The sequence below is a fragment of the Mesorhizobium sp. L-8-10 genome (assembly GCF_016756635.1).
Classification (GTDB): Bacteria; Pseudomonadota; Alphaproteobacteria; order Rhizobiales; family Rhizobiaceae.
Genome location: NZ_AP023263.1, coordinates 7,550,316 through 7,607,589, shown reverse-complemented (window position 1 = coordinate 7,607,589; position 57,274 = coordinate 7,550,316). Strand labels below are relative to the sequence as shown.

The following is a 57,274-nucleotide window of genomic DNA, read 5'->3' as shown; positions in this document are numbered from 1 at the left end:
CTGGTTGGCGCGGCCGTCTTCCTTGCCGGACCGGCCTCGTCTTTCGTCAACGGACATGTGCTCTATGTCGATGGCGGTATCACGACCTGTCTGTAAGACGCCCCCGCTGATCGTCGTCATGGGGGTCAGCGGGTGCGGCAAGACGAGTGTGGGGAAGCAACTGGCCGCGCGGCTCGGCACGCCGTTCGTCGAAGGCGACGCGCTGCACCCGCAAGAGAACGTCAAGAAGATGGCTGCGGGCATCCCGCTGCAGGACGTTGACCGCGGGCCGTGGCTCGACCGAATTGGCGCCGCGATCGCGCAGGCGGCAGGGGCAGGCGAGGGGCTCGTCGTTTCCTGCTCGGCGCTGAAGAAGGCCTATCGAGACCGTCTGCGGAGGGGCGCTGGCGGACGGCTCTGCTTCGTGTTCCTGCAGGGCACAAGGGAACTGCTGAAGAGGCGCATGGAGGCCCGCACAGGCCATTTCATGCCGCCGGCACTGCTCGACAGCCAACTCGCGACGCTGGAGGATCCCAGCGGCGAGGACGGTGTCGTCGCGGTGACAATAGCCATGACGGTGGAAGACATCGTCTTGGCGGCAGTGGCGGGGCTGGAGCAGGCAAAGACTGAATAGCTGGAAACCATCAGGGAGGAGACATGACTGCACCATCGAAGATAGCCGTCATCGGCGCCGGCTTAATGGGTTCGGCGATCACCACCCGTCTGCTGGATACGGGTAACACGGTTGCGGTGTTTGACCTCGACGAGGCCAAGGTCGCCGCCCTTGTCGAGAAAGGCGCCAGCGCCGCGGGCTCGGTAGCCGACGCGGTGCGCCTTAGCGAGTTCGTCATTCTCAGTCTCAACCACGCCTCGATCGTGCGCGCCGTGGTGTTCGGCGAAGGTGGCGTGACCGCCGCGGCGGCGCCGACAAAGCTTCTCATCGATATGTCCTCGATCGATCCGGCAGATACCGCCGAGATGGCGAAGCGGCTTGCCGATGAGACGGGGATGAAATGGGTGGACTGCCCGTTGTCCGGCGGGGTCCCCGGCGCGCTTTCAGGACGGTTGACTGTCATGGCCGGCGGCGAGGCGAAGGATTTCGATCGCGCCCGGCAGGTGATGGGTCATCTCTGCGCCAATTATTCGCTCATGGGCCCTAACGGCGCCGGGCAGACCGTGAAGCTCATCAACCAGCTTTTCTGCGCGGTGATCTTCCAGGCGGTCGCCGAGGCAGTGAAGGTGGCGGAGGCTGGCGGCGTCGATCCCAAGGCAATTCCGGCTGCGCTCAAGGGTGGGCGCGCGGACTCCAGCATCATGCAGGAGTTCATGGCCAAATTTGCCGCCCGCGACTTCGCGCCGACCGGCCGCATCGACAACATGCTGAAGGACCTCGATTCCCTCCAGGCATTTGCGCTCAAGATGAAGACGCCATTGCCGATGACCGGCCAAGTGGTCGAGATCCATCGCCTGCTCTGCGCGGCAGGACTGGGATCGAGGGATTCAGCCGAGATGATGCGTCTACTCGACGGGTTTGGCTCGCTGGACGAGGCCGGGACGCGATGACCTCGAATGCAATCCATCTCAGAAGGACAATGCCATGATCATACGCTACGCCCTCTTCGAGGGGCAGATTCTCCAGGGGCGCGAGGCCGAGTTCCGCCAGTTCGTAAAGGAGAAGCTGGTGCCGCTCTGGACCCGCTTTCCCGGCGCCGAGGAGATCCGCGTGCTAGACGGCACCCAGCGCGACGAGGGCGCCCCCGAATATGCCATGGCCCTGGCCATCCGCTATCCGGACAGGGACGCTTGCGACAGGGCGCTGCGGTCGGACGTGCGGTTCCAGAGCCGGGACGTCACGGCCGAACTCATGAAGCTGTTCACCGGGCGGATACACCATCACGTCTTCGAAGCGAATGAATACGCACCGGCGCAGCTAGGCTGACGAGGGAACTGACCGCATGGCGATTGAAGCCGACATAGGGCTGATCGGGCTTGGCGTCATGGGCGCCAATCTCGCATTGAACATTGCCGAAAACGGCTATCCCATCGCCGTCTTCAATCGCACGGCAGAAAAACTCAGGGTCTTTGCCGATTCTGCAGGGCCGCTCGGGGAGCGCATAATCCGGGCCGGCACACTGGCCGAACTGGTCGCGGCGATCCGGCCGCCGCGCGCAATTATTCTCATGGTCCAGGCCGGGGAAGCGGTCGATCAGCAACTCGAACAGCTACAACCCCTGTTGGCGCCGGGCGATCTGATCATCGACGCCGGTAATGCGAATTTCCGCGACACGATTCGCCGAGCGCGCGCCCTGGATGAGGCGGGCCTTTCCTTCCTCGGCCTCGGGGTGTCCGGCGGCGAGGAGGGCGCCCGCTACGGGCCATCGCTCATGGCCGGCGGCACCGAGGCGTCATACGCGCGTGTGGAGGGCATACTCGACGCGATCGCAGCAAAATACAACGGAGAAGCCTGCTGCGCGCGGCTGGGACCGGACGGCGCCGGCCACTTCGTAAAAACCATCCACAACGGCATCGAATATGCCGACATGCAGATGATAGCCGAGATCTACGGCCTGATGCGGGATGGTGCAGGCATGTCCGCGGGGGAGATCGCGACCCAGTTCCGGCGTTGGAACGACGGACCGCTGCGCTCCTATCTCATCGAGATCACCGCCAAGGTTCTCGAGACCCGGGACCCTGGAAGCGAGACGCCTGTTACCGATCTCATCCTGGACAGGGCCGGCCAGAAGGGGACGGGCCGCTGGTCGGTGATCGAAGCACAGGTAATGGGTGTACCGGCGACGGCGATCGAAGCCGCTGTGGCGGCCCGTTCGCTTTCGGCGCTGAAAACGGAGCGGGAATTCGCAGCCGCGGCATATGGCAGCCTGGGCAGCAGCTCTGCCCTGGAGCGCGCCTCGTTCGTTGCCACGGCCGAGATGGCCCTTCTTGCAGGCAAGGTGACCGCCTATGCGCAAGGCTTTGCGGTGATTGCGGCAGCGTCGGCGCAGTTCGGCTGGAACCTGCCGCTGCCCGCGATCGCTCGCATCTGGCGGGCCGGCTGCATAATCCGCTCCGACCTTCTCGACACGATCGCCTCCGCATTCGAAGCGGAGAAGGAAGCGCCCAACCTCCTCGTCGTTCCGGCCTTTGTCCGGATCATGCAAAAGGCGGTGCCGCAACTGCGCGCCGTTGTCTCGGACGCGGTCGGGAGCGGGCTCCCCGTGCCTTCTCTCGCCGCGGCGCTGAGCCACTTCGAGGCCTACCGCCAAAGCCGCGGAACGGCCAATCTGATCCAGGCACAGCGCGACTTCTTCGGCGCCCACGGGTTCGACAGGACCGACACCGCCGGTGTTCACCACGGGCCGTGGGGGCTGGCGGTTTCCTCGGTGTCCCCTGCTGCAATGCTGGATGGGCCGACGCGATCGAGCCCCGCAAATAGCGGACCCGTTGAAGAATAGCAGTTGGAAGAACAAGCAGTTGGCGACAGCTGCAGGTCAAATGGTCGAACCTGGTTGACAAACCATGTTATCGATAACATACTGGAAAAGTCCATCAGGGAGGAGGAGACGCCTGTGAGACAATTTCGTCGCATCTTCGATGCCGGCTGGAAGGTCCTCGACGCCGTCATGGCGCTGATGATGTTGGCAATGATCGGTGTCGTTTTCGCCAACGTCGTCCTGCGCTATGGTTTTTCAAGCGCGATGGCGAGCTCCGTGGAGGTCTCGCGCTTCCTCTTCGTCTGGATCGTCATGCTCGGTGCGGTCGCCTGCCTGCGCCATGGCGAACACCTGCAACTCACATCGGTGGTGGAGGCAATGCCACCGCGCCTGCAACGTCTGATGATCGTGCTGATCCAGGTCGTCATCGTCGTGTTCTGTGCGATGCTGTTTCTGGGCAGCATGCGCCAGACCTTCGCCAACTGGGCGAACATCCAGCCGATGAGCGGCTTGCCGGTGGGTACGGTTTATCTCGCCGGCGCGGTCGGCGGCGCGCTGATGGCGGTCATTGCCGCGATCCGCGTCTTTTCCGGGCGTTCCGGATATGAGACCGATGAGGTCGGGGAGGAACGGCAATGACATTGGCCCTCTTCCTCGGAGTCCTCATCCTCGGCATTCTGCTCGGCCTCCCCATCGCCTTTGCCTTGCTGCTCGCTTCCGCGGCGCTGATGTTCCAGATGGGGCTCTTCAGTTCCGACATCCTGGCCCAGTCGCTGGTCAACGGCGTCGATAACTATGCACTGCTCGCGATCCCGTTCTTTCTCGTGGCGGGCGAGACCATGTCAGTTGGCGGACTTTCCAAGCGGATCGTCAAGTTGGCCATGTCGATGGTCGGTCACCGCAAGGGCGGCCTCGGCTATGTCGCGATCATCACGGCAGTCATCCTCGCGGGCCTGTCGGGCTCGGCCGTTGCCGACGCCGCGGCCCTGATCGCCATCCTGCTGCCGATGATGCGGGATGCGGCGTATCCTGAAAAATATTGCGTCGGGCTGCTTGCTTCCGGTGGTATCATCGCGCCGGTAATCCCGCCGTCGCTGCCGCTGATCCTCATGGGCGTGGCAGGCAACATCTCGATTGCCAAACTCTTCCTGGCGGGTATCGCGCCCGGACTCATGATGGGCGTGGCGCTCGTCGCCACGTGGTGGTTCCTGGTCCGCGGCGCCGACCTGGAGACACCGCCCAAAGTGCCGGCGAGCATGCGCTGGGCGGCGGCCAAGGATGGCATCTGGGCGCTCATGCTCCCGGTCATCATCATCGGCGGCATCCGCTTCGGTATCTTCACGCCGACCGAGGCCGCCGTGGTTGCGGCCGTCTATGCCATCTTTGTCTCGACGGTGGTCTATCGGGAACTGACTTGGCCCGCTTTCTACGGGGTGCTCATCCGCTCGGCGCGGGCAACCGCCATGGTCATGTTTCTCGTCGGCTGCGCCATGGTTGCGTCGTGGCTGATTACCGTGGCGCAACTTCCGCAGAACCTCGCCGCCTTCCTTGAACCGCTCATCGACAGCCCCCGGCTGCTGATGTTGACCATCATGGTGCTGGTGCTGCTCGTCGGCATGGTGATGGACCTGAGCCCGACGATCCTGATCCTCGTGCCGCTTCTGATGCCGGTCGTGAAGGCGGCGGGTATCGACCCCGTGTATTTCGGCCTGATGTTCGTCATCAATACTTCGATCGGCCTCATCACGCCGCCGGTCGGGACCGTGCTCAATGTTGTGTGCGGTGTCGGCAAGGTGCCGCTGGAGAAGGCGGTCGCCGGCGTCCTGCCGTTCATCGCCGTCTACGTCGCGCTGCTGCTGCTCTTCGTGCTCGTTCCCGAACTCATCACCGTCCCGATGGGCTGGCTCATCGGCTGAACAATCGACTGTCAAACGCGAAGGAAATCGAAATGAGAAAACATCTGTTCGGGGCAGCCCTGGCGGCGCTCATGGCGTGCGGGACGAATGCCGCCCTGGGTGTCGAACTGAAGTTCGCCCATGCTGCCCCCGATACCGACCTGCAGCAAAACCTCGCGGTCTTCCTCGCCGAAGAGGTCGCGAAGCGGACGAATGGCGAGGTAACCGTCGCGATCTTCCCGCAGGGTCAACTCGGCAACGACCAGCAGATGATCACCGGCGCCCGCTCCGGCGTTGTCGACATCGTCATGTCTGGCCTCAACAACTTCACCGGCATGGTGCCGAAGCTGGATGCCTTCGACCTGCCTTTCATGCTTGAGAGCCGTGAGCATGCCTACCGGGTGCTGGACGGCGAGATCGGCCGGGAGGGGCTTGCCGGTTTCGAAGCCGTTGGCCTGAAAGGGCTCGCCTTTCCCGAGAACGGCTATCGCAACATAACCAACAACAACGGTCCGATCCGTGTGCCGGGGGATGCGGCCGGCCTCAGGATGCGTACCAACAACTCCAAGTCGCTCAACGAGTTGTTCTCGATTCTCAATGCGAATCCGCAACAACTCCCCGTGGCCGAGCTCTATACGGCCCTTGAGACCGGCGTTGTGGACGCCCAGGAGCACCCGATAAATATCACCTATTCCTTCAAGTTCTACGAAGTCCAGAAATACCTCTCCCTCACCGAGCATGCCTATTCCGCGCTGGTGCTTGCGATGAACCTCGACAAGTTCAACGCGCTGACGCCCGAGCAGCAGAAGGTGATACAGGACGTCGCCGCCGAGGCCACCGCCATGCAGCGGAAGATGAGCATTGAGAAGCAGGAGGAGATCCTCGGTGAACTGGCGGCCAACGGCATGGAGATCAATCGCGACGTGGACAAGGCCTTGTTCCAGAAAGCTGCCGAGCCGACCTGGGCTACCTATATAGCGGCGCATGGCGATGACCTGATCGAGCGTATTCAAGCGTCGAAGTGAGCCCACCGCCGCCAAGCCTTGGACGCTCCACTCCCGGCGGCCATGGCCAATCTGGCGGGCGCGCTCGCCGCCCGCCAATTTTTCAAGGTCCATGACATCGAATTCAGATGGCGGCGAGAACTGCCGTTGATCTCACTGTTGTCGGAGCCGAGCCGTGTTCACGCGCACTGCATTCTTCGAAGGGCACATTCTCGAGGGGATGGAAGAGGCCTTCTTCGTCGCCGTCGAGAGCCACCTCCTGCCAATCTGGCGCCGGTTGCCACACGCGCAGAAGGTACGGTTGTTTTGGCCCGTGACATGCGATGAGGACACGCCTGCCGTATTCCTCATCCAGCAGATCGATTACCCCTCATTGGCGGCGATCGAGGAGGCGATGGCATCGCCGGTGCGCGAAGAGGCGCGGCTCGCGCACCAGTCCATCATGTCCATGTATGAGGGGCGCCATTACCACTTGGTTTGCAGACGACAGGAAGCGGACTGTTGAAGTCTTGTCGGCCCGCGCCGCAGCTTGAACCTCCGTTGCTGAAACGCCACCGCACCAAGGCCAGTCGAACCGGGCAGATTACTGTTCGCCGATCATCAATCCTGCTGGGCGTCGCGCGACGGCTGCGATGATGAAGCCGGCATCGACCTCGAGCCCGGCATCGACGACAAGACCTTTCTCTTGTCCGAAATCCCGGCCGATCGCTGCCCGGCCTACGAGGATTGGTGACCTGCACCGCGGCGCGAAGAGTTTCTCGCTTGCATGGAATGCGCCGAAAAGCCCGAAAAGATTGCCTGAGAGCGGTGCCCTTGGCCGGCGAAATCGAACTCGAGGGAATTCGCAAGCGCGACCGCCCGTCGACCGGCCAGGCCGCCCCATCGGAGCGCAGCGAACCGGCGTGCGATTGAAAAGCGCGATGCCCAGGGGCGGGCTGTTGAAGCAAACAGTTTCAACCGTTTACGGAAAGGCGGAACACTTCGTTCTTCCGCAGTTTCTTGATATTTTCGTCCTGTGTCTCCCACCGGTTCCTGTGTCTCCCACCGGATCGACGTCTATGGCCACGGTCCATACGTCTGGTTCCCGGTATGGCGCGGCCGCCCAATGAGAGGCCAAGGCCAGGACGATACACCGGCTCTTGTTTGAGGTATTGTGGATCATCCTGCCTCAGGCTGAATAGGGGAGGCCATTGGATATCGCGGCTTGGCTAGTGGGCCTTGGGCTCGAGCGGTACCGGCAGGCTTTCGATGAGAACGATGTCGACGGCGAAGTGCTGCTTCAATTGACCGGCGACGACCTCAAGGACATAGGGGTCGCCTCGGTCGGCCATCGTAAGAAGCTGCTAGAGGCGATCGCCTCCCTGAACGCCGCGTCTGGTAGCGCTGCCGCCTCGCTCGCTCCGCTGCCCGTAGATGCGGCAAAGCAGCCCGACGCGGAGCGCCGGCAGTTGACGGTGATGTTCACAGACCTCGTCGGCTCGACCGCGCTTTCAGCCAAGCTCGATCCCGAAGACATGCGCGAGATCATCCGCGTCTATCAGAACACGGTGGCTGGCGAGATCACACGGTTCGAGGGACATGTCGCGAAATTCATGGGTGATGGCGTGCTCGCCTATTTCGGTTGGCCGAAAGCCCATGAAGATGAAGCCGAGCGGGCGGTGCGAGCGGGCCTGGCGGTGGTGAGAGCGATGGGAAGGCTGCAGACACCCGACAGAACGGCCTTGCAGGCGCGGATCGGCATCGCGACGGGGCTTGTCGTCGTCGGCGACCTCGCTGGCGAGGGTGCGGCGCAGGAGCAGGCCGTGGTCGGCGATACGCCCAATCTCGCAGCACGGCTGCAGAGCGCGGCCGGGCCCGGCACGGTGGTAATCGCTGAGGCGACCCGCCGCCTGCTGGGAGACGTCTTCGTGCTGCGCGACCTCGGCGCCCAAACCCTAAAGGGCATCCAGGAACCCACCGCCGCCTTCGCCGTGCTCGACGAACGCACCCTCGAAACCCGCTTCGCGGCCCGGCATGGAGGCGGCTTGGCGCCGATCGTCGGTCGCGACCAGGAACTCGGCTTCATGTCGGAGCGGTGGCGGCAGGCCAGGAGTGGCGAAGGCCAAGTGGTGCTGCTCACCGGCGAGGCCGGCATCGGCAAGTCGCGGATCACCGAGGCGCTGATCGAGGCATCGGCAGGCGATCCACATTTCCTGCTGCGCTATCAGTGCTCGCCTTACAATACGGATTCCGCGCTTTACCCGGTGATCCAGCACCTCACCTTCGCGGCCGGCTTCGCCGCGGAGGATAGCACCGAGCGCCGGCTGGAGCGGCTGGAATCGCTTCTTGCCCGAGGTAGCGACGATATCGGCGAGGCTGCACCCCTCGTGGCGGCGATCCTGGGTATCGACGGCGAGGCGCGTTATGGCGCGTCGGCACTGACGCCGCAGCAGCGCCGCAATCGCACTCTCGCTGTCCTGATCGACCAACTCGCCGGCTTGGCCGAACGGCGGCCTGTGTTGTGGGTGATCGAGGACGCGCATTGGATCGATCCCACCACATTGGAATTGATCGAGCTTGCGCTTGATCGCGTGCAGGGCATCGGCGTCCTCATGCTTATCACCGCGCGCCCGACCTTCGTCGCGTCTTTCGCTAGTCATCCGGTGGTGACGAGGCTGGCGCTGAACCGGCTGGCGCGCGCGGCGACGCAGGCAATTGTCCTGCGCATCACCCGCGGCAAGCGCTTGCCGGACGACTTGCTCGAAGAGATCGCCGCCAGAACCGACGGCGTGCCCCTGTTCGTCGAAGAGATGACCAAGGCAGTGATTGAGTCCGGCATGCTGCACGAGGAGAACGATGCCTATTGCCTCGAGGGGCCATTGAGCGCGTTGGCGATACCGACGACGCTGCACGACTCGCTGATGGCCCGTCTTGACCGGTTGCAGCCGGTGAAGGAGGTGGCACAGACGGCAGCTGTCATCGGCCGCAGCTTCGACTATCGTTCGATCGCGGCCCTCGCCGCCATGCCGGAGGCGGACCTGACCGAAGCGATGCGCAAGCTGGTCGAGGCCGAACTGGTGTTTCGCCGGGGCGTGCCGCCCGACGCGAGCTACCTTTTCAAGCATGCGCTGGTCCGGGATGCCGCCTATGAGAGCATGCTCAAGAGCCGGCGGCAGTTGCTTCATATGCGCCTTCTGGGAATCCTTGAGGTCAGTGGCGCGGCTCGTCCCGAGATACTCGCCCAGCATGCCCAGGCGGGCGGCGACGCGGAGCGAGCGATCGGCTGGTGGCACGAGGCCGCCGAGGCCGCAGTCGGCCGGGCCGCCTTCGCCGAGGCCGAGGCGCATTTGGCAAGCGCACTCGCGTTGCTGCCAGCGCTCCATGATGTGCCGAAGCGGAGGCGGGCGGAAGCCGCCATTGCAATCACACACTCCCAATTGTCGCTTGTCCGCTACGGCTACGGCCACGAACGAACCAAGACCCTTTACGCTCGCGCAGATGCCCTGGCCCGGGATGCCGACGATCAGCGGCTGTTCATGCTCGCCCGCTATGGAGTTTGGGCTGTCTACCACGTGCGCGAAAACGTCGGTCCTGCGCTCGTCGTCGCCAAGGAGATGCGTGAGGAGACGACCCGCCGGGGAGATCCTCAACTCTCTATGATGGCTCTTCGAATGCTGGGCGACAGCCAGACAATGGCAGGCCGGCTTACCGAGGCCCGTGAGACTTTGGGAACGGCGCGCTCGCTTTACGATCACGAGCGCGACAAAAGTCTCAGCGCCGTGACGGGCGCTGATCCGATCGTGTCGATCAATTCCTATCTCGCCTTCGCGGAACTGGCGCTTGGGTTTCCTGATCGCGCCCGCGCACTGGCCGGTGAAGCGTGGGATGTCGTCCAGGCGTCGGGTGAGGTCCACACGAAGGCCCACGCGATCTGGCACCGCGCTGCGTTGGCTTCATTGGCGGGAGAGGCTGCCCGTTCGAGGGAACTGGCGTTGGAGGTTACTTCGGAAACACGGCTGCGTGGCCTCCAGTTCTGGCAGGCAATGGCCCGTATTGTTGCAGGCTGGGCTATGTTCGCAACGGGAGACCCCGCCGGTGCTGCCGATGCGCTGCCTCGCTTGATCGAGGAGGTGGAGGCGACGGGCAGCGGCCTCTTCGGCGCCCTGTCGCGATCGGTCCTTGCAGAGGCGCAGGCCGCGATCGGCGATGTTCTGGCCTTCGAAACGATCGCAGCGTCCGAAGAGTTGGCGAGGCGCAGCGGGGCTTTCTACGAACTGGCCGAAATTCAGCGCCGAGAGGGTGTCATTCGGCGGCGGCTGCGGCCCGGCGACGGCGCCGGCGCGGAAGCGGCGTTCCGGCGGGCGCTGGCGACGGCTAAAAGTCAGGACGCTCGCTTCTGGGAGTTGCGTGCCGCGCGCGACATCGCGCGACTCCTGGTTGAACGAGGGGAGCGGCGGCAGGCCGCCGATCTCCTCACCCCGATCTACGACTGGTTCACCGAGGGTTTCGACTTGTCGGACCTGAGGGAGACCAAGGAACTCCTCGATGAACTGCGCATCTGAGGTGAGTTGCTGCATGGTGCCTTCGATGGCGCCGCTGCGCCGCCGGAAGATCCTTTGGGCGCCAGCGCCAGAGAGGTCCAACTCGCCGAGATCCAGCAGGATCCCTGCTTGTGCCCACCGGGGACGTCGGCTCTCCAACTTCGGCTACCATATGTCCTGCCTGTCGAGCAGCGTGGCGGCACGGATCATCGCCGAGGTTTGACCAGTTCACGCACCAGCAGGACTGTAAGGACGACGTGCAGTATGACCGCCGGCCAAAGAAGAATGCCTGCGCGCGCGCCCTGCAGATCGATGCAGGCGAGATAGGCCGCGACCGCCCCGCTGTAGACCAGCATGCCGGCGAGCGGCGGGCCGGGCCAGCAGGCGATCCCGAGGCCTATCAGGGCGATGCCGGCGACACGGGCGACAGGGACGGCGATGCCGGACAAGTCCTCGCCGAGCAGCAGCACCGAGACGAGCGACGGCGCGACGAAAAGCGCGGCACCGGTCAGGGCCTCGCCGATGGCGGCGACCATCAGTGCGTTGTTCATAAGCCTGCCGGTCATCGAATGCCTGCGCCTCCGCGCCGCCGCCCGCTGCTACTTCGCCGCAGTGACTTCCGGCGCGAGCGCAAAGTCCAGCCTGTCGATCGTGCCGGTGAACCTGAACGGCACGTCGTAGCGGTACTCCACCAGCGCCACGCCGGTGCGGGTGTCAAGACCGACGTCGAAGGTTTCGTCCTCGGGGAAGGTGATCGGCGTAGTGTGCTCAAGGCTGTTCCTCGCCACTTCCTTGCCGTCCACAGAGAGCACGCCGGTACCACCCTTGCCGAGACCCGGCTCGTCGGGCTTGAACTCGAAGACGATCGTATGCTTGCCCGCCTCCAGTTCCGGGCCTTCCCATGCAGTTCGCTTCAGGTCGAGCAGGTTGTAGAGGAACACCACCTTGCCGCGGCCGACGCCGAACTCGCCTTTGCTCAGGAACAAGCCGTAGCCGCCGAAGCGGCCGCCGTGGGTGACGATCATACCTTCGGCGCCGCCCTCGGGAATCTCGACCTGCGCGGTGATGGTGTAGCCCTTGTTAAGGATGCTCGGGGCCGCCGCCGCCGGCACGTCGGACAGCACGCCTCGGTAGGTGAACTCTGTCCGCCCCGCCGTCAGGCTCGGGCGCGGCGTGTTCCAGCGCGCCAGGGTCGAGTTGTCGAGCGGCAGGACATTGTACTTTGCAGCCTCGACGTAGAAGAGATCCTGCAGTTCCTTCAGCTTTTCGGGATGCTGGGCGGCGAGGTCGCTCGCCTGGGTGGGGTCGTCGGCGACGTTGTAGAGCTCCCAGTTGTAGCCGGTGGTCACGTCGGGCGGGGTCGCCGTGCTCAGTTCCCAGGGCAGCGTCACCGGCGTCGTCGCTGCAACCCAGCCGTCGTGATAGATCGCCCGGTTGCCGAGCATCTCGAAGTACTGGGTCACGTGCGTCGAGGGCGCGTCGCCATCGTCCTTGCCCCATGTATACGCCATGCTGACACCCTCGACCGGGGCCTGCCCGATACCGTCGATTGTATCCGGCTGGGTGATACCGGTCGCTTCCAGGATGGTCGGCACGATATCGATGACATGGTGGAATTGGCGGCGAATCCCGCCGACGTCGGTGATGTGGCCGGGCCATGACATGACGACGCCCTGCGCGGTGCCGCCGAAATGCGAAGGGACCTGCTTCACCCATTTGAACGGGGTGTCCATCGCCCAGGCCCAGCCGGCCGCGAAGTGCGGGAAGGTTCGCTCCGACCCCCAGAACGGATACCAGAGGAACTGGTCCTTCACCGGAACGGGAACGCCGTTGAAGGTGGTGAATTCGTTCGGCGTGCCGTTGAGCATGCCCTCGGCGCTCGCGCCGTTGTCTCCGCCGATGTAGATGATCAGCGTGTTGTCGAGCTCTCCCAGGTCGTCGACCGCCTGGACGACGCGGCCGATCTCATGGTCGGCATAGGCGAGGTAGGCGCCATATATGTCGGCCTGGCGGATGAAGAGCTTCTTTTCCTCGAAGCTCAGCGAATTCCACTCCGGCAGGTCCTTCGGCCAGGGCGTCAACTGCGCGTTTTCGGGCATGATGCCGAGCCGCTTCTGGTTCTCGAAGATCTTCTCTCGCACCGTGTTCCAGCCTTCGTCGAAGAGGTGCATGTCGCTGATTTTCTTGATCCATTCCGGTGTCGGATGGTGCGGGGCGTGTGTGGCGCCCGGTACGTAGTAGATGAAGAACGGCTTATCCGGGGCGAGTTCCTTGAGCTGCTTCATGTACTGGATCGCCTCGTCGGCCATCGCGGTCTCGAGGTTCCAGCCGGGATTGTCGAGATAGGGAAAGATAGGGGTCGTGTTGCGGAACAGGTTCGGCTGCCACTGGCTCGCGTCGCCGCCGACGAAGCCGTAGAAGTACTCGAAACCCATGCCGTTCGGCCATTGGCCGAAGGGCCCGGCCTGGCTCGACTGGAAAGATGGCGTGTTGTGGTCCTTGCCGAACCACGACGTGGCGTAGCCGTTCTCCTTCAGGATGGTGCCGATCGTTCCCTTCTCGATCGGGATGATGGAATCGTAGCCCGGATAGCCCGTCGCGATCTCGTTCACCACGCCGAAGCCGACCGAGTGATGGTTGCGCCCCGTAATGATCGCCGCCCGAGTCGGCGAGCATAGCGACGTCGAATGGAAGTTCGTGTAGCGCAGGCCCGCATTGGCTATCCGGTCCATCGTGGGCGTGGGAATGACACCGCCGAAAGTGCTCGGTGCGCCGAAGCCCTGGTCGTCGGTCATGATGAGCAGCACGTTCGGCGCGCCTTTCGGCGGCACGACGCGCGGCGGCCACCAGGGCGTCGACTCGGAAGCCTTCTCCCTGATCTCGCCCCCGAACCTGGGATCTGGCGGGGGAAGCTGGCGCCCGTCGATGGTGGTTGTAGCCTCCGGCGAACCGAGCTTGCCGGTGACTTCCTGAGCAAATGCGGCCTGGTGGGCGAGCGCAAGGGTCGCTGCGGTGGCCGTGGCTACAGCGAAATGCCTGACAACGTTCATGTCGTGGTCCCCTTTCGGCTATACTGGCGATACCAAGAATATCGAGGGGCTAAGCCTCTGGATTGGCATTTGGCGCCAGATTACAATGCCGTCGGCCTCACATCGCCGCGGGCAGTCCACGGAGCGAAATGCCGGTCACCATTCCCTTGATCCGCGGGTTCGCCCTCTTTCCGACACTTGGCTGGGTGGCGAGCAAGGGAATCCCGATCGAAGACGCATTGAAGCAGGCCGGACTGCCGGCCGACCTTGCCGCCGATCCGTTCCGCCCCATTCCCCTCATACAGGCTGCAGCCCTGTTGCGCACGGCCGCGCGCCGGTTCGGCCCGGACCTGCCCTGCCGCGTCCTTGCCCAGACCAGCAACCTGGAGCTTGCACTGATCGGCAAGGTGGCGCTCGGCACGGGAACGCCGCGGGATGCGATCGACCGGATCCGGGCGGCCCTGCCTTTCTATTCCTCGCACGAAGTCCTGTCGACGGAGCGGCGGCAGGGGGCGACGATCGTGCGCGAACAGCTTGCACGTCGCTTCGACGGCGAGACCGCGCATCTCCTGTTTCAGTACGCGGCCGCCATCATCGACAGGATCTGCGGCATGACCGGGGCTGCGCCGCACCGCTTCACGCGAATCGAGATGCCGGCCCATCCGACAGCCGGGCTGGCGCATCTTGTACCCTGGTTCGGCGACGGGATTAACGCTGCGAAGGTGCGCGGACTGACGATCTGGATCGATGACCGGATCATGGACCGCCGGTTCACCGGCATAGCCCGCGATCGCGTCGAGGGTCGTCGGTTGACAGCGACCCATCCGCTGCGGGGCGATGGAACTCTGTCGTCGGCGGTGGCAACGCTGCTTGCTTCCATGGTCGACTGCGACGAAGCTCCGTCGATCAGTCGGCTGGTGGCCGCGGCCGGCACGAGCGAGCGTAGCTTCCAGCGTCAGCTCAGGGCCGAGGGGACGAGCTTTTCGGAACTTCTGTCGGAGGTCCGCCGCACCGAAACACTCAAACGGCTGAGCGAACGTGGCAATACCATCGCTGCCATCGCAGCGGAATTGGGTTATTCCGATCAGGCTTCATTCACGCGGGCTTTTCGGCGTTGGACAGGAAGCTCTCCCGGTCAATTCCGAGCGAGGACGTCATGAAGTCCAACGCTTGGCTTGGGCCAGGAAGGGTGCATGGCCCGCTCGGGATGGAAGCTACCACCTTCGACCCGCCGGCGGATATCAAGGACCGCCTGATGCAGGCTCACGATTTCGACGGCAGCCCCGCAGCGGTCTCGCCCCGCGACGGATGCGGCTACCGCAAGAAAAAACAGCGGTCTATTTGGTCCGCTACCACACGAATTCACTTCCAGCATCGCGGTGACCGACGATCCGTCGGAACCATGCCTAGCCGCTAGGCGCGCTCCAACGCCCAGATGCGCAACTCATTCTTCTGGACCTTGCCGACCGAATTGAGCGGCAGTTCGGATACGATATGAAGCCGCTCGGGGAACTTCTGGCGCGCGAGGCCAAGCCGCGTCAAGTGAGCGGTCATGTCGGCGAAGGTGAAGCTTGCACCCGGTGCCGGGATGACGAAGGCCACCACCATCTCCCCGCGCTCCGGCTCGGGAACGCCGACGACCGATGCCTGCTTGACGGCCTCGTGCCGGGCCAGCGCGTTCTCGATCTCCAGCGGGCTGATGTTCTCTCCCTTGCGGATGATGATGTCCTTCTTCCTCCCGGTGATCTGGATGAAGCGGCCGGACACGAGCCGGCCAAGATCGCCCATGCGGAAAAAGCCGTCCTTCGTGAAGGCGCCGTCCTCGTCGGCCGGATCGAGATAGCCGATCAGCATCTGCGGAGCCTTCACCACGATCTCGGCGCTCTCGCCCTCGGGCACCGGCTCGCCGGTCTCCGACAGGATGCGGATTTCGCTGGCGCATTCGCCGTCCGTGTCGGCGCGTAGCATCGCCTCCTCGCGCGTACGGATTCCGGGGCAGGCAAGCGGCACTTCCGTCGAGCCATAGGCGCGAGAGACGGTCGCATGCGGGAAGCGCTCCAATCCGCGGCGCACCAGTTCGGGCGGCACGCTGGCTCCGCCGCAGATGAAGCGCCGCAACCCCGGAAGGTTCGATCCGGCCCGCTCGGCCGCGGCGATCAGCCCGGCGAGGAACGGTGTGGCGCCGGCCATGAAGGTGACGCCTTGGCGGTCGATCAGCTCGACCGCCCGTTCGGGAGCCCAGCTGTCGGCCATCATCGCGACGCAGCCGGTGATCCACGGGAACTCGAAGGCGTAGATCGAGCCGCCGATGTGGCCGATCGGGGAGGCAACGAGGAAGACGTCTCCCGGCCCGGTCGACCAGAACCGTGCCGTATGCCGGGTCATGACGTCGATCGTCGCATGGCTGTGGATCACGCCCTTCGGCCTGCCGGTGCTGCCGGAGGTGAAGAGCACAAGCTTGATGTCGTCCGCGGGCGGAACCTCGGGATCGGCCGGCTCGTGGCGGACGAGTGCCGCGAAATCGTCGTTCGATTTGCCGTCGCCGCGCACGGTGAAGACATGCAAAGGATGCTCTTCGACGCCCTCCATCAGTGCCGGGTAGTCCATGCCTCGGAATTCCCGAGGCACAAAGGCTGCCTTGACGCCGCAGACGGGCAGGATCGTACCAAGTTCGGCTTCCCGGTAGATCGTCAGCAGGGGAATGATGCGAAATCCGAACAGCGCTGCCGCAAGGTTGACCACGCAGGCCTCCCACCAGTTCGGAAGCTGGAAGGCGATCGCGTCGCCGCGTTCGAGACCGCGCGCCTTGAGCGCGCCGCCGAGGCGCAGCGACAGATCGAGGATCTCGCCGCGCGAGAAGTGGCGTTCGCCTTCGATGACGATGACACGGTCGGGGTCGGCCTGCGCCTTCTCCAGTGCGACGGCGCCGAGAGCACGGCCCTCGCCGGGCAGGGTTCGGCCTGAGGCACGCAGGGAATTGAGGCGATCGTCGAGCGGGTTCATGCCGGCATCTCGGGGTTCAGGAAGTCAGGTCTTTGAGCCGCGGCCCGAGCGGTCTTGCATCTCCGCCTTCATCGCCGCCACCCTGCGGCGGTGTTCATCCGAGCGCACGGTGACCGACTCATAGGCGATCCCTGCGTCCATCAACGCGTGGGCGATGCGCTTCAGCTCGAGGTTCATCGTGGTCTTGGTCCAGCGGATCGCCTGCACCGCGCCGCCGGACAGCCTGTCGCAGAAGACGTCGACCCGCGCGTCGAGTTCGGCAGCCGGCACGGCGTGGTTGATCAGCCCCATCGCGGCCGCCTTCGGTGCGGGAATCAGGTCGCCGGTGAACAGATACTCCTTGGCGCGGGCGAAGCCGATGAGTTGCGGCCAGATCACGCAGCCGCCGTCGCCCGCGACCAGCCCGACCTTGACGTGCGGATCGCCGATTCGGGCGGTGTCGGCCGCGAAGATGACGTCGCAGAGCAGTGCGATGGTGGCGCCGAGGCCGACCGCTGCACCGTTGACCTTGGCGATCACAGGTTTCTCGATGTCGAGCAGCGAAAAGACGATACGCTTGGCGTCGGCGGCCTCGCGGTCGAACTCGACGGGATTGGCGATGCACTCCTCCATGCGGGCGAGGTCGCCGCCGGCGGAGAAGGCGCGGTCGGCGCCGGTTAGCACGATCACGTCGGAGCCATCGTCGGCCGCGGCGAAGCGCAGCGCGTCGACGATCTCGATATGCATGCTTGCGGCGAAGGCATTGAGTACCTCCGGCCGGTTGAAGGTGATGGTGAGGATCCGCTCCCGCCGCGACAACAGCAGGGTGGTGAACTCCGGCAGGCCACTCATGAAGCGCCCCACCGCCTGACGAAGAACTCGGTCATGTTCGCAGCACTTCCTCCCATAGCGGCCCGCAACAGCCTCGCCCTGTAGGTCCACCGGTGCAGCGGGTGTTCCAGCGTCAGGCCCATCGCCCCCATGAACTGGTGCAGGTCATAGATCACCTTCGTCGATGCTTCCTGACCATAACCGATGGCCATCGCCGCGTCGCCGGCATCCTGCGTCTGCGCTGCCCTGAGCGCCAGCCAGCGGGTGGCCTCGATCTTCGTCGCCGAGGCCGCGAGCCGGTGCTGGATCGCCTGGAAGGCGCCAAGCGGGCGGCCGAACTGATGGCGCTGGGTGACATGGGCAACCACGGCGTCGAGCCCGCCCTTCAGGACGCCTGCCAATTCGGCCGCGAGGGCCGTCCGCCAGGCCGTGCGCACAAGTTGCGGATCGTCGTCGATCTTGCTCCACGCGATCCGCGCGCCGGGTGCCAGCCGGCCCATCGGATAGGCATAGAGGCTATCGACCGGCTCGAAATCTCCCGCAGCAACCGCGGCGACCGAAACGGCGTCGGTGCCGATCATCACCAACGACCTGGCCACCGGCAGGAAGGGCACCGCCCGGCCGGCATCGCGGTCGATCACGGCCACGGGACGCGGCAGGGATTGCCCCCAGCGCGACCGCAGCATCGAGGACGCCGCCGCCTCGACCAGCACCGGCAGGCCGGCCAGGCGGCAGGTCATCGCCGCCGCGGCGGTGAGCCCCAAGGTGGGTTCGAGCGCGCAGTCGAAGAAGCCGTTGTCGGCGAGCAGCGAATCGAAGGCATCGGACCAGTCGAAACGCGACCAGTCCGGCGACGCCTTCCAGCCGGCTTCCGGCGCCTCCGTCATCTGGTCGAGCACGGCCAGGAAGGCGGCCTGGTCCTCGTTGGGCGCGAAGCGCATCAGGCGTCTCCGTTCGGCAGGTCGAGCCAGCGCCGGGCGATCAGGCCGAGCTGGATCTCGGCCGCGCCCGCCGCGATACCCGTGACGATCGCCCGCTCATGGTGGGAGAGGAACGCGGGGAAGGCGTCGCCGTCGAAGGCGTCGGGCAGGAATTCCATGCCGAAATCGGTTACGGCGTGGTCGGCCTCGGCGACCGCGACGCGGGCGAGGCTCGCCTCGGCACCAAGCTGTTCGCCGCGCGCGCGCTTGTCGACGGTGCGGTAGACCAGCAGCCGCGCGGCTTCGCAGGCCGCCGCCGCGGAACCCGCGCGTGCCTGCACGACCGGGCTTGCCGCCGCGCCGCGCCGCCGCAACTCGCCGACCATCTGGTCGAGCACGCGCGCGGACAGTTCGTAGCGTGGAATGCCGACCCGTTCATTGGCGAGCGAATAGCCGATGATCGACCATGCCTGGCCTTCCTCGCCCAGCCGCGCGCTCGCCGGCACGCGGACATCGGTGAAGAAGGTCTCATGGATGTCGCCGTGGCCGATGAGGCTGGGGATCGAGCGCACCTCGATGCCCGGTATGGACATCGGCACCAGGAAGATGGCGATGCCGGCCTTGCCGCTGCCGGCCTCGCCGGTGCGCGCGAGCAGGAAGCAGTGGTGCGCCAGGCCCGCATAGGAGGTCCAGATCTTGGAGCCGCTGATGACGTAGTCGTCGCCGTCGCGCACGGCGCGGGTGCGCAGGCGGGCGAGGTCGGAGCCGGCATCGGGCTCGGAAAAGCCCTGGCACCAGATCGCCTTGCCGGCCGCCATCTCCGGCACGTAGCGCTGCCGCTGCTCGGGCGTGCCGAAGCGCATCAGCGTCGGCCCGATCCAGTTGACGTTCATGTACTGGGCACCGCGCGGCTCGCCGGCGGCCCACATCTCCTCGCCGAGGATGAAATGCTCCCAGGGAGGGCGATCCTCGCCGCCCCATTCGCGCGGCCAGTGAGGGACGAGAAGCCCCGCCTCGGCGAGTCTTGGACAGAATTCCAGGCAGAACTCCGTCTGCTCCCGCGAGCCGGGCCCGTGGCGCGAAATCTCCGCCCAGCGGGCTGGCAGTTCACGCTTCAGGAAGTCGCGGACGCGCGAGCGAAACGCCCGATCCTCATCCGTCCAGTCAAAGTCCACCGGAAACCTCGTTTCCCACGTTATGAGACGACCGGTCTTCGCCGGGGTTGGCAAGAAGGTTGCGGCGGGAAGTCGATCATGTCAAGCTGAAAGCAGCAAGATGGCTGGATGGATGCGGATGCGATGGCAAGCCAACGTCTCGGGGGAGTTCATGGCGATGATTTTGAATGTTCCATATAATGGGACTATACTGTACGCAGCGCCTGGGCTAGGGTGGCTTCTTCCCCCGCCCGGCGCCGGCCCGCGCCACGGGCGTGATGGCGTGACCGCGAGGCCGATATGCAACTGAACTTCACCGTCGAAGACGACGTGTTCCGCGCCGCGGCACGGGAATGGCTTCTGGCCAGTGTGCCGGCTGCTCCCCCACCGCATGATGGTCCGGCCGCGCGTGCCTACGCGCTCGCCTGGCTCGCGCGCTGCCACGCCGGCGGGTGGTCGGGGATAAGCTGGCCCAGCGAGTATGGCGGTCGCGGCCTTTCCCCGGAGCGGCTGATCATCTGGTATGAGGAATATGTCCGGGCACGCGCGCCATCCGTGCTCGACTGCACCTTCGTAGCCTTGAACCACGCCGGACCGACGCTGATCGCGTGCGGCTCGACGGAACAGAAGGCATTTCATCTGCCGAAAATCCTGACCGGCCAGGTGATCTGGTGCCAGGGCTTTTCCGAGCCCGGGGCCGGTTCCGATCTTGCCTCGCTCGCCACTACCGGCCTGGTCGAAGGCGATCACCTCGTCGTCAACGGCCAGAAGATATGGAGCAGCTTCGCCGATGTCGCCGACTACCAGGAACTGCTGATTCGCACCGCGCCCGGATTCCGGCGTCACCAGGGGCTGTCGTGGGTCATCTGCGACATGAGGAGCCCAGGCATCACAGTGCGCCCGATCGAGAACCTGGCAGGCGCAACGCACTTCGCCGAAGTCTTCTACGACAATGTGCGCATTCCGCTGTCGAATGTGGTGGGCGACCTTCACGATGGCTGGCGGGTGGCGATGAACACGCTGTCCTTCGAACGCAAGACAGCGGCGGTCGGCCTGCAACTCGACCTTTCCGTCAAGGTCGAGGACCTGATCGCGCTGGCCATGCCCGCGCCCGGCTCAGCCATGGCCGAGCGGTTGGCGACGCTGCGGGCCGAAGCAGCGTCCCTGCGCGCGATGACCTACCGCACGCTCCTGCGCGAACCGGCGACGGCATCGGACGGATCGTTGGTGCGGCTCTGCTTCGCCGAGCTTGCCCAGCGCGTCCATCGCGCGACGATGGACGTTCTCGGTGCCGAGGCCCTGATCGCCAGCCAGGCCACCCACGATTACCTGGAATCCTACAGCGAGACGATTGCCGGCGGCACGGCAGAGATCCAGCGCAATATCATCGCCGAGCGCATCCTTGGCCTGCCGCGGGTCAAGGCAGCATGACCTGCGACCTCAACCGCTCCGAGGACCAGCGGCAAATCCTCGATACCGCCGCCGCGATGCTGGAAGCGCAGTATCCCGTATCGCGGCTGCGCCGGCGCGATCCAGATGATCTGTCCGGGCTGGCGGCCTTCGGCGCCTTAGGGCTGGCTCTGCCCGAAGCGCAAGGTGGTGCCGGCTTCAGCCTTGCTGAGGAAGCGCTGCTGCACGTGCTGCTCGGCAGACATGTCGTCTCGACCCGCGTCCTGGCGGCCGCGGTCGGTGCGCGGCTGTTGACATCGACAGGCGATGGCCTTGCATTCGAGGTGATCGCCGGCGGGACGGCCGTCTGTGCCGCTATACCCGTCGGCGGCGATATGCTGCTTGTCGATCGCAGCAGCGCGAGCCTCGCACTCGTCTTCGACAACCGCAGGCTGGCGCTGGTCGAGATCGGCGATGCGGCAGGCAGGCAGGAGACGGGCCTTGGACGGTCGATCCCGGTCGAGCGGCTCGGGGCCGGCAGCGGCCGTACCGTCGCCACGTCGAGCGATGACGGGCTTCTCGGCGTCGCCGACCTCATGATCAGCGCACAGCTTCTCGGCATTGCCGAGGGCGCGCGCGATCTCACCGTCGCCTATGCACAGATGCGCCACCAGTTCGGTCAGCCGATCGGGGGCTTCCAGGCGGTCAAGCACCACTGCGCGAACATGGCGATCGCCGCCGAGACCGTCTCGGCGCAGCTCGACATGGCCGCGCTCGCCGCGCGTGACGGCCGGGACGACGCATCGTTCCAGATCGCTGCACTTCGACGCCTGGCGACCGCGGCGGCGCTCGGCAATGTCCGTACGGCGATCCAGGTCCATGGCGGGATCGGCTTTTCGGCCGAGGCCGATGTCCACCACTATCTCAAGCAGGCGCACCTCTTGTCTCGCCTCGGCCAGCCGGCCGACCTGCTGGCGCTTCCGGCGCCGCTCGCGCCCCACACCAGCCTCTCGGAAAGGGATTGACCATGCATGTGGCGGTCATCACAGGCGCTTCCAGCGGGATCGGGCTGGCGACGGCAAAGATGTTCGTGGAGGCGGGCATCGCGGTGGTCGGCGTCGCGCGAGATGCCGGGAAGCTCGCCGCGATGGAGCGTGCTCTTGCCGGCGGGCCTGCGCCGGTGGCAACGCTTGCCGTCGACGTGCGCGACGATGACGCGCCGCGCCGGGCCGTCGACCTCGCGGTCGAGCGGTTCGGCCGGCTCGATCATCTCGTCAACAATGCGGGCATCGGCAGCCCCAAGCCGGTGCATGAGACCGACGACGAGACGCTCGACTACTTTCTCGACGTCATGCTGCGCTCGCCCTTCCGTTTCTGTCGCGAGGCCCTGCGCGTGCTGGCGACGCCTGGCACCATCGTCAACGTCAGCTCGACCTATGCGCTGCTGGGCGGTCTGCGCGGTGGCGCCTATTCGGCCGCCAAGGGCGGCATCAACGCGCTGACCACGCACCTTGCCTGCCAGTACGGCTCGACCGGCATCCGGACGAATGCCGTGGCGCCCGGCGTCGTCGCCACGCCGATGACGATGGGCCGCATGGACGACGAGCGCTTCCGGCGCATGAACGTGGACATGACGCCATCGACGCGGATGGGGCTTGCCGAGGATGTCGCCCAGGCGATCTTTTTCCTGTCGTCGCCGGCATCGGCCTGGATCAATGGCCAGGTGCTGGCCGTGGACGGGGGCTGGAGCACCACCAAGTTCCTGACAGAGGAAGCGCTGTCGGCCGAGCGGCGGCCCGTCACGCCGGACTGGTCGCATTCGGGCCGGCCGCGCGGTGAAGGCGCCGGATAGATATGCCCGTAGGTCCGGGAGGCGCATCGACTTGACCGCGCGGCGGCCGTGCACGTAGAGCGGATGACCCCGCCGCGCACGGGCCGCCCGAACAGACCGAGGACGAGATGGGAAGTCGCGACCAGTCGCCCACGGAGGGCAATACCGACGGAACCCAGGCGATCCGGCGCGCCGCGGCCATCCTGCGCCGGCTGGGACGCGGCGGCACGCAGGGCGCCAGCCTCGCCGACATCACCCAGGCTGTGCTGCTGCCGCGTTCGACGACGCACCGCATCCTCAAATGCCTGGTCGACGAAGGTCTGGTTCGGCACGATACCGAACGGCGGCGCTATTTCGTCGGGCAGTTGACCTACGAGCTCGGGCTGACGGTCACCGGCAGCGCGCTCGAAGTCGCGAAGTGGCGGGTCGCGGTCGACCGCGTCGCCCAGCGCACCGGCGTTACGGCCTACCTGTTGAGCCGCAGCGGCATCGAGGCTGCGTGCGTTCTCAAGACCGAGGGCAACTCGGTCATCCGCGTCATCCCGGTGGAGGTCGGCCAGCGCCGCTTCCTCGGCGTGGGGGCCGGTGCGACAGCCTTGCTCGCCGCGCTCGACGAAAAGACGCGGGAAAACATCATCCGCACGATCGAGCCCTACCTGCCGGCCTATTCGACGCTGACGGTCGACAGGATCCACGACCTCGTCGCCGAGACACAGCGGATCGGCTACACGGTCAGCCGCGGCAACGTCGCCAAGGACGTGGTCGGCATCGGCATGGCGATCCCCAGCCCCGGCTCGACGCCGCATCTGGCCCTGAGCGTCGCGGGGCTCGCCTCGCAGGTCGACGAGCGCGGCGTTGGCGTCTGGGCGCAGGTGCTGAGGCAGGAGATAAATGCCGTGCTCTCGCGGGAGGGGTAGGGGTCAGCGGGACGAACTCGCTCCCGGCAGCCAGGTCACGATGTCGGGGAAGGCGATCAGCAGCAGGAGCACAGCGATCGCGGTCGCGGCGAACGGCGCGACGCCGCGGAATACCTCGCCGAGCCCGATCGGCCTGCCGGTTTGCGAGTCGGACGCGATCCTGTGGACGATGAAGGAGAGGATACCGAGCGGCGGGGTGAGCAGGCCGACCTCGGCCATCACCACCAGGAACACGCCGTACCAGAGCGGATCGACCCCCACCGCCTCGAGCGGGGCGAGCAGCACCGGAATGGTCAGCAGCATCATCGCCAGCGTGTCCATGAACATGCCGAGCAGCAGGTAGACGAAGATCAGGATCAGCAGCAGCTCGACGCGGCCAAGCCCCATGTCGACGATGAGCTGGGCCAGAGCGTTTGGCACCTGGCTCAGCGCCATGGCGCGCGTGAGTACCGCGACGCCCATGATCAAGAGGAAGATCGACGCGGTGCCGGTGAGCGTGCCGACCATCGATTCCTTCACCATGGTCCAGATGTCGCTCGCCGTTGCACCCTCGCGCAGGCGATGGACGGTCCCGAAGATCAGCGCTGCGATCATGCCGAACACACCCGATTCGGTGGCGGTGAAGATGCCGGCGAACAGGCCGCCGATGACCAGCAGCACGACGATTGCGATCGGCACGATGCCGGCGAGCGATGCGAAGCGCATGCGCCAGGTGACGCCGCTCATGTCGACGCGCGGCGCCAGCGCCGGGCTTACGATAGCGTGGACGATGATCATCAGCGCGAAGGCGAGGGCGAGGATGATGCCGGGGACGACGCCGGCGAGGAGTTGCTGGCCTACCGGCACCGCAGCCGCTCCTGCATAGACGACGAGCAGCAGACTGGGCGGGATGATCTGGCCGAGCGTGCCGGCCGCCGCGACCGAGCCGACGGCAAGCCGCGGGTGGTAGCCCGACTTCAGCATTTCCGGGATCGAGACGCGGCCGAGCGCATAGGTGATGCCGATGGTGCTGCCGCTGCTGGCGGCAAGAGTGGCGCCGGCGAAGTTGGTCGCGACCGCGAGACCTCCGGGCATCCAGCCGAGCCAGCGGCGCGCCGTCTCGAATGCCGAGGCGGTCAAGCCCGATTTCCACAGCAGCATGCCCATCAGGATGAACATCGGGATAACGCTGTAGGACCAGGACGCGGCCGAATCGTAGGCGACCGCCTTGAGCGTCGAGGTCACGACCCTGGTGGTGCTCAGCGCATGGAGGCCGACAAGCGCCGCGCCCAGCATGGCGATACCGACAGGAATGCCCATCAGCAGCAGGGCGATGCTGAGCAACACGACCAGCGACCCGATCGCCGGCTTCGGCAGGCCGCCGAAGAACATGGCCGCGATGGCGCCGACCGCCGCGGCGACCGCGACCGCGAAGACGGCGCGCGCGAGGCGATGGCTGCGCGGCGCACCCGCGCCGGCCGCCGACGGGTTTCCTGTCTCGATCGTGCTCATGGCCGGTCCGCCTCGCCGTCCGGCCCGCCCGTCCTCGGCAGCACGCCCAGGAAGTGGCGCAGCGTCGTCGCCGCGACCTGCAGGCAGAGCATCGCGATGCCGGCCGCCGCGGCGAACTTGAAGGGCCAGATCGCCACCGGCGGCGTCGACGGCGTCGTCTGGCCGATGTGAGCGCTCTGCAAAGCGTCGGCCAGCGTGTACCAGGCGAGCGCAGCCAGAAGCAGGATCGTCAGGACGCCGAACGAGCCCTCGACGATCTGGCGCATGCGCGGCGGCAGGGCGTCGAGCAGGATGGTAACCTTGATGTGGTCCTGGCGAACCTCGGTATAGGCGAAAGCCAGCAGAGTGAGGCCGGGCATCCACCAATAGGAGGTCATCTCCAGCGTGGCCACGAGAGGCGCTTGGAAAAGCGTGCGGCCGACCACGTCGATGGCGATGTTCACCACCAGAAGCACCAGCGCCGCAGCTGCCGCGGCGGCGAGGATGGCGCTCATGCGGTCGATCAGGCGAAAGGCGGCGGCAATCCGCCCTGGCGCCGCGCCGGCGCGGCTTGCGTTGTCGGTCATCGTTTCGAGGCCTTCCAATCGGCGGCAGGATGCGGCTCGCGCCGCCGCCCGCCCGCGGGCAGCGGCACCCATGGAGCATTTCCGCTTTTCTCCGAGTCGCGGAAATGCCCTATCGTGTTGTTCCCAAGCAATTCCGGACGCAAACCGCTGCGCACTCCTGCTGGAATTGCCCTGGCCTATTTCAGCAGCGTCGGGGTCACTTCCCCGTCGAACTTCTTGTAGAAGCCCGACAGGTCGACGTCGCGCAGGCCGGCGAAGGCCTTCTGGATCGCCTCCGGCGTGCGCTCCGCCACCGGATAGCCCTCGGCGCCGAGTGCCCCGGTCCAGTAGGCGATCCGCTCCAGATAGCGGTCGACGACGGCTTGTGCGTCTGTGACGGTGGCCGGAGCCTTGGAGGCAAGTGCGGCCACGGACTCCGCGCGCTGCTTCATGGCGACGGGCTCGAGCGCGGAGACATCGTGGGTGCGCACTACCTTGCCTTCGGCTATCAGATCGCCCGCGCCAGCCTCGATCTTCAGGTAGCCCTTCCAGATGTTGTAGGCGGCGCGGATGTTTTCCCTGGTGATGAAATTCTGAAGCTCCACGGGGAAACTCTCCCAGACGTCGAGGTTGATCACCCAGGTCGACGCCTGGAGCTGCGCCATCGTCACCGGAATATATTCGGGCGCGACATCCTTGAGGATCAGGCCGTCGACATACTGGTTGGGGTTGATCACCATGCAGTCGAACACGCCGCGCTGCAGGCCTTCATAGGCCTCGTTCCAGGCGATGCTGACCGGCGTCATGCCGAGCGCGGTCACCGTGTCCGACCAGACGGCGCCGATAGCCCGCGCGCGCTTGCCGCCGGCGTCGGCCAGCGAGTCGATCGGCTTGTTGCAGAGCAGGTTGTAGGCGGGAGTCGACGTTCCCTGCAGCACCTTGACATTGTGCGAGGCGTACTCCTCCGTCAGCGCGTCGAGCGTCAGGATTGTCTCCAGCGCCGTCGCACCGCCCGCCGCCACGTCGTGCACGGTCGAGCCGCTGAGCGCGGCGCCGAGGCCGAACAGCCAGGAGCCCACGGGAAGCTGCTGCGGGTAGTAGCTCGGGATGATCAACCCGATATCGGCGACGCCGTCGCCGACCCCCTGCAGCGTGTCCGTCGCCTTCAGCAGCGACGACGACCAGTAGTTCTCGAAGGTGATCTTGCCACCGGTGAACTCGGTGATGGCGTTCTCCCACTCGACCATCGCAGCGCCGAAGTTGGCGTTCTGGTCGCCCGAGAAGTCCGCGAGCTTCAATACGCGGGGTTCGAGCTGCTCGAGCCACGCTTCGGCGGCCGATGCCGAAGAGCAGGCCACGAACATGCCGGTGACCATCGCAGCGATCGAAGCGCCGATTGAAGGCCAGGTGTATTTCATCAATTCCTCCCGCCGGCCCCGCCGGCAATCTTCAGGTGTTTCGCATAGCGGGATTGGCAGGCCAATCTCCTACGATGTGGGACACATTTCCATGAACCGCCGCAGCACCATCCGCCGGCTCAGATTCTGTGATCTGTCGATCAGATCATCGACACGAACCTGCAGGCATGTCAATATTGCGTTTCATCAGCTTTCGACATCCTTTGTCCGGATGCGTTGACCGGCGAGTAGAGAGATCGACCGGATGGCTGGAATTGTCCCATTATATGAGACACATTGGCATCTCTCTGGGATTCGGGAGGCGCTGTCGTGGCGAACTGGCCGGCAGTGAGAAAGAAGGGAAGGAATCATGGCGGCATCGGTGAAGGTCTACGAAGCTCTGGCGCATGCGCTTGCCGAGGCCGGGCTTGGCCCGCTGTTCGGCGTCACCGGTGATGCCAATGTCTACCTCGCCGACTGTTTCATGCGCAGACACGGAGGGAGTTTCGTCGCGGCCGCGAACGAGAACGGCGCTGCCTTGATGGCGCTCGGCTACGCCTCGGTTTCGGGCAGGACCGGGCTGGCAACCGTGACGCATGGCCCCGCCGTGACGAACACCCTGACGGCGCTGGCGGAGGGCGTGAAGGCCGGCACGCCGATGGTGCTGCTTTGCGGCGACACCGCCTATGGCGACCGGGAAAACCTCCAGAAGATCGCCCAGCGCGATCTGATCCTTGCGACCGGCGCCGGCTTCGAGCAGATGAACACGCCGGCCAGCGCGGTCGCCGATCTCGCGCGCGCGATCCGCCGCGCGAACGCCGAGCGACGCCCGGTGGCCTTCAACTTTCCCGTCGACGTCATGCGCGCTTCCGTCGAGGACGATTTCGCGCCGATGCTGGCGGCGCCTGCGCAGCCTTCGGCAACGCCCGCCGGTGCCGATCTCGACGAAGCGATCGGCATCGTCGCGGCGGCGAAGCGCCCGATCGTGCTGGCGGGCCGCGACGCGATCGGCGATGGCGCGCGCGAGGCGTTGCTGCGGCTTGCCGCGCGCATCGACGCACCGCTGGCAACCACGCTGCGAGCGAAGGATCTCTTTCGGGGCGAAGACTACGATCTCGGCATCATGGGCACGCTGAGCGCCCCGGGAGCGACCGACGCGCTCATGAAGAGCGACTGCATCCTTGCCTTCGGGGCGGCGCTCAACTTCCACACCACCTCGCATGGCGGCTTCGTCGACGGCAAGCGCGTGGTGCAGCTTGCCTCGCACCCGGCGGGCATCGGCCGTGGCCACACGCCCGACATCGGCCTCGTCGGCGGCGTGGCCGAGACGGTCGAGCGCATCATCTACTGGCTGGACGAGGCCGAGATCGCGCCCTCGGGCTTCCGCGGCGAATTGTCCCCGCACGGCCTTGCCGACCAGCCGCCTCCGCGGGCAGAAGCCTCCCTGCAGCGGCTCGACTATGTCGATGTGCTCTGCCGTCTCGACGCCATCCTGCCGCCCGACCGCATCCTTGTCACCGACGCGGGCCGGCACATGGTCAAGGCGATGCAGTCCCTCCGCGTCCAGCATCCGCGGCTCTATGTCCAGACGGCGAGCTTCGGCTCGATCGGCCTCGGCATGGCGCAGGCGATCGGAGCCGCGGCGGCCGAGCCGGGGCGGCCGGTGGTGCTGACGATCGGAGACGGCGGCTTCATGCTTGGCGGGCTGACCGAGTTCAACACCGCCGTGCGCCAACGCACCGACCTGATCGTGGTGCTCTGCAACGACAATTGCTATGGCGCGGAATACGCGCTGCTGCGCGACAAGCAGATGGATCCGGCAATCAGCCTGTTCGATTGGCCGGATTTCGCGCCGATCGCCGACGCGCTCGGCGGCAAGGGTGTCACCGTGCGCACCCTGGCCGACCTCGACCTCGCGCGCGAGGCCATCGCCCGCCGCGACAGGCCGCTGCTGATCGAGATCATGCTCGATCCGGCTCACATGCCGTTCTGGTGATCGCGATCATGCGCGTCTCTGCCATACGCCGGCGCGCTCCGGACTGTTGTCCGCCCTGGATCAGAAGTCGGCAGAGCTACGGGGTCAGGTGTCGGCGATCAGCGCGCGAAAGCGTTCCGCGCCGACATGGATATGATCGAGCAGGTCGGCCGAGGCCCAGTGGCGCTCGAACGGGTGGTAGTCCGTCACGCGCGAATGGGTGCATTCGAATGTGCCGAGGCGCTGGTGGTATAGTTTGGCCAGCTTGGGATAGCCCATGCCTTCCGCCATCGCGGACAGTGCCAGGTAAACGGCAAGGTCGCGGATCAGCGGGCTGTCTTCCTCCCTGTGCGCGTAAAGCCAGGCATAAAGATCGGGATGGAAATTGGTGAAGACCCCGCCGAATCCACGCGATCCCGCGCGCATCGCTTCGAAGGCGATCGCCGCGTTGGCGTTGACGATGGCGAAGGAAGTCCCGGCAGTCATCCGAGCCCGTCGCCTTACGGTTTCCAGATCGCAACTGACATCCTTCAGCACCACGAAACGGCCGGTGTCGCGGCACAGCTTCATTTCGTCGTCGGAAAGCAGGCGACGGTAGGGTGCCGGACACTCATAAAGCCCGAGCGGCAGGTCGGACGGAAGATGCTTGAGAATGGTCTCGAGCGCCGACCGGAAGACTTCGAAGCCCCCGTTTCGCGGATCGAGACGGTTCGTCACCAGCACCAAGGCGCCGATGCCCGTCTCGGCCATGGCGGCAAGTTCCGCAATCTGATCCTCCGGCGAATCGGAGATGTGCCCGGATGCGACCACCGGAACGCGTCCGGCTGCGAACCGCACCGTGCTGCGCGCCAGCGATATCCGTTCGTCGAGTGTCAGTTTCTGCATTTCGCTCGACTGGCAGACCGCGAACAGGGCGTCCGCTCCATTGTCCAGATACCATTCGACGAGCCTTTCCAGTCCGGTTTCGTCTATTCTGTCGGCATCGGTGAAGGGCGTGAGCATGACCGGCACGATGCCGTCTATGGAAATGTGCATGAGTGATCCGTGTGCTGCTTCCATTTGCGAACCTATATGATAGTTCTCAATTTTGGAATAGGATTCCAAAACGGAGGAGACACCCATTTGAGCGTGAAACGTTGGGAAGACGACGCCACGGTCTGGACGGGCCCGTCCTACGTGGAACAGGCCGTCGCCTATCATCCGGAGGTCGTGTCCGCGCCGGTCGCCGGCCGCATCATCACCTGTGTCGAGGTGGTCGACTGGGATGGCGACGGTGGCCGAGACTTGCTCCTCTCAAGCTGGGATCCCTGCTATGACGGCCAGGTCTTCCTGCGGCGGCAGGTCGGCGCGCGCGCCGACGGCACGCCGCTTCTGGGGCCCGAGCAGGTGGTCGAAGGCGTACGTGGCTATGTGACTGCCGTCCCCGACGGCGACATATTCCACCTCGTGTCGGCCTCGCGCATGCGCCGGCAGATCTACGTCTTCCCCAACATCGGTACGCGTGGCGAGCCGCGCTTCGACGCGCCGGTGAAGCTCGACCTTGATGCCGACTGGGTCAAGGGAAACGAATATTTCCATATGGCCCGCTTTCACGACATCGACGGCGACGGCGTGCCGGAACTGGTCGTCGGCACCGATTCCTGGGACGACTACTGGCCCAACGGTCTCGAATGGAACGACGAAGGCTACCGCGGCTACGACGCGGTGGGACGTTGGCTCGGCGGTCCGCTTCGCGGCTTTCTTTATGCCTTCAAGAACCGCGGAACGGTGAGCGCGCCGAAGCTGGAACGCGGCAAGCCGATCATCGGCGGCGAAACCCCGCTGGAAGTCTACGGCCAGCTCGCACCCGCCTTCGCCGATTTCGACGGCGACGGCCTCGTCGAGATCGTCTGCGGCGAGTTCTGGAACATCCTGCATCATGCCAAACAGACAGGTCCGGGCTCTTTCGAGCAGCCGCGCCTTCTGTCGAGCGCAGACGGCGAGCCGGTTTTGCTCGATCAATGCATCCACCTGCCCTGCGCGGTCGACTGGGACGGCGACGGCAGAATCGATATCCTTGCCGGCGCCGAGGACGGCTATGTCACTTTCCTCAGGAACGTCGGGATCGGCCCGGACGGCCGCGCGGCCTTCGAAAAGGTCGGGCGGGTCGAGACTTCGGCACCGCTGATCCATGCCGGCGCACTTCCAGCGCCAGCGGCATTCGACTTCGCCGGCAATGGCCTGCCCGACCTCGTCGTCGGCAACAGCACGGGCGAGCTTCTGTTCTACGAGAACCGCGGCCCGCGCGAGGCGCCGCTGTTGGCCCGGGAAATCATGATCGAGGCGGACCGTGTCCCCGTGCGCATCGCAGCCGGACTGACCGGCTCCATCCAAGGCCCTTCGGAAAAGATGTTCGGATATTCCTGTCCCACAATCGCCGACTGGGACGGCGACGGAAAGCCGGACCTGTTGGTGAGCGACGTGACCGGTTACCATAGCTTCTACAGGAACGCGGGCGGCAACGCCGTGCCACGCTTCGAGGCGGCGCGCAGGCTCACATATGAAGGCAGGCCCCTCAAGACGGTCTGGCGCGTCAGGCCGGCGGTGGTCGACTGGCTCGGTGGCGGCCGGCTTCACTATCTCTGTCTCGACGAGGATGGCGTGCTTTCGGACTACCGGCGCAGGTCCGACACCGAGCTTTCCGACAAGCGCCATCCGCGCTGGTCAGACGGCAGTGAGATGCGTTTTACCCAGGACGTGGGCGGTGGCCGCGGGCGGGTGAAGCTCTGCGCCTGCGACTGGACCGGGAACGGGCGCATCGACCTCGTCATAGGCACGCATGCGCGCGCATCCGTGCCGCCCGGCCCATCCGGCGCGCCGCGCAATACCACCGGCCAGGCCGGCATTTTCCTGCTGGAGAATGTCGGCACGAACGCGGAGCCGGTGTTCGCCCTGCCGCGAGCCTTGAAGTTCAGGGGCAAAACGATTGCGATGGGCATGCATGTCGCGTCGCCGGAAGCGGTCGACTGGACGGGCACGGGCGAACTCGGCCTGCTGGTCGGCATCGAAGACGGCAGCATCGTCTGGTTGCCGCGAGGGGACTTGTCTTGGTAGGTGCGGCGCTTCCGGCTGTCGAAGGCACGACCCGAGTCATGGGCGTCATCGGAGATCCGATCGCCCAGATCATGACGCCGGTGAACATCAACCCGATCTTCGCCGAACTCGGTGCGGACATCGTGTGCGTGCCGCTCCACGTCAGGACCGAGCGCGTCGAAGAGGCATGGGAGGGCTTGCGTGCGATCGAAAGCATCGTCGGCTTCGGCGTCACCATTCCCCACAAGCAGCAGGTCCTGCGCCTGTGCGACAGTCTTGACCCGCTGGCGGAACGCGTCGGAGCGGTCAATCTGGTGCGCCGCGAGGCTGACGGCTCGTTTCGCGGCTACCAGTTCGACGGTAAGGGCTTCGTCGGTGGGCTGAAACGCGAAGGCCATATCGTCGACGGGCGCGACTGCCTGATGATCGGCGCCGGCGGAGCGGCCCTCGCAATCGCTTTTGCGCTGGCCGAGGAGGGCGCGGCATCCCTGGTTGTCGCGAACCGGACCGCGAGCAAGGCCGAAGAACTGGCGGACCTGGTCAATGCCACCTTCGGACGCCGCTTCGCCAGAGCCGGTGGGGCCGAGCCGCGGCCCGGACAGCTGGTTGTCAACGCCACCTCCCTCGGGCTCAGTCCCGACGATGCGCTGCCGGTAGCCGCCGACAGGCTCGACGACACCATGCTCGTCGCGGAGGTCGTCGCCAAACCGGAGATCACGCCGCTTCTGGAAGCGGCGCGCGAGCGAGGTGCCGCAATCCACTCCGGCATTCACATGATCAGGGGGCAGGTTCGCCCGATTGCGGAGCACATCGCCCGGCTCTGGGGGCGCCACGGCCGGGAGGGCTAGGCGCCATCAAGCGGGGTGCCTGCCGCGTGCCCGGCCGCGAAGCCCGCGATCAGCCCGATCTGGGCTTTCAGCATGTCGCGCCCGTCGCTGGTCGGGCAGCCGCGCTCGCGTGCCAGTTTCAGAAGCTCCGTTTCGCGCGAAAGCGCGGCAATGTCGGCCACCAGAACCTCTGGCTCGAGTGTGGTGAGATCGACAGGAAAGCTCTCGGCCGACTTCAGCCCGATCGGGGTCGCGTTGATCAGCATGTGGTGGCCGGAAAGGGTATCGTTGCCCTCCGCGGCAATGGTCCTTCGCGCGACACGATTGGTCATCTCGATTGTGAAATCCCGCGCTTCGGCATCGATCTCGATCACGGACAGCCGGCCGATCCCGTTCTCCGCCAGCGCGTGCGCGATCGCCCGCCCGGCGCCGCCGGCGCCGACAAGCAGCACGGAAGCCCCGGCCAGCCGCTTCCGGTTCTCGCCAAGCCCGCGCACGAAACCGAGCCCGTCGAAAAGCGCGCCGTGCATGGAGCCGTCGGGCGCGTGCTGGATCGAATTCACCGCACCGACTTCCGATGCCGCCGGTGTCACCCTGTCGCAAAGCCTGAAGGCTGCGACCTTGTGTGGAACCGTTACGCCGATGCCGGCGACATTCGGCATCGCCGCGAATGCGCGCCATGCCGTCTCGAAGTTCCCGCGCGTCACGTGGAAAGGCACCGCCCATATATCGGCGCCATGCTCGGCGAAGAGCGGGTTGATCAGGGCCGGCGTCTGCACCTGCGCGACGGGATCGCCAAACACAGCATAGATGCGCGACGCGCCGTTGAGGTTGGAGACGAGGCCGCTCATGTTCGCGCACCGGCGGGCGCGAACAGTTCCCGGCATCGCGCGATCGCCGTGTCAAGAACAAGGTCGGGATCCTCGTTCCACCATCGCTCGGAGAATATCTCGACCTCGACCGGCCCGCGGTAGCCGGCCGCTTCGATCTGCCGCCAGATACCCGCGAGATCGATGACGCCGTCGCCCATCATGCCTCGGTCCTTCAGTATGTGCCTTGTCGGTACCAGCCAGTCGTTGACGTGGAATGCCAGGATGCGGCCGGCCGCGCCGGTGCGCCTGATCTCCGCTTCGAGCCGCTCGTCCCACCATACGTGATAGACGTCTATCACGACGCCTATTCCAGGCCCGAGACGATCGCAGATGTCATTGGCGTGGGAGAGGCTGAGAATGACGGCCCGGTCGGCGGCCAACATGGGATGGAGCGGCTCCAGCGCAAGCTTGACCCCAAGAGGCCGTGCGTGTTCGAGCAGGGCGGCGGTGGCGTCTTCCATCTGTGCGCGCGCGCCGGCCATATCGCGGCTGCCGGGAGCGAGACCCCCCGAAAAGACCAGTACGTGATCGGCCCCGAGCTCCGCCGCCCGGTCCAGCGCCCGCCGGCCGGCATCCTGCTTCTGGCGGTTGTCTTCCACGGTTGCGCCGATGAGCGGCCCCGCCCGGTTGTAGCCGAAAGCGCCGATGCCGTTCTCGGCCATGATCGATCGTGCACCCGCGATGCCCGTCCGCTTCACCTCGTCGTCCCAGATCGAAGCGCGGGTCAGCCCGCGCCGGGCGCATGCGGAAAGGAACGCCGCCATGTCCCATCTCTCGCGCATGGTGGCATGGTTGATAACGATCTCGGGCTGCTTCAGTGTGTTGTCCATCGATCTTCGGCGCGCTTCAGAACTTGTAAACGCCGAGCTTCTCGAAGATCGCGTAGATGCGTTCCTGGTAGCGCGAGAATTCCGGATATTCGCCGAGATGAGCCGGGCGCGGGCGCGGCAGGTCGATGACGATCTCCTCCACGATCGTGCCCGGGCTTTTCGACATCACCAGCACGCGGTCCGACAGGCCGACCGCCTCCTCGATCGAGTGCGTGATGAACAGAACCGTCTTGCGCGTTTCCAGCCACAGCATTTCAAGGTCGTGGCGTATCTGCGTACGCGTGATCGCGTCGAGCGCGCCGAACGGTTCGTCCATCAGCAGCATGGACGGATCATGGACCAACGCCCGGGCGATCGACACGCGCTGGCGCATGCCGCCCGAAAGCTGCCAGGGGTAGCGGTTCTCCGCGCCTTTCAGTCCCAGCCGTTGGAACAGTTCGTCGGCGCGGGTGCGTAGCGCCTGCCTGTCAAGGCCGCGGATTTCCTGCTGCAGCATGACGTTCTTGATCGCCGTCCTGAATTCCAGCAACAGATGGTCCTGGAAGACGATGCCGATCTCCGAGATCGGCCGGGTCAACGGCTCGCCGTCGATCTCCACGACACCCTCGCTCATCGGCTCCAAGCCCGTGACCAGCAGCATCGTGGTGCTCTTGCCGCAGCCCGACGGGCCGATGATGCTGACGAATTCGCCCGGCTTGATGTCCAGATCGATGGGCCCGAGCGCGTGAAAGGCGCTCGCGCCGCTGCCATAGACCTTGGTCAGGCCGAGCGCGCGGATCGAGGCGCCCGTGACGGGCGCGCCTTCGCTCGAGCGCGGCAGGCCGGTTCTTCTGTCCATGATTGTATCCGCCAGTGCCATTGTCGTTCTCTGTCTGTCTACGGCGTATTGCTCTAGTGTCGCGCCCACGGCATCAGCCACTGGCCGATCATGCTCATCGTGCCGTTGAAGACCAGCGCCACCAATGCTGCTGCGACCAGCCCCGAAAACATCAGCGTCATGTCCATAAAGCCGGAGGCCTGCATGATCATGAAGCCGAGCCCTTTGTTGGAGGCGATGAACTCGGCAATGATCACGCCTTCGACCGCTTTCACCACGCCTATCTTCATGCCCGAGAAGATGTGCGGCATGGCGGCCGGCAGCCGTACCTTCCAAAAGGTCTGCCACGGGTCGGCGCCCATCGAGCGCGAGATGTAGAACAGCCTCTTGTCGACCAGCCGGAAGCCCGACATGCTGTCAACCAGGATCGGGAAGAAACACATCAGGAAGACGATCAGCGCCGCCACCAGCGGCCCGATGCCGAACCACACGATCAGAATGGGACCGATGACCGTCTTCGGCATGATGTTGAGGAACACGATGACGGGGTAGAGGCCCCGCTCCAGCGCGCCCACGGAGATGATCGCCAATGCCAGCGGCACGGCGATCATCACGCCCAGGGCGAAGCCCTCCAGTATGGTGATCGAGGTCGAGACTGCGTGGCCGGCGATCATCGCACGGTCGGTATAGAGGCGCGCCAGAAAGTCCGACGGCTTGGGAACGAGCCACAGCGGCACGTCGAAGACGCGCAGAAGCATTTCCCACAGGCCGAGCAGGAAGACCACTGCCGCCGCACCGATCAGCACCGACGACAGGAACGAGCCGCCGAAAGCGGACAAGGACTGCATTCGAGCCGGCGAGGAAGGGGCCGCGACTGCGCTGGCTGATTGGGACATCATCGGGTTCCGTGGAATGGGCTGAACCGGACGCGGACCGTCGCGCCCGGTTCACGTCGAGGGCCGCTCGCCACTCAGGGACAGGTCACCGGTTCGGCCGGGACATAGTCCAGCGTGTAATAGTCCGTGACCGGCTTCGCGTCCGGCAATTCCATAGCCGTGGTCATCACCTTGTACATCGACGCCCAGGTCTCGTCGTCGGTCACGCCGATCACGTCGCCCGACCCGCCCGGACACACCGAGGCGAAGCTGTATTCGGCCGACTTGAGAAGGTTCTCGCGAGAATGGCCTGTTTCGGGGAACACCTTGAGCAGCGCGTCCACTGCGGCCTCGGGATCCTTCATCGCCTCCTGCCAGCCGAGCGCGGTCGCCTTGACGAAGCGCTTATAGGCATCCGGGTTGGCCTGCAGTTTGTCCTCGCGCGCCACGAGCGCCAGGCTCGCGATCGGTACACCGTGATTGTAGAAATACATGTTCCCCGCTTCGACGCCCTGCGCCTTGAGCGGCACCACGATGTTCTCCGGGGTCTGCGAAACGGCGTCGACCTGGCCGGAGGTGAGCAGGCCGATGAATGCGCTTTCGGCCGCCGAGACGATCTCGACCTGCGATCCCTCGATCCCGTTGGCGCGCAGGAACACCGGGATCAGCGGCAGCATGGCCGAACCGGGCGAAACCGCCAGCTTCTTGCCGATCAGATCCTTCGGCTCCTTGATGCCGGAAGCCGCCAAATACTGGATGCCGAACTGGCCGGACTTCCAGATCGTGGAGATGATCCTGATCGGCGCGCCCTTGGAGGCGACGTTCAGCGTCGCGCCTGTGTCGGCATAACCGAGTTCGGTCTGGCCGGTGGCGACAAGCTGAGCGGCAACGGCCGAGCCGCGGCCTTCGACGAGTTCGACGTCGAGATCGTGGTCGGCGTAGATACCGTTCACCTGCGCCACGGCGAAGCCGAGATGGGCGGAGTCGGCAGTCCAGTTCATCTGCATCTGCAGCTTGTCCTGCGCCAGCGCGCCAGTGCCGGTCATCGCTGCCAGCACCGCCCCGAATGCCAGCTGTCTCAGTGTTCTGTCCATTGTTTCCTCCTTGTTGATCGAATATGCGCCGCCCAGCTTTCGGGGCGTCACCGGTTCTTGCTCGCGTGGCGGAGCGGCATCACCTTCGCCGCCACGGGAGAAGCAGTTGTTCGAGGAGCGCCATCCCCCAGCTCAGCACCACCCCGATCGTGGAGCCGATGACAAGAACCGCGAAAAGCAGCGAGGTGTCGGCGTCGTCCATCGCCCGCAGCACCAGGTAGCCGAGACCGTTCTGCGAATTCATCCATTCGACGACGATCACGACCGTGACCGCGATAACGATCGTGATCTTGAAGCCCGAAAAGATGCTTGGCGCCGCGGAGGGGAGCTCGAACAGCCTGAATGTCTGCCACCAAGACGCGCCGACCGACCGGCTGAGATAGTACTGGCGCGGATCGATCGACTTGAAGCCGGTGACGCTGTCGACCAGGATCGGAAAGAAGGTGATCAGGGCGGTGAGCAGGATCTTCGGGAAGTCGCTGAAGCCGAACCACACCAGCATGAGCGGTGCCAGCGTGATCTTGGGAAGGCCCTGTATGAAAACGACCAGCGGATAGATGATCTGCTCTGCAAGCCGGAAACGGGCGATGAGGTAGCCGAGAACTATGCCGGGTACGGCGCCGGCCACGAAGCCGTAGACGATCAGCCGGGTCGTTATCAGGCCGTGATAGGCCAGCCGCGGGCCATCCTCCACGATGCGGGCAAGGAATTGCGACGGCGCCGGCAGGACGAACACCGGCACGCCGAACAGCCTGACCAGGATTTCCCATATGATCAGCAGACCGGCGAACCACAGCGCCGGTTCAGCTACTCTTTGCATGGCGGTCGGCGCTTTCATGGCTGCCGCTCACGCCTCGACCTTGTCGCGCCCGGCGGCCGAAATGGCGGCGGGCCGGTAGCTGCGCTGACGCACACGCAGCGACCAGATTTCCGACACCTCGCGGGCCGCGCGTTTGAGCGCTTCGGCGAATTCTGCGTAGCGCTCGGGCGTGATGCGCACGAGAGGCCCCGCGACGCTCATCGTGCCCGCCACCGGCGCGTCGACCTCAGGCCCGACGAAAAAGGGCACCGCCACGGCGCCGGTGCCGGCTTCGGCTTCCTCGACCGAGGTGGCGAAGCCGCGCTCGCGTGTCTCGGCCAGCCGCGCCCGCAATTCGTCGACATTGGAGGCGCTGTTCGGACCGAGCGGACGCCGCGCCGTGAAACCACGCGCGCAGACGATGCGCAACGCTTCGCTCTCGGGCAGCGTGGCAAGCCACGCCTTACCGTTTGCGGTGGCGTGCAGGACGATCTCCTGCCCCATCTCCGGATCGTAGCGCAGGCCCAATACCGCGCCCTGCGCCCGTGCGACCCAGACCAGATCCTCGCCTTCGACGATCGCCAAGCGGCAATATTCACGCGTTTCGCGCGCCAGCTTGTCGAGCACGGACTGCACGACATCGGGAACGGCGCGGGCATCGAGATTGCGGAAGGCGAGCGTGCTCATTCTCAGGGAAAGCGCGTAGCGCTGCGTCCCCCTGTTCTGCACCACCCATCCGCGATCGACCAAAGTCGCCAGCGTGCGGTGCACCGCGCTGGCCGGCATGTCCAGGCGGTGGGCCAGGTCGGTGAGTTCCACCGGCTCGCTCTCTCCCGCAAGCGCCTCCAGTATGATGAGGCACCGGTCTACGGCTGCTACTGTCACGTGTTCCTCCCGTGCGGCGATTGGATACTACAACATCGAATTCCAAATTGGAATAGGATTCCATAAAGCTGTATTCGCACGCTTGGACGGAACGGATGTGCGCCGGATCGGGCGTCGACGGCTCCCTTGTCCTGGGCCGGGCGCCGCCTCGTGTATTGCTCCGGAAGACCCTAGCAGCCGTGCGCCCGACCGGCACGGCCTCTACGTCGAAATTGCCGCGCTGGATGGCGGGATCGATCGCCTCCACGAACAGATCGAGCTCTACCTGGCAGATCTCGATCGCAACGTGCGCGATGGGGAACCGAGACCGAGGAACTCTTCACGCGCGCGACTGCGCGTCGCTGACAGCCCCTTCGTCGCGCGATCCTGCCCGCCAAATCGTCGGCTTCAAGAATGGATATCCGTCGCCATCAGCGGCAGTCGACGCAGAGGCACCTCCGCTGCCCGCGCGGCGGTCGGGTCGAAGGCCTCCACGCTTGGTCTTCCGAGTCTCCCCCGGCTGCCGGAGCCCGCGTCTCCGCTGCCGGATGCCCGGCCTTTTTTGCGCTTTTTCCCCATTTGGGGAATGCGCCTGTCACCGTCGCCGGCCTAAATGCGGCGCGACGGCGGGGCTGTCTATTCTGTATCCCCAATCCAGATGGGACGCGCTGTTCCCGTCGAATTCCGGCCCGTCCCTCACGGGCCGGCTTTTTGTGACCGACCGTGACCCGCCATGCCCTGGATGAAAATTCGGCGCCAGGTCACTAGCCGGAAAAGCCGCCGAGCAGTCGGTTGCATTCGGCGACAAATTTCTCGCCTGGCATGTGGCCATGCACATCGCGCGAATATTCCGGCTTCAGTCGGTCGAGGAAGAACATTTCGAGCCTGCGCCCGTGCTTGGTCTCGATGGTGCCCCGCGGCTCCAGTTCGAACAGCGTCTTGACATTCCCGGCTACGGTTTCCGAAACATTGATCCGTCCAGGAACGCCGTTCTCCTCCATGAGCGCCGCCGTGTTCACCGCATCGCCCCAGATATCGAAGGTGAACTTCCGCCGGCCGACGACGCCCGATATGACCGGCCCGGTGTGGATTCCGACACGCAACTCAAGTGCCGGCAGCCGCATCTTCTCGCGCTGTGCCTTCATGCGGGCCGTGACGGCCTGGATTTCCAGCGCCGCGAGGCAAGTATCGATTGGATGCCGGCGATTGGCCTGAGGCACGCCGGCAACGGCCATGTAGGCATCGCCGATCGTCTTGAGCTTTTCCAGCCCATGGCGCGTCACGATCTCGTCAAAAGCCGTGAAATACTGGTCCAGGAGCCCGACAAGCGTGGCGGGCTCCATGCGTTCGGCCAGCAGCGTGAAGCCCTTGAAATCCGCAAACAGGATTGTCGCTGAAGCCTCATATTTCGGCTGCACCTTGCCGCTCTTCTTGAGTTCCTCTGCGATCGACACCGGAAGGATATTGGCGAGCAGTTCTTCGGTACGCGCTTTCTCTGCAGAAAGGTCCACGTGCGCGTGATCGAGCTTTTTCAATGCCTGGTCGAATTCGATCAGCTTTCGGTGAAGTTCCAGCTGGGAAAGCACCTGACGCGAAAGGCGGCGCAGTGCCTGTGTCTGTTCAAATGTCAGCTGATGCGGTTCGAAATCCATGACACACAGCGTCCCCAACGCATGACCTTCGTCGGTTACAAGCGGCATGCCGCAATAGAATTTGAAGTGCGGTTCGCCCGTGACAGTCGGGATTTGGTTGAATCGGGAATCTTTGCGCAGATCCGGCGCTATGACCATCTCGCTGCCACAAACCGTGGTTGTGCAGAATGCGATTTCGCGCGGACACTGGTGAAAGTCCGGCGGAAGGCCATACTTGGCTTTGAGCCAGAGACGATCGTCGTCCATCAAGCCGATATAGGCTACGGGGCACTGGCAAATCTGTGCAGCCAGTTCGCCAATGTCGTCATAGGCGATCTCGGGCGCGGTATCGAGGACATTGAGCGCTCGAACGGCAGCAAGCCGTTCCGCCTCGTTGGCGGGCGTTGAGTATGGCATCGCAGCCCCCTTCCGTCATAAATCCTGGGCGGCCGCCTGGCTCGTGCTTTCTTCGTACATGTCAGAAAGATATCAAATCTTCGGGGGTGAGGTTAGCGGGCAATGCAGGCTCTGTGCGAACGACCGCTCACAATCCAAGCCGACCATCGTCAGGTAGAGCCCCAAGGTCCGGATCGGCTCGGAAGCGATTTTCCAAGGCTCGCGTTCGAGCGCTGTGGGAACGGTTGGCTGAAAGTGTCCCACCAGAGCCGCCATCCCTGAGCTTTGACAGCGGGTCAGGCCAACCGGCCCGCTCGACGCGGACGCTACGCTGCCCGAGTTGCGGCTGCCACAAGGGCGACGGCCACCGAACAACTCCTGTTTGGAGTCCGGCGCATCGTCAGGTAGCTGGGCCAGGACCTCGGGCAGCGCTGCCCGTATGTGCGCCCCGGCTTACCCTGATGGCGGTTGCAACCGACTGAGTATGTCCAGCATCGCGGGCGACGTGTCCGTGTGGTGATGGACCAACCTCCACGCTCCGCCTTCCTGCTGATAGATGTTTGTGACGCGGTGCTCGATGGTGGCGTCGTACCCGGCAAGCGTCACCTGCCCGTGCTCGACGCCCGTCTCGTATGCGACATTCCCGGCGACCCGAATAAGTTGATCCTTCAGTTCAACCCTGCCGTCGGAGGCGAGTTGAGCCACCCGGTCAAACGACGCCCTGACGGCGTCCCATCCAACTTCCCGGCCACCGATCGGGTGCATGGCCGTGACGGCCGCGCCATGCGACCATATGTCGGCCAGCGCACCGCTGTCCCCTTTGGTCATGCGATTCAGCGCGGCATAGAATTGTTCTGATGCTTTGCGGACTTCATCCTCGGTCGTCATGATTTGCACCTCCCTGACGCGTATACGTGTACCATCGATGATGATCTTGGCCTGATCATCTTCAGCCTGCCTTGTCTGAAGGTGTGCGGTTCCATTCTTGACGAGACTTCTGGTGCTCGCGAACGTACTCATGGCCACGATTCATCATAGTTGCTTACGCTGCCGCGTGGTAGAGTGCCCCGCTCGAAACCGCTGCAAGCGCTCAGCAATCCAACGGCGGAGAGGTTCTCCCTTACGATTCCGGGGTTTGTGGAGGCAGGACCCTATGGAACGCCATCTTGCCGCGATCTTCGCCGCCGATGCAGTCGGCTACTCGCGGCTGATCAGGGCCGACGAAGAGGGTACGCTTACGGCTTTCAAGGCCCTGCAGGCCAATCTCATCGATCCCAAGCTCAGCGAGCATCACGGGCGAACAGTCAAGCTGATGGGCGATGGCATTCTGGTGGAGTTCGCGAGCGTCGTGGGTGCGGTGCGCGCCGCCGCCGAGATACAAAAGGGCCTGGCTGAACGTAACGCCGTCTTGCCGCACGACAAGCGGATTGAGTTCCGCGCCGGGATCAACCTGGGCGATGTGGTGATCGACGGCGACGATATCCACGGTGACGGCGTCAACGTCGCGACGCGGCTTGAAGGCCTCGCAACCCCCGGCGGAATCTGCATTTCCGAGGCCGTCTACGAACAAGTGCGCGATCGCATCAGCCTCCGGTTCGAGGACCAGGGGCTCAAGGAAGTGAAGAATATCGACCGTCCGCTGAGAGTGTGGCATTGGCACCCGGATCAAGAAGCGGCGGTTGAAGTCACGGCGCCTGCCGAGATGCCCCCGCCCGCCCGGCCCTCCATTGCCGTCCTGCCATTCGACAACATGAGCGGCGATCAGGAGCAGGAATATTTCGCCGACGGCATCACCGAGGACATCATTACCGAGATCTCGAAGGTACACGGGCTTGTGGTGATCTCGCGGAATTCCACCTTCACCTACAAGAAAAAGGCGGTCAAAGCGCAGGATGTCTGCCGCGATCTCGGCGTTCGCTACATTCTGGAAGGCAGTGTACGAAAGGCCGGTGAGCGCGTGCGGATCACAGCGCAGTTGATTGACGGACGCTCTGGAGGGCATCTCTGGGCCGAGCGCTACGATCGGGGGCTCGCAGACATTTTCGCCGTGCAGGACGACGTGACGGAACGGATTGTGCGCAGCCTCGAGGTGAAACTCGTGAAGGGGGACGACGCGTGCGCGCCTCGCATCGAAACCGATAATCCGGAAGCCTACGATTGTGTCCTGCGCGGACGTGAGCAATATCGCTTGTTCTCGAAGAACGGCAATGCGGCCGCACGGCGGCTTTACGAGAGAGCGATCGAGCTCGACCCGAATTATGCTGCAGCGCACGCGGCCCTGGCAGAGACGTACTTGCATGACTGGTTCGCGGGTGCCACCGAGGCGCTGGACCGGGCTTTCGATCTGGCGCTGAAAGCCAAGGACCTCGAACCGTCAATTCCCCTGGTCTACGAAGCGCTGGGCTCCGTTCATCTTTTCAAGAGGCAACACGACCAGGCCCTGGTGGCCGCAAGACGGTGGGTCGAGGTTGAGCCCGGCAACGCCGAGGCTTATGCCAATCTCGCCGGCATCCTGAATTTCGCAGGCGAGCCGGAGCAGGTCGCCGGTTTGATCGAGAAGGCAAAGCGCCTCAATCCATTCTATCCGTTCTACTACACCCTCTATCTCGGCCAGGCTCATCTCACGATGCACCGCTTCAGGGAGGCGGCGGCGTTCATCAAGCGGAGCGTCACCCACAATCCGCAGCATCTGCCGTCTCACTTCTATCTTGCCGCGACCTACGGCCAACTTGGAGAGACCGCTCTTGCGCGCGACGCCTTGGCGGAGGTTCTGCGGATCAGTCCCGATTTCTCAATTGCGTGGGTTCGGACCATCGCGGCCTACAGACGCACGGACGACTTGAACTTGCTGCTCGACGGCTTGAGGAAGGCGGGTTTGCGGGAGTGACCGCTCCGGGCTCAGACGCAGACGGAGCCACACACGATCGTTCGCGCAGAGTGCCCCACCGGAATCGGTCTGGATACCACTCTCGAGGATTTACAAGACGTTAGGCGAATTTTGGTGCCCAGAGGCGGAATCCAAGTAGAGGAAATTTGAATTCGTTTTCAATCGCCTCGGCATGGAGCAATAGCAGCGCGGACCAACAAAAATACCAACAAAATATTTCTGTGGATTGGTTCGGTTCCCGAATAATGCCCTATCCATCCATGACACTGCATCAAGGTCGCGGTGCCGTTTCCTCCAATAGCGGGACGAGGAAAGAGCAGCAAATATCCTCCTATTATGCTGGCATGGGTCGACCACCCGGAATTGGAGAACTGCAATCAGGTAGTCGGTATCCCAGGTCGCGAGTTTTCGCTTTCCCTTGATGGATTGTTTTCCGGACATGGCTCGGATGAGGTTGAGGGCGAGGTGGCGGACCATGGCCATGTTTGTGGCGCCGTGGCTGCGGCGCAGGCGGGACTGATCATCCTTGAATTGGACATCGAGAACCCAGCGTAGCCCGTTCTCGATCCCCAATGGGGCGGCCTCGGCGAAAGTTTTTGCGGTGAGGATGCGAGAGGAGATGTAGCATCGCCGCTCGACCCTGACCTCGGCGCTGGTCTCGATGTGGGTCTCGACCATGTCGATGGGGCTGGGGCCTTTGAAGCGCAACTCAGGGCGCCGCGTTAGCACACCGTCTCGCACGCCACGCCGTCGCCGTCCCGATCCAGCTTCCGGCCCCAAGGGCAGTTGCTGAGATACCATTGGGCTTCCTCACAGGAGCCGATCTGCGAACAGGTCCGCCGTGGCTGGCACGAATAGCTCTGCGCGACCTGTTGGCGGCTGATGCCGAGCGGCTGGCTCGACGGAGCCGCGCCGTCTGCATGCTCCGTGCGCCAATCCCACGGCGACTGAAACTTGCCGACCCAAATGCCGACTTTCGACGCCTCGGCCGTCGCCTGCTTCTCTGCGTAGGTGCCGTGGCTGTAGCGGGGCCAATCCAGCGCCTGGCCGTGCTCGACCATCCAGGCGGCAACGCTGGCGCCATCGGCGCGCCGGCAGTCGCCGATATAGCGATGATAGCGGTCCCAGGTCACGAAGGTACATTGCACCGGCTTCGAGGCTGCCAGGAAGCCGTCCAGCGCGGCGGCCGATCGCCGCCCGCAAGGATAGTCGGCCCCGCTCGCATTTTTACAAAGCTGCTGGCTCTCCGGCGCGTCGATGCCGTTGAAGCGGATGCGCTGGCCGTGGATTTCGATCGTGTCGCCGTCGATGACGGATGCCACGCCGGCAATCGTCGCCAGGCCCGCGCTGGTCCAATTCGGCAGATGGAGCTCGGGCATGTGGTCGCTGTGTTGCATGGCCGTTTGCGCAGCCAGAGCGCCAGCCGCGGCCACTGTCACCAAGGTCAGGCGCCTTTGCACCACGCCAAGTGGCCTCCGGCGAGGCGATCGCATTCTACGCAGCATGCTAGTTCGCCTCATGTCCGGTGCGGCCGCCCGGTTTCGCTTCGGCGGCACGTTCACCACAAGCCCGGCCTAGGCTGTCAACCCCATTGCGCAGATCGCATGGATGATTGCCAGAGTCCCCGCCGCCACCTTGGCGCGCACCTTGGCCTGGCGATGTCAGCGGGATTCCGCGAAAGGCCTGGATGACTCCAGCTGTTCGCTGGCCGTCGCCCTCGATATGCGTGTTCTGATTGTTCGGGTTGAACGGGTCGACTGTCTGGGCGAGACTATTGGCGCGATTGGCGTCGCCGGCAGAGAGCGTCACGCTGTCATAGTGATTGAGATAATCCGCTGCGCAGCCGCTCAATGCCAGAACGATGCCAAGGCAGATCGCCAGGTTCCACTGCATGGCCCCTAGACCGGCGCCGGGTTTATGCCGGCGGCTCTCAGTTGCGCACCAAGCTTCGCTCGAGTCCCACACGCGGCCTTGTCGCCGGCGACGCACTTGTTATTCGCGTCTGACCAGTCCAGCAGCGCCGTATTGATCCAGCTGCCAGGTGCGCGCTGGATCCCATAGGGTGTCGGTGGCGCGCCACCAGCAACGGCTGGAGCTGCCGTGGCACCCTGGCCATGCGGGGCACGCTTCCACCCGCTTAGGATGAGGCAGTTCTTCATATACTGGTCTTCGGCAGCCAAGTTGCCGAGGGCATTGCCGATTCCGGCCCCCGCAACAAAGCCCGGGGACCCGATAGCAATATAGCCTTGGTCAACCGACCCCTTATGCATTTCGCATTGAGCGTGGGCGACGTCGAAACTAGGCCCGTAGCCTATTTGCATGTAGTCGGCTTGATTGCTTGTTTGACAGCCGCCCAGCGCTGCCGTGGCACCAAGTGCCACAAATGCTTTTATTCTCATCCCCCAGCCCTCCCAAGGCCGAGTTAGCATCTCCTAAAGTTGAATTTGGTGCAAGAGTGATGAACAAATCTGGTAAATTCCACCTGCTGGCAGTTCGTAGACTTCCCTCTTACGACGGATATACCCCGTTATTCTATCCATCATTCCGTGGGATTGAAGATGCGAAACAGCGAATTGGCGCAACGGCTATGCAAGGGCTGGACCCCATGGGCAAAGGGTCCAGGCGACCACGATATTGAGAAAATATGGTGGGCGGCCCGCGTGTTGCTGCATTTTCCGAAGCTGAACTTCTCGACATGGTTCGACGGCTCGGAAGTCGTCGGCACCTGGCATTGGGGATTTCGTCAGAAGCGGAATGCTTTTCCCTCTGACCCGATCGAGCATCTCTTACGGGATGTAGAGCTAAGGATTCCCCCTTACGTCCGCGACATGAGCCCGCAGAGTAGAGTGAACCCCTAGCATGGGGGGTGGGGGATTTTGTCCTCCTTCGGCGATCAACACTGCAATTTCGGCGGGAGGGGCTCGATCAAAGATGCCGAGACCGAGATTACGGCTTTTGAAGGCGTGCAGAATCGACGGGAAGGGTAGCTTCAGATCATGCGGCCGGCAGCATTCGCCATAGCGCCGATTTGATCCGCAGTTGCAAAGCTCGGCCTCCTTAAACTGGGTTAGCCGATAATAGGGATCAGCTTGGCCCAGTTCATCCAGCATCGCATACTGGCGTCCCGGCCACCGATCAAACACCACCAAATGAAGCTGGCGAAGCGCCCATACGCTATAAAGGTCCAGCAACGTGCACAAATCACTGCCTGGCGACCAAGCTTTATCGAGCATGGGGTGATAAGCGCACACCGAGCCGTCAGGGAAATTGGTATGTCGCGGGCCGATCCATTCGACCTGCCCATCTTGCTGCCAGAACGCCCATCCACGCGGCTCGACCGCTGGCGTTTCTGGTAGGGCAATAAGGAATATGGCTTCTCGCGATAAGCCATCTATCACTTGGCTGCGAGCGAGAAGCCATACTCCATGGTCATCGGGGAGGAGTGTTGCGCCGGGGTATGCCCGTTGCACATTCTCTAGCTGCCCGGCGTAGTTGCCGGCGAGGCTGATGCGTCTTTGCGACCGGGATCGATCCTCGAGAAGTGAGCTGCGCAACACTTCCGATCCGAAGCATCTCGCGCGCTGGCGCTCGGAATGGCCCTGTCGGCCCGAGATGTGTCTCGCCTGGCAGCCGCCGCCTCAAACCATCGTTGATTTGCAGATCCTTAGCGCGCTGTGCAATTGGCGGACCATGTATCGATCAATGGAGCGGATCAGCTTGCTTCTAATGGCCGCCGTATGCTTTTCGGGCGTCGCACCTGATTTCCTTCAAAAAGAGATGCAAGAAGCGTTCGATCCGGCACTGACCCTTAAGCGGGGGGCTGGTTTGAGCCGATGCCGGACCGAACTGTCAGGGCAACGCCGGCTTTCTGGTGGGGCATTGCGACCACGTCGCGGCTAAAACGTGGCGATAATGTGATACGGAATCACCGATTCCAACACGCACTTCGAAAATGTGACCTAGACGTTTGGGAAACGGCGCAGCGCAGCTGGTCGGCGGGGCAGGGGGCCATCAGCCGCTCCGCGGTCAAGACCTTGTCGCGATTGTGAATGAAATCACGCCGGAGTCGCGGTCGGCCCACGTAGATGACATCGTCGCGATGGCGGTCGCCACGCCACTGTGCCAGCTTTGCCAGGAGCTGATTAGGCTGATGGCCCGGGCCATCAGCACCGGCACCGCGGGGACGCCGGGGCAGACATTCTGCCGTTCGATATCATCTACCGGAGCTATATGAAACTGATGGAATTCTATCATGAGCGCAGAGTTTCCTTTCGCGAATGAAAGAAAGCTCGATTGACTCTCCCGCCCCATTCCGGTCTCGTGAATCAACGTGCGGTTGCGGCGTGCAGAAGTCAGTCGACGGTCGCGATTCATGAAAGGAAACCCATGGCAAGGCATCGCTCCGCTGTGCACTCGACCACGTTGCGGCGCCCCGACTTACGGCCAGGGCGTTTTTCGCGCTTGCCCGTGACCAGTCAAAATCCGCAACCAAGCGGTGGATCCGGCTTTCAACGCCGCCGACAAGGACGTGCTCGGGGCGTCCGACAACATGAAAGTGTCGTTCATCGGCGTACCCGTTCGCGTCGATGCGAACGTCGTGGGCACGCCGACCATCGACCGCATTCTGGACAACAAATCAGGTTCCCTCCTCGATTACGACCTCCGCCTCCTCACCACAATCGCCAATCTGGTTGGGCAGACAGTGAAGCTGCATCGCATGTTCCTGGCAGCGGGAGCGTCAATCGGCTGAAACGACTTTGACTGCTGCCACGGACAGTGTTTTCCGCAACGCCGTGGAAGAGCGGACCGGGCACCAAGGTGCTGCAACTGGGGCCGATGATGCCAGACAAGGCCGGCCACGCGGCCGACTGAGGCTGCTCCTTGGGCCGCCGCTACGGTCCCGTCCGTCGTCAGGGACCAGGCACCGCTGGCGCCTGCCAGCGCAGCCTCTTTAAAGGTACGAGTATGTCAAATCGCGAGCGTGTCATCGCGGCCGTGGAGAGATGGCTCGGTGCAGGCAAAGGCGGCGCCTGCTTGGACTGACGCCGCGCCAGATTGGATACACGCTGAGGAAATACAGCATCAGATCAAGCGTCCTTGAAAGGCTGACCGAGGCAAATATCAGGGACAAATCAAGCGTTGGTGGTTGGCGGAGCCTTGGCCCGATGACGAGTGGATGCGGACTGAGCGTCGGGCCAATCCGACCCGGGAGGACAGCCCGCCCGACCTCGCGGGGTCAATGTGCTGACAACGGCGGTGTGAATGCACTGTTGGTCGGCCATGTGCTCAGACCATCAGTTCATCCCGGATTCCCTCTGCGACTGAAACGGAGAAAAACATGTCCGATGCAAAACTTCAGAGTGTGCTGTCGTCTCTTTCGCAAGTGGCGAGACAGTTAGATGCTCTGCCATCCGATACACCAGCGCCGGATTCAAGTTGGGTAAAACTAAACACGAATGAGAACCCCTTCCCGCTTCCGGAAATCATAATGCAAAGTGCGATTGCAGCTCTCGAACGGCAGTATCTATATCCAGAAGACGATAACATCAGCTTGAGAGAAGCAGCCGCGAATGCCTACAGCGTCTCCATGGATCAGGTGATCGCCGGCAACGGATCGTCTGAACTGCTTGGACTTGTCTACAGAGCATTCCTTACCCAGGGGGATAGCGTGGCGATGATGTCGCCAGGCTTTTCGTTCAACCGCAAACTTGCAACGTTGCAGGGTGCTCAATTTGTCGAAATCGAATTTAGCAAAGATCATTCCTTGCCGATGGAGCAATTGCTCTTCGGTCCTGCAAAGGACGCCAAGTTCATTCTGCTAGCCAATCCGAACAATCCGACTGGAACGTTCGTTCCGGTGGCCGATATCGAACGCCTGGTAGCGAAATCGGACCGCTTGATCGTGCTGGATGAGGCCTACGTCGACTTTGCACCCGAGAATGGTCTACGCCTCATCAATCGCTATTCGAACCTTCTGGTCTTAAGGACATTTTCGAAAAGCTATGCTGCCGCCGGCGTTCGCGTCGGTTTCGGTTTCGGTCATCCTGAAATTATCGGCAGGCTACGCAACATCCAGAACGTCTTCAACATGAATGTGATCGGGCAGGCGGTTGGTATCAGCGTCCTTGCGCACCGCGCCGCCTATGCAGACAACCACAGACACATCAGGCATGAACGACGGCGAGTGACGCTCGCGCTGTCGCAACTTGGATTTTCCGTAATCCCTTCCCACGCAAACTTCTTGCTTGCCCGCGTGCCAACGGCACAGGACGGCTCATGGTGGCAATCAGCCTTCGCAAGGCAAAAAATACTTGTTGCCGTCTTTCCAGATAAAGGTTTGGAAAATTACATCCGCGTCAGCATCGGTACAAAAGAGCAAATGGATGCGTTTCTTCGTGCCGCTAGTCGTATTAGCAGAATATTGAATATGTCAACACCCCCGCATTAGGTTGCTAAGGCTCTGCTTTAGCATTTCGCAGCCAATAATCCGAGCGATTACACGAGCGAGAAATCTTTAAATTGCTTGGAATACGCAAGCAACCGGACTTTCTGCGTCAAAAATGGAGACAATATCATGGATAAGGCCTTTCCTTCAGGCCTAGCTGTCGGCATCTTCGATCATCTGGACGAGGACGGCCCCGATATCGCCCGACAGTACGAAGATCGCCTGATGTTAGCGGAGGCGTGCGATCACCTTGGGTTCTATGCATATCATCTCGCAGAGCACCATTGTACCCCACATGGGAGAGGTCCCTCACCGAATCTGTTCTTGTCGAGCGTAGCCCAGCGAACCCGGCGCCTTCGTGTCGGCCCGTTGGTAATGCTGCTTGCCCTCTATCATCCGCTACGTGCGTTCGAAGAGATCTGTATGCTGGACCAATTGAGCGGTGGCAGGCTCGAACTTGGGATAGGGCGCGGCTCGCTCCCGATCGAATTGGGTTACTTCGGGATTGGCTCGGACGCGGCGCCAAACCACTATGCGGAAGCCAGCGAAATTCTTATCAATGCGCTGAAGGGCGGCACGCTATCCTATCAAGGTCGCCATTTTGAGTTGAACAGCGTTCCGCTGACGCTAAGAACTCATCAGCGTCCACATCCGCCGACTTGGATCGCCACCAATCGACCGGAATCGGCAGTCTGGGCCGCTGCGAATGGCGTGAACATCGCGTGCGTGGGACCTTCCTCTTCCGTTCGAAGAATCACTGATGCCTTCCGCGCCGGTCGAGAGCACACCAGTGAGGCGGACGACCAAACGCCATTTCTTGGATTGCTCCGAATGGTCGTGATTGGGCGTTCTGAAACAGATGCACGTTCACTCGCCGCACCTGCTTACGAACGGTGGCTAAAGAGCTTTAAATTCCTTTATGATCTCAATGGCATGCCGACTCCACCAAACCTGCCGCTGACCTTCGATGCAGCAATCGAGAAGGAATTGTGCGTAGTAGGAACGGCAGCTTCTGCGGGACAAGCTCTTCTTGATCAGCTGGAAGCGGCAGGTGCAAACTACCTCCTTTGTCAACCGGCGTTTGGGAATCTGTCGTTAGATGCTTCCCTATATACCGCAACGGCGATTCAATCCGCAATTATGGCTCGAGTTGGCTAACCCCGGTTCGAACGTTCGCTCACCCAACAACGTGCCAAGCGGCATGCGGTCGCTAGCGACGACTAGGTGCGGGTTTCGGATGACCCATCAACCGGTTGGCACAGAGGCATGCGGCTTCCTCCTCAACGCGGCGTGTTGTTCATAGGCGAAAGCGACCGTGTATGCCGCACCCCTCGGATAGGGCCTTCATGTCCTAGGAGTAGACCCACGATCGCCTGCCAGACCTGATCGGAGCGTTGGATACGTTCGGCCCGATCAGCTTTTCGGCCCGATGTCCTTCGATCCGGCAAGCGCATCGAAAACATGTTGCTTGGCTTGGCGCACGCTCGCTTCCAGCGACGCTCCAAGAGCAAGCGAGGCGGCGACTGCGCTGGCCAACATGCAACCCGTTCCGCGCATCCCACGCGGCAAGCGGGGCGCCTCGAACCGAACTGCAGGTTTGTTCGGCTGCAAAAGCACGTCGACGCAACGGGTTCCTTGTGCATGGCCGCCCTTGACGAGTACGGCGGTCCTCACCGTCCTCGATAGCTCTTCAGCCTGAAGACAAGCCCCTTCTTCGTCCGCGGCCGGTGACGAGCTGGTCAACGCGGCCAGCTCGACCAGGTTAGGCGTTACAAGCCGGCAGATCGGCATCAGATCGTGGCGCAGCATGTTAATGGCATCGTCCGCCAGCAGATTGCGTCCCGAGGTAGAGGCCAGGACCGGGTCGAGTACCACAGGCACTTGGCGGTTGACCAAAACAGCGCCGACTGCCTCAACAGCCGCCGATGTCCCAATCATGCCTATCTTGACGGCCGCGACAGCGTTGGCAGCGAACGCGGCGCGCATCTGAGCGGCGACAAGCTCCGACGGCACAAGCTTGACGTGCTCGACAGCCGAGTGCGTCTGGACTGTCACGGCGGTGACGGCAAGACAACTGCGCAGCCCGAAGGCGGAAACCGTTTCTATATCGCGGGCAATTCCAGCTCCACCGCTGGAGTCCGACCCGCCAACGACAAGCACATGCGGTTCTCGCCTCAGCGCCATCGCTCCGTCTTTTCGATCCATTCTCGTGTGCGCCCTTCGGGATCGGCATTCAGCGTGATGTCGGTGACCACCGCCGCGCTGTCGGCATCAGCCGCGAAAACTCCGTCGAGCCTGTCAGGGTTGAGACCGCCAATGGCGACCAATGGGATTGGCGCTATCCGATGCTTCCATTCTCTGATCCGTTCGAGTCCCTGCGGCGCCCATTTCATCGTCTTCAGGATGGTCGGGTAGATGGGGCCGAGCGCGATATAGTCGGGCTCGGCGGCCATCGCCGTGCCCAGTTCGACACCATCATGCGTGCTCAGTCCGAGCCTCACGCCGGCTACCCGAACCCGCGAACGGTCGGCGGTTTGCATATCCTCCTGACCGAGATGAACGAAGTCGCAGCCTTCCTCGATGGCCAGTCGCCAGTAATCATTGATGATGAGCTGGCACCCGTATCGCGCGCACAAGGCCTTCGCTGTGCGGATCTCAGCGCGCAATCCGGCTTCGCCCATGGTCTTGATGCGAAGCTGCACCAGCTTGACGCCGAGCGGCACCAGCCGATCGATCCAGGCTGCACTTTCGACGATCAGATAGAAGGGATCGAGCTTCATGAAAAAACTGCCCTGCCGATCGTCGGTGTCGATGGCACGGCGACGTCGCGCGGTTCGAGCATTCCCGAACCGAAAGCCTCACGGCCGGCCTCGACCGCCTTGCCGAAAGCACGCGCCATGCCGACCGGATCGGCCGCCTTGGCGACCGCCGTGTTCAGGAGCACGGCGTCAAAGCCGAGTTCCATGACGGTCGCCGCGTGCGACGGCCGTCCGAGCCCTGCATCCACAATCAGCGGGACGCTTGGGAAATGTGCGCGCATCGAGCGCAGCGCCATGATGTTGATCGGCCCGAGGGCGGAACCGATCGGTGCGCACCACGGCATCAAGACCTTGCAGCCCGCCGCAAGCAGCCGCTCGGCGACAACAAGGTCGTCGGTGGTGTAGGGAAATACCGCAAAGCCGTCCTCGCACAGGATGCGGGCGGCTTCGACCAGGCCGAACACGTCTGGCTGCAGCGTGTCGTGGTTGCCGATCACTTCGAGCTTGATCCAGCTCGTACCGAAGACCTCGCGCGCCATGTTCGCAGTGGTGACCGCTTCCTTTACGGAGTGGCAGCCGGCAGTGTTGGGCAGGATTCTGACGCCCAGCGAGCGGATCAACGACCAGAATTTCTCGCCGGCCCTGCCACCTGCCATCTCACGGCGCAGTGAGACGGTCACCACCGACGTGCCCGATGCGTTGACCGCATCGGCAAGGATGGTCGGCGAAGGATATTGAGCGGTGCCGAGAAGCAGACGCGACGGAAGCTCGGTTCCATAAAGCTCGAACATGGTCTAGCCTCCCTGCATGGGTGAGAGGATTTCGATCCGGTCGCCGTCGCTCAACTGGAATTCCGCCCGGTTGGCTTTGTGCACGAGGTCGCTGTTGACGGCAGTGGCGAGCCAATCGCCTTCATAGTCGAGCGCGGCAAGCAGCTCCGCCAGCGTGGTGGCGGCAACCTCACGCGCTTCGCCGTTGACCAACAGTTTCATGAGCAAGCTCCTTGGTTCCGTCTTGATTGAAAACCAGGTCGGCAGCTTGGCGCGCCATGGCGGGGGCGAGGAGAAAACCGTGACGATAGAGCCCATTGATCGCGACGGTGTCTCCGCTCGCTTCGACGCGGGGCAGGTTGTCGGGAAAGGCCGGACGAACGCCGACACCGGTTTCAACGATCTCGGCCTCGCCAAAGGCCGGATGGAGGGCATAGGCCGCGCCCAAAAGCTCCATCATTGAACGAGCCGTGACAGGTCCAGTGGACTGGCTCTCGATCATCGTCGCGCCGATCATGAAACGGTGGTCGGTGCGTGGCACCATATAGAGCGGAAAGCGCGGATGAAGCAGCCGGACCGGGCGCGACAGCGAGACATCAGGCGTACGCAGGATCAGCATCTCGCCACGAACGCCACGCAGCCTTCCATCGACGGCGGACATTCCCGTGCAGTCGATTTGACGACCGAACCCGGAAACAGCCGGGGCATCGGCGCAGAAGTGGAATTCGACTCCCATCGCCGCCAGCCTGTCATGAAGTGCCGCCATCGCCTGGCGCGGGTCGAGATGGGCTTCGTCGGAGAAGAGCAGTCCGCGGCGGAAGCGGCCGGCGAGGTCGGGCTCGAGCAACGCGATTTCATCCTCATCGACGCGCCGATGACCCGACGTGCGGCTGGCGAACCGGTCGAGTTCGCCCGCATCGCGCGGCGCGGCCACGACCAGTGTTCCGGCCCGCGTCACCTGCCCGGGCGTTGCCGCCTCCCACCAGTCGGCGGCATCGCGTCCGAGATCCAGCACCGGTTGCTCGGCGCTTTCGCGCTCGCACCATGGCGCCAGCATGCCGCCGGCGAACCACGACGCATTGCCGCCGAGGCCATGTCTTGTCTCAGCAACTGTCACCGCCGCGCCGCGCGTGGCGAGTTCGAAGGCTGCGGTGAGACCGGCGACGCCGGCCCCTTTGACCAGCACCCTCATGACCGCTCATGCGCCTCCGGCACCAGCGGTGTGCCGGTCTCGTCCGCCGGCACGTAGAGATCGCCGCCCTCGCGGTATTTCGCCGCCATCGCCGCCATGCCCTCCTTCTGCGCTTCGGCACGAATGTCGTGGGAAATCCGCATCGAGCAGAATTTCGGCCCGCACATCGAGCAGAAATGCGCCACCTTGTGCGCTTCCTTGGGCAAGGTCTGGTCGTGGAAGGACCGCGCTGTTTCGGGATCGAGCGACAGGTTGAACTGGTCCTCCCAGCGGAACTCGAAGCGCGCGCGGGAAAGGGCGTCATCCCTGACTTTCGCCGCCGGATGCCCCTTCGCCAGGTCGGCGGCGTGTGCTGCGATCTTGTAGGTGATCACGCCAATCTTGACGTCGTTGCGATCGGGAAGGCCGAGATGTTCCTTCGGTGTGACGTAGCAGAGCATGGCGGTGCCGAACCAGCCGATCATGGCGGCGCCGATACCTGAGGTGATGTGGTCGTAACCCGGCGCGATGTCGGTCGTCAGCGGTCCAAGCGTATAGAAAGGCGCCTCGCCGCAGACGGCGAGTTGCTTGTCCATGTTCTCCTTGATCTTGTGCATCGGCACGTGGCCGGGCCCCTCGATCATCACCTGGCAATCCTTGGCCCAGGCGATCTTCGTCAGCTCGCCGAGCGTTTCCAGCTCGGCGAATTGCGCCGCGTCGTTGGCGTCGGCGATCGAGCCGGGACGAAGGCCGTCGCCGAGCGAAAAGGACACGTCATAGGCGCGGCAGATGTCGCAGATTTCGGCGAAATGCTCGTAAAGGAAGCTCTCCCGGTGATGGTGCAGGCACCATTTGGCCATGATCGACCCGCCGCGCGACACGATACCCGTGACCCGGTCGACCGTCAGCGGGATGTAGTGCAGCCGCACGCCTGCGTGGATGGTGAAATAGTCGACGCCCTGTTCGGCCTGTTCGATCAGCGTGTCGCGGTAGACCTCCCAGCTCAGATCCTCGGCGATGCCGTTGACCTTTTCGAGCGCCTGATAGAGAGGCACCGTGCCGATCGGCACCGGCGCATTGCGCACGATCCATTCGCGGATGTTGTGGATGTTGCGACCGGTCGACAGGTCCATCACCGTATCGGCGCCCCAGCGGATCGCCCAGACCATCTTTTCGACCTCCTCGGCCATCGAGGAGGTGACCGCCGAATTTCCGATATTGGCGTTGATCTTCACCAGGAAATTGCGGCCGATGATCATCGGCTCGCTCTCGGGATGATTGATGTTGGCGGGAATGATCGCGCGTCCGCGCGCCACCTCGTCGCGCACGAACTCCGGCGTGACGAAGTCGGGGATCGCCGCGCCGAAGGCTTCGCCGTCGCGCTCAAGCTTGCCGCGCAGGATCTCGCGGCCGAGGTTCTCGCGGATGGCGACGAACTCCATTTCAGGCGTGATGATGCCGGCGCGCGCATAGGCTAGCTGCGTGACCGCCTTGCCTGCCTTGGCCCTGAGCGGCCGATTGCGAATGGGAGATTCCGGCGTCAGGCGCTCGCCCGTGACGAATCCATTGTCTTCCGGCCGGACATGGCGGCCGTCATAGGCTTCGACATCGCCGCGCGCCGTGACCCATTCGTGGCGAAGCCGGGCAAGGCCCTTTTCGATGTTGGTTTCGACAGCAGGGTCCGTATAGGGGCCTGACGGATCGTAGACGGTGATGGGCGGTTCGCCGGCCGTCGGATGGACGGAGATTTCGCGCATCGGCACCCTGATCTGCGGATGGAGGACGCCGGTCTTGTGGATCTTGCGCGAGGCGGGCAGGGGTCCCGTCGATACGGCGGGGGTGAGGGCATTCATCGTGAGGCTCCTTTGCTCATGC

The 57,274-nt window shown here is 63.9% G+C and carries 50 protein-coding genes and 2 pseudogenes (1 of these 52 running past the window's edge); 22 read left to right on the top strand and 30 right to left on the bottom strand.

Annotated features, from left to right (window positions below; all coding sequences use genetic code 11):
* The 10 genes from JN280_RS35425 to JN280_RS35380 all read left to right on the top strand — a co-directional run.
* Positions 1-96, top strand: the 3' portion of a protein-coding gene (locus JN280_RS35425) for an SDR family oxidoreductase (RefSeq protein ID WP_202308850.1). Its footprint begins 669 nt before the window's first position; only the last 96 of its 765 coding nucleotides appear in the window; its start codon lies beyond the left edge, outside the window; its stop codon occupies positions 94-96.
* Positions 65-613, top strand: a complete 549-nt coding sequence (locus tag JN280_RS35420; protein WP_202308849.1) for a gluconokinase — start codon at positions 65-67, stop codon at positions 611-613. The genes JN280_RS35425 and JN280_RS35420 overlap by 32 nt, the downstream gene beginning before the upstream one ends.
* A gap of 23 nt (positions 614-636) precedes the next feature.
* On the top strand, positions 637-1,542 hold the full coding sequence (locus tag JN280_RS35415; protein ID WP_202308848.1) for an NAD(P)-dependent oxidoreductase: 906 nt from the start codon (positions 637-639) through the stop codon (positions 1,540-1,542).
* Between the two features lie 34 nt (positions 1,543-1,576).
* Positions 1,577-1,918 carry a hypothetical protein gene (locus tag JN280_RS35410; protein ID WP_202308847.1) on the top strand — a complete coding sequence of 114 codons (342 nt, stop codon included), beginning with the start codon at positions 1,577-1,579 and terminating at the stop codon, positions 1,916-1,918.
* A 16-nt stretch (positions 1,919-1,934) separates the two neighbouring features.
* Positions 1,935-3,431 (top strand): NADP-dependent phosphogluconate dehydrogenase, encoded by a 1,497-nt coding sequence (gene gndA / locus JN280_RS35405; protein ID WP_202308846.1) that lies wholly within the window; start codon positions 1,935-1,937, stop codon positions 3,429-3,431.
* A gap of 3 nt (positions 3,432-3,434) precedes the next feature.
* On the top strand, positions 3,435-4,049 hold the full coding sequence (locus tag JN280_RS35400; protein ID WP_202308845.1) for a TRAP transporter small permease: 615 nt from the start codon (positions 3,435-3,437) through the stop codon (positions 4,047-4,049).
* Positions 4,046-5,326 (top strand): TRAP transporter large permease subunit, encoded by a 1,281-nt coding sequence (locus tag JN280_RS35395; RefSeq protein ID WP_202308844.1) that lies wholly within the window; start codon positions 4,046-4,048, stop codon positions 5,324-5,326. Before JN280_RS35400 ends, JN280_RS35395 begins: the two co-directional genes overlap by 4 nt.
* A 32-nt stretch (positions 5,327-5,358) precedes the next feature.
* Positions 5,359-6,330 (top strand): DctP family TRAP transporter solute-binding subunit, encoded by a 972-nt coding sequence (locus tag JN280_RS35390; protein WP_202308843.1) that lies wholly within the window; start codon positions 5,359-5,361, stop codon positions 6,328-6,330.
* A gap of 154 nt (positions 6,331-6,484) precedes the next feature.
* A complete protein-coding gene (locus JN280_RS35385) occupies positions 6,485-6,814 on the top strand; it encodes a hypothetical protein (RefSeq protein WP_202308842.1) in 330 nt (109 codons plus the stop codon).
* Positions 6,815-7,499: 685 nt separating this feature from the next.
* Positions 7,500-10,850, top strand: a complete 3,351-nt coding sequence (locus tag JN280_RS35380; protein ID WP_202308841.1) for an AAA family ATPase — start codon at positions 7,500-7,502, stop codon at positions 10,848-10,850.
* Between the two features lie 185 nt (positions 10,851-11,035).
* Here JN280_RS35380 and JN280_RS35375 read toward each other — a convergent pair whose 3' ends face one another.
* A complete protein-coding gene (locus JN280_RS35375) occupies positions 11,036-11,395 on the bottom strand; it encodes a hypothetical protein (protein ID WP_244742563.1) in 360 nt (119 codons plus the stop codon).
* 33 nt (positions 11,396-11,428) lie between these two features.
* Positions 11,429-13,879: an arylsulfatase gene (locus JN280_RS35370; protein ID WP_202308840.1), complete on the bottom strand. Its 2,451-nt coding sequence runs from the start codon at positions 13,877-13,879 to the stop codon at positions 11,429-11,431.
* 128 nt (positions 13,880-14,007) lie between these two features.
* Between JN280_RS35370 and JN280_RS35365 the strand changes: the two genes are divergently transcribed.
* Complete coding sequence (locus JN280_RS35365; protein WP_202308839.1) at positions 14,008-15,018, top strand: helix-turn-helix domain-containing protein; 1,011 nt, start codon at positions 14,008-14,010, stop codon at positions 15,016-15,018.
* Between the two features lie 253 nt (positions 15,019-15,271).
* Here JN280_RS35365 and JN280_RS35360 read toward each other — a convergent pair whose 3' ends face one another.
* The 4 genes from JN280_RS35360 to JN280_RS35345 are packed head-to-tail and all read right to left on the bottom strand — an operon-like array spanning position 15,272 to position 19,766.
* Entirely contained in the window at positions 15,272-16,861 is a 1,590-nt protein-coding gene (locus tag JN280_RS35360) for an AMP-binding protein (protein WP_202308838.1), read from the bottom strand.
* Positions 16,862-16,885: 24 nt separating this feature from the next.
* Positions 16,886-17,692, bottom strand: a complete 807-nt coding sequence (locus JN280_RS35355) for an enoyl-CoA hydratase/isomerase family protein (RefSeq protein ID WP_202308837.1) — start codon at positions 17,690-17,692, stop codon at positions 16,886-16,888.
* Positions 17,689-18,612 (bottom strand): acyl-CoA dehydrogenase family protein, encoded by a 924-nt coding sequence (locus JN280_RS35350; RefSeq protein WP_202308836.1) that lies wholly within the window; start codon positions 18,610-18,612, stop codon positions 17,689-17,691. The genes JN280_RS35355 and JN280_RS35350 overlap by 4 nt, the downstream gene beginning before the upstream one ends.
* Positions 18,612-19,766: an acyl-CoA dehydrogenase family protein gene (locus tag JN280_RS35345; protein ID WP_202308835.1), complete on the bottom strand. Its 1,155-nt coding sequence runs from the start codon at positions 19,764-19,766 to the stop codon at positions 18,612-18,614. Before JN280_RS35345 ends, JN280_RS35350 begins: the two co-directional genes overlap by 1 nt.
* Before the next feature lie 279 nt (positions 19,767-20,045).
* On the opposite strand from JN280_RS35345, the gene JN280_RS35340 reads away from it, so the two are divergent.
* The 4 genes from JN280_RS35340 to JN280_RS35325 all read left to right on the top strand — a co-directional run bounded on the left by JN280_RS35340 (position 20,046) and on the right by JN280_RS35325 (position 23,882).
* Complete coding sequence (locus JN280_RS35340; RefSeq protein WP_202308834.1) at positions 20,046-21,176, top strand: acyl-CoA dehydrogenase family protein; 1,131 nt, start codon at positions 20,046-20,048, stop codon at positions 21,174-21,176.
* Complete coding sequence (locus JN280_RS35335) at positions 21,173-22,159, top strand: acyl-CoA dehydrogenase family protein (protein WP_202308833.1); 987 nt, start codon at positions 21,173-21,175, stop codon at positions 22,157-22,159. The genes JN280_RS35340 and JN280_RS35335 overlap by 4 nt, the downstream gene beginning before the upstream one ends.
* Positions 22,160-22,161: 2 nt before the next feature.
* Complete coding sequence (locus JN280_RS35330; protein WP_202315251.1) at positions 22,162-22,986, top strand: SDR family NAD(P)-dependent oxidoreductase; 825 nt, start codon at positions 22,162-22,164, stop codon at positions 22,984-22,986.
* A 107-nt stretch (positions 22,987-23,093) separates the two neighbouring features.
* The gene (locus JN280_RS35325; RefSeq protein WP_202308832.1) at positions 23,094-23,882 is read left to right on the top strand and encodes an IclR family transcriptional regulator; all 789 of its coding nucleotides are present in this window, start codon (positions 23,094-23,096) and stop codon (positions 23,880-23,882) included.
* A gap of 3 nt (positions 23,883-23,885) precedes the next feature.
* Here JN280_RS35325 and JN280_RS35320 read toward each other — a convergent pair whose 3' ends face one another.
* The 3 genes from JN280_RS35320 to JN280_RS35310 form a co-directional block, all read right to left on the bottom strand.
* On the bottom strand, positions 23,886-25,373 hold the full coding sequence (locus tag JN280_RS35320; RefSeq protein WP_202308831.1) for a TRAP transporter large permease: 1,488 nt from the start codon (positions 25,371-25,373) through the stop codon (positions 23,886-23,888).
* Positions 25,370-25,939: a TRAP transporter small permease subunit gene (locus JN280_RS35315; protein ID WP_202308830.1), complete on the bottom strand. Its 570-nt coding sequence runs from the start codon at positions 25,937-25,939 to the stop codon at positions 25,370-25,372. Before JN280_RS35315 ends, JN280_RS35320 begins: the two co-directional genes overlap by 4 nt.
* A gap of 176 nt (positions 25,940-26,115) precedes the next feature.
* Complete coding sequence (locus tag JN280_RS35310; RefSeq protein ID WP_202308829.1) at positions 26,116-27,336, bottom strand: C4-dicarboxylate TRAP transporter substrate-binding protein; 1,221 nt, start codon at positions 27,334-27,336, stop codon at positions 26,116-26,118.
* Between the two features lie 349 nt (positions 27,337-27,685).
* Here JN280_RS35310 and JN280_RS35305 point away from each other — a divergent pair, with 349 nt between their 5' ends.
* Positions 27,686-29,311: a thiamine pyrophosphate-binding protein gene (locus JN280_RS35305; protein WP_202308828.1), complete on the top strand. Its 1,626-nt coding sequence runs from the start codon at positions 27,686-27,688 to the stop codon at positions 29,309-29,311.
* Between the two features lie 84 nt (positions 29,312-29,395).
* Here JN280_RS35305 and JN280_RS35300 read toward each other — a convergent pair whose 3' ends face one another.
* Positions 29,396-30,325: a dihydrodipicolinate synthase family protein gene (locus JN280_RS35300; RefSeq protein WP_202308827.1), complete on the bottom strand. Its 930-nt coding sequence runs from the start codon at positions 30,323-30,325 to the stop codon at positions 29,396-29,398.
* Between the two features lie 93 nt (positions 30,326-30,418).
* Here JN280_RS35300 and JN280_RS35295 point away from each other — a divergent pair, with 93 nt between their 5' ends.
* Both JN280_RS35295 and JN280_RS35290 read left to right on the top strand, forming a co-directional pair.
* Entirely contained in the window at positions 30,419-32,383 is a 1,965-nt protein-coding gene (locus JN280_RS35295; RefSeq protein ID WP_244743676.1) for an FG-GAP repeat domain-containing protein, read from the top strand.
* Positions 32,384-32,421: 38 nt separating this feature from the next.
* Positions 32,422-33,210 carry a shikimate dehydrogenase family protein gene (locus JN280_RS35290; RefSeq protein WP_244742559.1) on the top strand — a complete coding sequence of 263 codons (789 nt, stop codon included), beginning with the start codon at positions 32,422-32,424 and terminating at the stop codon, positions 33,208-33,210.
* Here the strand turns inward: JN280_RS35290 and JN280_RS35285 are convergent.
* The 10 genes and pseudogenes from JN280_RS35285 to JN280_RS35245 all read right to left on the bottom strand — a co-directional run bounded on the left by JN280_RS35285 (position 33,207) and on the right by JN280_RS35245 (position 42,387).
* Entirely contained in the window at positions 33,207-34,040 is an 834-nt protein-coding gene (locus JN280_RS35285) for a shikimate dehydrogenase family protein (protein WP_202308824.1), read from the bottom strand. The two genes, JN280_RS35290 and JN280_RS35285, sit on opposite strands and share 4 nt — an antisense overlap.
* On the bottom strand, positions 34,037-34,891 hold the full coding sequence (locus tag JN280_RS35280; protein WP_202308823.1) for a sugar phosphate isomerase/epimerase family protein: 855 nt from the start codon (positions 34,889-34,891) through the stop codon (positions 34,037-34,039). The genes JN280_RS35285 and JN280_RS35280 overlap by 4 nt, the downstream gene beginning before the upstream one ends.
* A 16-nt stretch (positions 34,892-34,907) precedes the next feature.
* Positions 34,908-35,729: an ABC transporter ATP-binding protein gene (locus tag JN280_RS35275; RefSeq protein WP_244742556.1), complete on the bottom strand. Its 822-nt coding sequence runs from the start codon at positions 35,727-35,729 to the stop codon at positions 34,908-34,910.
* A gap of 53 nt (positions 35,730-35,782) precedes the next feature.
* The gene (locus JN280_RS35270) at positions 35,783-36,547 is read right to left on the bottom strand and encodes an ABC transporter permease (protein ID WP_210382573.1); all 765 of its coding nucleotides are present in this window, start codon (positions 36,545-36,547) and stop codon (positions 35,783-35,785) included.
* Between the two features lie 131 nt (positions 36,548-36,678).
* Positions 36,679-37,677 carry an ABC transporter substrate-binding protein gene (locus JN280_RS35265; RefSeq protein ID WP_202308821.1) on the bottom strand — a complete coding sequence of 333 codons (999 nt, stop codon included), beginning with the start codon at positions 37,675-37,677 and terminating at the stop codon, positions 36,679-36,681.
* A 79-nt stretch (positions 37,678-37,756) separates the two neighbouring features.
* The gene (locus JN280_RS35260; RefSeq protein ID WP_202308820.1) at positions 37,757-38,515 is read right to left on the bottom strand and encodes an ABC transporter permease; all 759 of its coding nucleotides are present in this window, start codon (positions 38,513-38,515) and stop codon (positions 37,757-37,759) included.
* 9 nt (positions 38,516-38,524) lie between these two features.
* Positions 38,525-39,361 (bottom strand): IclR family transcriptional regulator, encoded by an 837-nt coding sequence (locus JN280_RS35255; protein WP_202308819.1) that lies wholly within the window; start codon positions 39,359-39,361, stop codon positions 38,525-38,527.
* Positions 39,362-40,104: 743 nt separating this feature from the next.
* Entirely contained in the window at positions 40,105-40,851 is a 747-nt protein-coding gene (locus tag JN280_RS39835) for an adenylate/guanylate cyclase domain-containing protein (RefSeq protein WP_244742553.1), read from the bottom strand.
* A gap of 132 nt (positions 40,852-40,983) precedes the next feature.
* Positions 40,984-41,388, bottom strand: a pseudogene (locus JN280_RS40435) (GAF domain-containing protein); the annotation flags it as partial.
* A gap of 432 nt (positions 41,389-41,820) precedes the next feature.
* Positions 41,821-42,387, bottom strand: coding sequence for a YybH family protein (locus JN280_RS35245; protein WP_202308817.1), 567 nt, complete (start codon positions 42,385-42,387; stop codon positions 41,821-41,823).
* 133 nt (positions 42,388-42,520) lie between these two features.
* Here JN280_RS35245 and JN280_RS35240 point away from each other — a divergent pair, with 133 nt between their 5' ends.
* A complete protein-coding gene (locus tag JN280_RS35240) occupies positions 42,521-44,254 on the top strand; it encodes a tetratricopeptide repeat protein (RefSeq protein ID WP_202308816.1) in 1,734 nt (577 codons plus the stop codon).
* Between the two features lie 90 nt (positions 44,255-44,344).
* Here JN280_RS35240 and JN280_RS35235 read toward each other — a convergent pair whose 3' ends face one another.
* The 4 genes from JN280_RS35235 to JN280_RS35220 form a co-directional block, all read right to left on the bottom strand.
* Complete coding sequence (locus tag JN280_RS35235) at positions 44,345-44,962, bottom strand: transposase (RefSeq protein WP_202308815.1); 618 nt, start codon at positions 44,960-44,962, stop codon at positions 44,345-44,347.
* Positions 44,963-44,976: 14 nt separating this feature from the next.
* The gene (locus tag JN280_RS35230) at positions 44,977-45,651 is read right to left on the bottom strand and encodes an excalibur calcium-binding domain-containing protein (RefSeq protein ID WP_244742546.1); all 675 of its coding nucleotides are present in this window, start codon (positions 45,649-45,651) and stop codon (positions 44,977-44,979) included.
* A gap of 109 nt (positions 45,652-45,760) precedes the next feature.
* Positions 45,761-46,147: a hypothetical protein gene (locus JN280_RS35225; protein ID WP_096453526.1), complete on the bottom strand. Its 387-nt coding sequence runs from the start codon at positions 46,145-46,147 to the stop codon at positions 45,761-45,763.
* A 2,133-nt stretch (positions 46,148-48,280) separates the two neighbouring features.
* Positions 48,281-48,628, bottom strand: a complete 348-nt coding sequence (locus JN280_RS35220) for a hypothetical protein (protein WP_167434505.1) — start codon at positions 48,626-48,628, stop codon at positions 48,281-48,283.
* 106 nt (positions 48,629-48,734) lie between these two features.
* Between JN280_RS35220 and JN280_RS35215 the strand changes: the two are divergent.
* The 3 genes and pseudogenes from JN280_RS35215 to JN280_RS35205 form a co-directional block, all read left to right on the top strand.
* Positions 48,735-48,977 (top strand): annotated as a pseudogene (locus JN280_RS35215) (GAF domain-containing protein); the annotation flags it as partial.
* A gap of 615 nt (positions 48,978-49,592) precedes the next feature.
* Positions 49,593-50,702: a histidinol-phosphate transaminase gene (gene hisC / locus JN280_RS35210; protein ID WP_202308814.1), complete on the top strand. Its 1,110-nt coding sequence runs from the start codon at positions 49,593-49,595 to the stop codon at positions 50,700-50,702.
* A 126-nt stretch (positions 50,703-50,828) separates the two neighbouring features.
* A complete protein-coding gene (locus JN280_RS35205) occupies positions 50,829-51,857 on the top strand; it encodes an LLM class flavin-dependent oxidoreductase (RefSeq protein WP_069091003.1) in 1,029 nt (342 codons plus the stop codon).
* 255 nt (positions 51,858-52,112) lie between these two features.
* Here the strand turns inward: JN280_RS35205 and JN280_RS35200 are convergent, their stop codons facing one another.
* The 6 genes from JN280_RS35200 to thiC are packed head-to-tail and all read right to left on the bottom strand — an operon-like array spanning position 52,113 to position 57,252.
* On the bottom strand, positions 52,113-52,883 hold the full coding sequence (locus tag JN280_RS35200) for a hydroxymethylpyrimidine/phosphomethylpyrimidine kinase (protein WP_202315244.1): 771 nt from the start codon (positions 52,881-52,883) through the stop codon (positions 52,113-52,115).
* On the bottom strand, positions 52,874-53,479 hold the full coding sequence (locus JN280_RS35195; protein ID WP_202308813.1) for a thiamine phosphate synthase: 606 nt from the start codon (positions 53,477-53,479) through the stop codon (positions 52,874-52,876). The genes JN280_RS35200 and JN280_RS35195 overlap by 10 nt, the downstream gene beginning before the upstream one ends.
* Positions 53,476-54,249 carry a thiazole synthase gene (locus JN280_RS35190; RefSeq protein ID WP_202308812.1) on the bottom strand — a complete coding sequence of 258 codons (774 nt, stop codon included), beginning with the start codon at positions 54,247-54,249 and terminating at the stop codon, positions 53,476-53,478. Before JN280_RS35190 ends, JN280_RS35195 begins: the two co-directional genes overlap by 4 nt.
* A 3-nt stretch (positions 54,250-54,252) precedes the next feature.
* On the bottom strand, positions 54,253-54,450 hold the full coding sequence (gene thiS, locus JN280_RS35185) for a sulfur carrier protein ThiS (protein ID WP_202308811.1): 198 nt from the start codon (positions 54,448-54,450) through the stop codon (positions 54,253-54,255).
* The gene (gene thiO / locus JN280_RS35180) at positions 54,419-55,420 is read right to left on the bottom strand and encodes a glycine oxidase ThiO (protein ID WP_202308810.1); all 1,002 of its coding nucleotides are present in this window, start codon (positions 55,418-55,420) and stop codon (positions 54,419-54,421) included. Before thiO ends, thiS begins: the two co-directional genes overlap by 32 nt.
* On the bottom strand, positions 55,417-57,252 hold the full coding sequence (gene thiC / locus JN280_RS35175; protein ID WP_202308809.1) for a phosphomethylpyrimidine synthase ThiC: 1,836 nt from the start codon (positions 57,250-57,252) through the stop codon (positions 55,417-55,419). The genes thiO and thiC overlap by 4 nt, the downstream gene beginning before the upstream one ends.
* Positions 57,253-57,274 lie beyond the last annotated feature (22 nt).

What these genes read in the sequence shown, in the direction of transcription:
- thiS (WP_202308811.1), bottom strand. Translation starts at nt 54,450, where the DNA reads ATGAAACTGTTGGTCAACGGCGAAGCGCGTGAGGTTGCCGCCACCACG.
- JN280_RS35315 (WP_202308830.1), bottom strand. Translation starts at nt 25,939, where the DNA reads ATGACCGACAACGCAAGCCGCGCCGGCGCGGCGCCAGGGCGGATTGCC.
- hisC (WP_202308814.1), top strand. Translation starts at nt 49,593, where the DNA reads ATGTCCGATGCAAAACTTCAGAGTGTGCTGTCGTCTCTTTCGCAAGTG.
- JN280_RS35200 (WP_202315244.1), bottom strand. Translation starts at nt 52,883, where the DNA reads ATGGCGCTGAGGCGAGAACCGCATGTGCTTGTCGTTGGCGGGTCGGAC.
- JN280_RS35360 (WP_202308838.1), bottom strand. Translation starts at nt 16,861, where the DNA reads ATGAACCCGCTCGACGATCGCCTCAATTCCCTGCGTGCCTCAGGCCGA.
- JN280_RS35195 (WP_202308813.1), bottom strand. Translation starts at nt 53,479, where the DNA reads ATGAAGCTCGATCCCTTCTATCTGATCGTCGAAAGTGCAGCCTGGATC.
- JN280_RS35375 (WP_244742563.1), bottom strand. Translation starts at nt 11,395, where the DNA reads ATGACCGGCAGGCTTATGAACAACGCACTGATGGTCGCCGCCATCGGC.
- JN280_RS35205 (WP_069091003.1), top strand. Translation starts at nt 50,829, where the DNA reads ATGGATAAGGCCTTTCCTTCAGGCCTAGCTGTCGGCATCTTCGATCAT.
- JN280_RS35285 (WP_202308824.1), bottom strand. Translation starts at nt 34,040, where the DNA reads ATGAGCGGCCTCGTCTCCAACCTCAACGGCGCGTCGCGCATCTATGCT.
- JN280_RS35260 (WP_202308820.1), bottom strand. Translation starts at nt 38,515, where the DNA reads ATGAAAGCGCCGACCGCCATGCAAAGAGTAGCTGAACCGGCGCTGTGG.
- JN280_RS35355 (WP_202308837.1), bottom strand. Translation starts at nt 17,692, where the DNA reads ATGAGTGGCCTGCCGGAGTTCACCACCCTGCTGTTGTCGCGGCGGGAG.
- JN280_RS35410 (WP_202308847.1), top strand. Translation starts at nt 1,577, where the DNA reads ATGATCATACGCTACGCCCTCTTCGAGGGGCAGATTCTCCAGGGGCGC.
- JN280_RS35220 (WP_167434505.1), bottom strand. Translation starts at nt 48,628, where the DNA reads ATGAATCGCGACCGTCGACTGACTTCTGCACGCCGCAACCGCACGTTG.
- JN280_RS35325 (WP_202308832.1), top strand. Translation starts at nt 23,094, where the DNA reads ATGGGAAGTCGCGACCAGTCGCCCACGGAGGGCAATACCGACGGAACC.
- JN280_RS35300 (WP_202308827.1), bottom strand. Translation starts at nt 30,325, where the DNA reads ATGCACATTTCCATAGACGGCATCGTGCCGGTCATGCTCACGCCCTTC.
- JN280_RS35420 (WP_202308849.1), top strand. Translation starts at nt 65, where the DNA reads ATGTCGATGGCGGTATCACGACCTGTCTGTAAGACGCCCCCGCTGATC.
- JN280_RS35275 (WP_244742556.1), bottom strand. Translation starts at nt 35,729, where the DNA reads ATGGACAGAAGAACCGGCCTGCCGCGCTCGAGCGAAGGCGCGCCCGTC.
- JN280_RS35230 (WP_244742546.1), bottom strand. Translation starts at nt 45,651, where the DNA reads ATGCAACACAGCGACCACATGCCCGAGCTCCATCTGCCGAATTGGACC.
- thiC (WP_202308809.1), bottom strand. Translation starts at nt 57,252, where the DNA reads ATGAATGCCCTCACCCCCGCCGTATCGACGGGACCCCTGCCCGCCTCG.
- JN280_RS35320 (WP_202308831.1), bottom strand. Translation starts at nt 25,373, where the DNA reads ATGAGCACGATCGAGACAGGAAACCCGTCGGCGGCCGGCGCGGGTGCG.
- gndA (WP_202308846.1), top strand. Translation starts at nt 1,935, where the DNA reads ATGGCGATTGAAGCCGACATAGGGCTGATCGGGCTTGGCGTCATGGGC.
- JN280_RS35395 (WP_202308844.1), top strand. Translation starts at nt 4,046, where the DNA reads ATGACATTGGCCCTCTTCCTCGGAGTCCTCATCCTCGGCATTCTGCTC.
- JN280_RS35190 (WP_202308812.1), bottom strand. Translation starts at nt 54,249, where the DNA reads ATGTTCGAGCTTTATGGAACCGAGCTTCCGTCGCGTCTGCTTCTCGGC.
- JN280_RS35225 (WP_096453526.1), bottom strand. Translation starts at nt 46,147, where the DNA reads ATGCAGTGGAACCTGGCGATCTGCCTTGGCATCGTTCTGGCATTGAGC.
- JN280_RS35280 (WP_202308823.1), bottom strand. Translation starts at nt 34,891, where the DNA reads ATGGACAACACACTGAAGCAGCCCGAGATCGTTATCAACCATGCCACC.
- JN280_RS35290 (WP_244742559.1), top strand. Translation starts at nt 32,422, where the DNA reads ATGGGCGTCATCGGAGATCCGATCGCCCAGATCATGACGCCGGTGAAC.
- JN280_RS35265 (WP_202308821.1), bottom strand. Translation starts at nt 37,677, where the DNA reads ATGGACAGAACACTGAGACAGCTGGCATTCGGGGCGGTGCTGGCAGCG.
- JN280_RS35305 (WP_202308828.1), top strand. Translation starts at nt 27,686, where the DNA reads ATGGCGGCATCGGTGAAGGTCTACGAAGCTCTGGCGCATGCGCTTGCC.
- JN280_RS35415 (WP_202308848.1), top strand. Translation starts at nt 637, where the DNA reads ATGACTGCACCATCGAAGATAGCCGTCATCGGCGCCGGCTTAATGGGT.
- JN280_RS35365 (WP_202308839.1), top strand. Translation starts at nt 14,008, where the DNA reads ATGCCGGTCACCATTCCCTTGATCCGCGGGTTCGCCCTCTTTCCGACA.
- JN280_RS35310 (WP_202308829.1), bottom strand. Translation starts at nt 27,336, where the DNA reads ATGAAATACACCTGGCCTTCAATCGGCGCTTCGATCGCTGCGATGGTC.
- JN280_RS35330 (WP_202315251.1), top strand. Translation starts at nt 22,162, where the DNA reads ATGCATGTGGCGGTCATCACAGGCGCTTCCAGCGGGATCGGGCTGGCG.
- JN280_RS35390 (WP_202308843.1), top strand. Translation starts at nt 5,359, where the DNA reads ATGAGAAAACATCTGTTCGGGGCAGCCCTGGCGGCGCTCATGGCGTGC.
- JN280_RS35245 (WP_202308817.1), bottom strand. Translation starts at nt 42,387, where the DNA reads ATGAGTACGTTCGCGAGCACCAGAAGTCTCGTCAAGAATGGAACCGCA.
- JN280_RS35350 (WP_202308836.1), bottom strand. Translation starts at nt 18,612, where the DNA reads ATGCGCTTCGCGCCCAACGAGGACCAGGCCGCCTTCCTGGCCGTGCTC.
- thiO (WP_202308810.1), bottom strand. Translation starts at nt 55,420, where the DNA reads ATGAGGGTGCTGGTCAAAGGGGCCGGCGTCGCCGGTCTCACCGCAGCC.
- JN280_RS35370 (WP_202308840.1), bottom strand. Translation starts at nt 13,879, where the DNA reads ATGAACGTTGTCAGGCATTTCGCTGTAGCCACGGCCACCGCAGCGACC.
- JN280_RS35335 (WP_202308833.1), top strand. Translation starts at nt 21,173, where the DNA reads ATGACCTGCGACCTCAACCGCTCCGAGGACCAGCGGCAAATCCTCGAT.
- JN280_RS35240 (WP_202308816.1), top strand. Translation starts at nt 42,521, where the DNA reads ATGGAACGCCATCTTGCCGCGATCTTCGCCGCCGATGCAGTCGGCTAC.
- JN280_RS35340 (WP_202308834.1), top strand. Translation starts at nt 20,046, where the DNA reads ATGCAACTGAACTTCACCGTCGAAGACGACGTGTTCCGCGCCGCGGCA.